We start from the raw sequence: 56,042 nt of genomic DNA, 5'->3' as shown, positions 1-56,042 counted from the left end.
AAGGCCTGCCCCATCAGTGAGCTCGATTCGGGGCAGGCGCTCCGACTTGATACTGCTCCACAAATGATGGTCATGGAGTCGGACGAAGCCCCCAACCCTCTACCCGCTCCCACCCTCCAGGGCCATGTATAAACCCAAGCCCATGACTCGCCGAGCAAAGGACCCGCTCATGGCTATAAATAGTGATCTAAAGCCTCTAACTCCCGAGGAAGTGCCCGCCACGGATAACCTGGCCGACACTCCTTCATCACGTAGAACCAACCGCCTGGAAAACTCCGGGGACGTCATCAGCGTCTCCCCGGAGGAAACCAACCCCGCAGTCCTCGACGACGAGGACGGAGGCGCAGAAACACTGCCGGATACTGAGGAATACGCACAGATCCTTGAAGAACTGCGCCATGCCAGGACCGAGCAGGCAGTTACTGCCCGCCGGAACCAGAAACTTACGCTGGACAAAGTCACCTTCGGAATCACGGGCGCCATAGCCGTCGCCTTCGTGGTCTGGGGCTTCGTCGGCCGGGACAGCCTCTCCGAAACTTCCAAAGGCGCCCTGAACTGGGTCATGGAATACACCGGCTGGCTCTTCATGGTTCTCGCCTCCTTGTTCGTCGTCTTCGTCCTCTGGCTCGCCCTGGGCAAGTTCGGCAACATCCCGCTGGGCAAGGACGGCGAGAAGCCGGAATTCCGTACCGTCTCCTGGGTAGCGATGATGTTCGCCGCCGGCATGGGCATCGGGCTCATGTTCTACGGCGTGGCTGAACCGCTCTACCACTACATCTCGCCACCACCGGGCACTGTGGACGGCCGCACCCCTGCTGCCATCCAGACGGCCATGGCCACCTCGATCTTCCACTGGACCCTGCACCCTTGGGCCATGTACGCAGTAGTGGGCATCGCAATGGCTTACGGCACCTACCGTTTGGGCCGCAGGCAGCTGGTCTCTGCAGCGTTCACGTCGCTCTTCGGTATCAGGATGGTGGAAGGCCCCCTCGGGAAATTCATCAACATCCTGGCCATCTTTGCCACCCTGTTCGGTACTGCCGCTTCCCTGGGCCTTGGCGCCCTTCAGATCGGCAGCGGCATGACCTCCAACGGCTGGGTGGGCGAGATCGGCACGCCGGTACTCGTGGTGATCGTGGCCATCCTTACCTTCTGCTTCGTCGCATCAGCAGTCTCCGGCATCAGCCGCGGTATCCAGTGGCTTTCCAACATCAACATGGTGCTGGCAGTCGTCCTGGCGCTCATCGTGTTTGTTGCCGGCCCCACCTTGTTCATCCTCAACCTGATCCCTTCAGCCATCGGCGACTACGCCCGGGACCTGGCAGAAATGTCGTCCCGGACCGAAGCGGTTGGCGACGAAGCACTGCGTAGCTGGATGACCAGTTGGACCATTTTCTACTGGGCCTGGTGGATCTCCTGGACGCCCTTCGTCGGCATGTTCATTGCACGCATCAGCCGCGGCCGAACCATCCGCCAGTTCGTCACCGGCGTTCTGCTGGTGCCAAGCATCGTCAGCGTTATCTGGTTCGGTATCTTCGGTGGGGCTGCCTTCCACGTCCAGCAGGAAGCTGACAAGGCCGGCACACCCGGTTTGGTGACCATGGCCAACGGTGTGCCCTCCGTCAATTTCGACGGCGCACTCTTCGATCTCGTCAAGAACCTTGGCATGCCCGGCTGGGCCACAGCAGCTGTGATCGTGCTGGCCATGGTGCTGGTGGCAATCTTCTTCATCACTGGTGCAGACGCAGCCTCCATTGTCATGGGATCGCTCAGCTCCAACGGAGCAGAACACCCCCGGCGTGGAGTAGTGATCTTCTGGGGAAGCCTTACCGGTGCAGTAGCAGCGGTCATGCTCCTGGCTGGCGGCGACGAACCATCCGAGGCTTTGGCCGGACTTCAAAGAGTCACGATTGTTGCCGCGCTACCGTTCGTCATCGTCATGCTGCTGCTCTGTTTCGCCCTCACAAAGGACCTGCGCCGTGATCCCCTGTCACTGCATAAGCGCTTGGCGACATCCGTTGTTGAACGCGCGATTCGTACGGGCGTGGAACAACATCGGGGCGTTCAATTTGACCTGGTGACCAGGCACGAGTGTGCGGAGGACTGCCCTGACTCCGACTGTCCCGGCGGAACTCCGACCGGAAGCATCCCCAGGGTTCAGTCTCCCCGGACCGACCCAACCGACAAGTAAGGTATCCCGCCATGACTCAAACCCATGAACAAGAAAGCACTCTCCGTGTCTCCACTGATTCCGGAGACACCGTGAGCTTCACCCTGGATGCAACGAAACCCGTAACGGTCAAGCTCCAGGTTGACGGTGGTTGCACTTGTGGAAGCACCGCCACCGTCCAGGGCTCCTACGTAAATAGCGACTTAGGCAAGCGCTGACTATTCATTTCCAACACAAAAAGCAGGCGCCGGATTGATTCCGGCGCCTGCTTTGTTGTGTGCGGGTCAGGCAGCTTACTTGGGCATCAGCACGGAGTCGATCAGGTAAACCGTTGCGTTGGCCGTGTGGACGCCGCCGCAAATCACGTTGGCGCCATCAACTGTGAGTGCATCTTTGCTGCCGCCAACGGTCACTTCGCCGCCCTGGACTGTCTTGTGCATACCGACGATCTGGTCCGGGCTCAGCTGGCCAGGGACTACGTGGTAAGTGAGGATCTTGCTCAGCAGGGCATCGTCCGTCTTGAGAGTCTCAATGGTGGCGGGGTCGATCTTGGCGAACGCATCGTCAACAGGTGCAAAGACGGTGAATTCGCTGCCGTTGAGAGTGGAGACCAGATCCACCTTCGGGTTGAGCTTGCCTGAAACAGCGGCAGTCAAAGTCTTCAGGAGCGGGTTGTTCGAAGCGGCAACGGCAACCGGGTCCTGCGCCATTCCCACTACCGAGCCGGCACCATCCGGAACCTGGGCGGCGTAACCGGCACAGCCGGGGCCAACAAGATCACGGGCGGGATCCATGGCGGCGCTGGTCATGGCAGAAGCCGACGGCGACGGTGCCGCGGACGTCATCTCCGGGGCGGCGGACGACGACGCCGACGACGGAGGCGTGCTGGAGCTGCTTGAACCACCACAAGCCGTGAGTCCGAGAAGGGCGGCTGCAGTGAGGCCAACGAAGGCGAGGGCGGGGCGCTTTGTGGACAACATGTCATTCTCCTTGTTCGTGGAACCAGGGCATTGGGTCCATTGGGTGTGGGCACTGGCTGCCCGGCGCTGCTTCTGCGTCGCCGGCGGTTTGTGCCTCACCAGCTATTCGGAGGTCGCACCGGCGTGGATGGGTGCGGATTGAAAAAGTTTTCAAACCAAGCCATCGCGGCTTCGGCTCCGAACTGCTTACAGATATCCGGAGCCGGCACCCTTCACGGCCGGTCCGGCGACGTTGGGAGACGCAATGCTGCAATTAGCACTTATCGGCCTGCTGGGTGGGCTGATTACAGGTATTTCGCCCTGCATCCTGCCCGTCTTGCCGGTCATCTTTCTTTCCGGAGGTGTGCAGGGTGCGCGCAAAGGCACTGTAACTAGCTGGCGCCCGTACTTAGTGATCCTGGGCCTGGTGATCAGCTTCAGCACCTTCACGCTGGTTGGCTCGTTCCTGCTGACCTTGGTGAACCTGCCGCAGGACCTGCTTCGATGGATCGGGCTGGTGGTGCTGGTGCTCATTGGTTGCGGCCTCATTTTCGATCGTTTCCAGCACATCCTGGAGAAGCCGTTCTCCTGGATCCCGCAGCGCAAAGTAGGCACCGAAAACGGCGGGCTGGTGCTGGGACTGGCGCTCGGCGTCGTCTACGTCCCCTGTGCAGGACCAGTGCTTGCTGCCATTGCCGTGGCCGGCGCCACCGGCCAGGTGGGCCCCGAAACCATAGTCCTCACGTTGACGTTTGCCCTCGGTGCAGCCGTTCCGCTGCTGGTGTTCGCGCTGGCTGGCCGCCGCGTCGCAGAGCGCGTCAAGGCCTTCCGGAAGAACCAGCGCAAGATCCGCATCGCCGGTGGCGTCATGATGATCGCCCTCGCAATCGGCCTGGTGTTCAACCTCCCGCAGCTGCTGCAGAAACTCGTGCCCGACTACACCTCCACACTCCAGGAGCAGGTCCAGGACAACGAGGCCGTGAAGAAAGCCCTGGATCTTGGTGGCCTGGTAAATGACCAAAACCGCGAGCTGGACAAGTGCAGCAACGGCTCCACCGATCTGGAATCCTGCGGGACGGCGCCGGATATCAAGGGCATCCAGGAGTGGTTCAACACCCCCGGCGGTCAGGCCGTGAACTTGAAGGACCTCAAAGGCAAGGTGGTCCTGGTGGATTTCTGGGCCTATTCCTGCATCAACTGCCAGCGCTCCGTTCCGCACCTGACCGATTGGTACAGCAAGTACAAGGACTCCGGCCTGGAAATCATCGGCATCCACTCCCCCGAGTATGCGTTCGAGAAAGAGACCCGCAACGTTATTTCCGGCGCGCAGGACCTGGGCATCACCTACCCCGTTGCCATCGACAACACCCTCTCCACCTGGACCAACTACCGCAACCGCTACTGGCCGGCCCACTACCTGATCGATTCAGAGGGAACGGTCCGTCACATCAAGTTCGGCGAGGGCGGCTACCAGACCACGGAGAAGCTGATCCGCAAACTCCTGCAAGAGGCGAACCCTTCAGCGGCGCTCCCCGCGCCCATTGAAGCGTCCGACGACGGCCCGGTAGCAGGTACCACCACTCCGGAGACGTATTTGGGCACCACTAAGAAGGTCAACTATGCGGGCACGGAACCTTATAAAGCCGGGGTCGGGCTGTATTCGATGCCGCCGAATCAGCCCGGTGACAGCTTTTCCTTGAAGGGTTCGTGGGATCTCGGAACGCAATCCATCACCCCTGCCAGCGCCGGTCCTTCCATTGCCCTGAATTACCACGCCAAGCAGGTGTACATTGTGGTCAGCGGTGAAGGCATGATCGACGTTGTCCGGGATGGGAAGACCACGTCCATAGCGGTCTCAGGGACGCCGACGCTCTATCAGATCGTGGACGACTCCGGGATCCACGAGGGCAAGCTGGAAGTCAAGATCCCACAGGGCATCCAGGCGTACTCCTTCACATTCGGATAGGGTGCGCTGCTGGAAGCAGGATAGGGGGCCGTGCCCGCTTCGCGATGCCCTCCACGCCGCGCCCCCTATCCAGCTTCCGCTTCATCCTTAGACATACGGCTTCGTGATCAGCTCCAGCGCGTGGCCCGACGGGTCCTTGAAGTAGACGCCCCGGCCACCGTGCTCCGTGTTGGTCTCGCCCTCACGGGTCATCTGCGGATCCGCCCAATGCTCGACGCCGGCACTCACCAGACGCTCATAGGCACGGTCAAAATGCTGGTCGTCAACGAGGAAGGCGTAGTGCTGCATCTGGATCTCGACCGGTGGCTCGTCGAATTGGAGCATTACGCCGCCAGCCAAGGTCAGGTTGGTGAAGGGCCCCCAGCTGGGTGCTTCGTCCGCTTCGAGGATGGACCGGTAGAACTCGGCGGAAGCGACGCGATCGGTGGACGCGATGATGGTGTGGTTAAAAAGGGCGGGCATGCATGACTCCTTGTTGTGTGGATTTCGTTCGATGGGTTTCAGGGTCATCAATCCACGGGGAGGAGCGCGCGCAGCGCTGGCGCATGTCAGAGTTCGGCCGGGTAGCCAATCCGTGCAGGGCAGGTGCCCGATCCGGTCATCACGTCCGCCAGTCTAGCGAAGAGTTGGGCTGCGGTGACAGGATGGGCGGCATGGGAATCGAGGTTCGCCCGGCAACGGTGTTCGAGGACGTGAAAACCATCGTCGGCCCCAAACGTCCGGACGCCAATGTGTGCTGGTGCCTGAGTTACCGGATTCCCTCGAAGCAGAACCTCGAGCTCCAGCGGGAGGAGCGGGGAAAGTTCGTGGAAAAGCTGGTTGCGGAGGATCCGCCGCCAGGCGTTCTCGCTTACGACGGCGGCGAAGTAGTCGGGTGGGCTGCCGTGCACCCCCGGGCCGACACCAGCTTTGCGACTAGCCGAAAGATCCCCCACGCGGACAAAGCCGATGTGTGGTCTGTCTGGTGCATCAGGGTGCGGCCCGGGCATCGCGGCAAGGGCATTTCGCACAAGCTGCTAAAGGGTGCAATTGACTTCGCAAAGAGCCATGGCGCGCCAGCCATTGAGGGCTACCCCGTGGACAACAAGGGCAACAGGGTGGACCTGACCATGGCGTACGTGGGGACCCGCAGGCTGTTCGAGAAAGCGGGCTTCACAAAGGTCGCCGAAACAACGTCCGTCCTCAACGGCTTCCCGCGAGTGCTGATGCGGCTGGACCTGCGCCAACCCAACTAGGGGACAGCAAACGGTCCACTGGGCTCTCATTGGAGCATGTGCTGTCCCCTACTTGGGTCAGGATCCCTGCAGTTTCGCCGTCATGCGATGAGCTTCCTCGAGCAGCAATTTGCCGAGGAATTCCTGTCGATCAGGACGGAACCGTGGTTCGATCCCCGTCAAGGAAAGGGCCCATGCCGGGCGCCCCTGTTGGTCAAAAACGGCCGCGCCCATCCCCCAGCTTCCTTCAAGGATCAGCCCCGGGTTCACGGAGTAGCCCGCCAGCCGCGTGCGCTCAAGGTTGTTCCGCACCACGTCAACGGAATGCCCCATGGCAAAGTCGCCAGCGTGCGCCGGCCAGTTCTCAAGCAGGGTTTCCTGCTCGTCGGTGGGCAGGAAGGCCATGATGGCCGTTCCTGCCGAGGCAACTCCCAAAGGAAAACGTACGCCTTCATGCAGCACGAAGGATCTCACCGGGAACGAGCCTTCCTCGCGCAACACGCAGACGGTTTCGTTGCCGCGTCGGATGGAGAAGAACGCACTCTCGCCTGTCTCGGCGGCGAGGCGGCGCAGGCTCGGTCGGGCAATGTCCTCCATGGGAAAGCGCGCCGCCGCTACCGATCCCAGGAGGAAGATTTCCGGACCCAGAACCCACTTTCCCGCGGCTGAATCGTGTTCCAGCAATCCCTCCGCAGCCAGCGACGTCAGCAGCCGGTGCACGGTTGGCCGTGTCAGCCCTGATTCACGAACCAACCCGGCCAACGACGTCCCCTCGGGTTTGCGTCCCACCAGCCTCAGCAGCAGGGCAACACGGCCCACAACCTGGGCACCCTGCACCGGGTTTTGCGTGGATTTCTGTTCGGCCACAAAGCCTCCTGAAGATTTCGTCCACAATATGGACGCGATTGAGTCTACAGTCCACAGCGTGAGTAGCCAGGCCCTGAAGCCGTTGACCACAGCAAGGATCACTCCTAGGCTCCTTTACAGATAACCAGTCCACAACGTGGATACTTCCACAACAAAGACTCAAAGAGGAGTTCCAATGTCGAAGATGCACGCCAGCGCAACCGAAGCGCTCCAGGACCTGATGGCAGACGGCCTGACTATCGCCGTCGGGGGTTTCGGCCTGAGTGGCATCCCGGCCGACTTGATTGACGCCGTCCGGGAGTCGGGCGCCAGGGATCTCACCATCGTCTCCAACAACATGGGCGTGGATGGCAAGGGCCTCGGCGTGCTGATCGAAGCAGGCCAAGTCAGGAAGGTCATCGCCTCGTATGTCGGCGAAAATAAGCTCTTTGCCGAGCAGTACCTGGCCGGCAAGCTCGACGTCGAATTCACTCCGCAAGGTACCCTCGCCGAGCGCCTCCGCGCTGGCGGTGCCGGCATCCCTGCCTTCTACACGCGGACTGGCGTGGGCACCCTGGTTGCCGAAGGCAAGCCGCTGGAAGAGTTCGACGGCGTGACGTACGTCCGCGAGCGCGCCATCACCGCCGACGTCGCGCTTGTCCACGCCCACACCGCTGACACGGATGGAAACCTGATCTACCGCTACACGGCGAGGAACTTCAACCCTGTGGTTGCAACAGCCGGCGCCGTCACCATCGCTGAGGCGGAGGTCATTGTGCAACCGGGCGAGCTCGACCCCAATCACATTGTCACGCCCGGCGTCTTCGTCCAGAGGCTGGTGCAGGCCAGCACGCGGGTTAAGGACATCGAACAGCGCACAGTCCGCCCGCGGCGCGAAGCGCTCACGGTCTAGAGAAGCGCTAACGGTCTAAGAGAATAAGGAGCACACATCATGGCTTGGACACGAGACCAGATGGCCGCCATTGCGGCTGAAGAATTGAACGACGGCGACTACGTCAACCTCGGCATCGGCATCCCCACCTTGGTGGCCAACAACCTGCCCGACGGCGTGCGGGTGGTTCTCCAAAGCGAGAATGGCCTGCTCGGCATGGGCCCGTTCCCTTATGAGGGCGAGGAGGACGCGGACCTGATCAATGCGGGTAAGCAGACCGTCACCATCACAGCGGGTGGAAGCATTTTCGATTCCGCCACGTCCTTCGGCATGATCCGCGGCGGCCATGTGAAGGTGGCGATTCTGGGGGCCATGCAGGTCTCGGGTCGCGGCGACCTCGCCAATTGGACCATCCCGGGAAAGATGGTCAAGGGCATGGGCGGCGCCATGGATTTGGTGGCCGGGACACCGCGGGTAGTGGTCCTCACCGAGCACAATGCCAAGGACGGCTCGGCCAAAATCGTCACGGAATGCACGCTGCCGCTCACCGGGCTGAGGTGCGTTGACCGGATCATCACGGACCTCGCGGTCTTCGACATCGAGGCCGCCGCTGAAAACAACGACGGCGGCACGAGCCTCCTGCTCACCCGCCTCGCCCCGGGTGTCACGGTGGAAGAGATCCGCAGCAAGACCGAGGCGGAGTTCACGGTGGCACTCACGTATGAAGAACACACACTTGAAGGAGCAAGCGCATGAGCTTGAAGGACCAGTTCGGCAAGGACATCCTGCTCACAGGATGGGGACACAGCAAGTTCGGCAAGCTCACGGACCACACCCTCGAATCATTGATTGTCCAGGTAGCCGGTGAAGCAATCCGCAATTCCGGGCTTGAGCCCAAGGACATCGACGAGGTCTATCTCGGCCAATTCAACTCAGGCATGCAGCCGCTGGGATTCACGTCGTCGCTGGCCCTGCAGCTCTCTGCAGACCTGGCCAATGTCCCGGCGACGCGCACGGAGAACGCTTGCGCTTCCGGTTCCGCCGCATTCCAGCAAGGCGTGAAGGCTGTGCTCGCCGGAACTGCCCGCAATGTTTTGGTGATCGGCGCGGAGAAGATGACCGACGCCGGAGCGGACGTGGTGGGGGCAGCCTTGCTTGGTGCGTCGTACGAAATGGCGGGTAAGGCGTCCACCACAGGGTTCACAGGGTTGTTCGCGGAGGTGGCGAAGCACTACGGGAAGCGCTACGGCACGGGCATAGACGCGGCCACCTACCCCGGCGGCCTGGGCGATGTCCTCGGTTCCATTGCAGCCAAGAACCACCACAACGGCATGGATAATCCCTACGCCCAGATGCACCGGGATTTTGGCGAGGAATTCTGCCGCACCATCTCGGACAAAAACCCCATGGTCGCGGACCCCTTGCGCCGTACGGACTGTTCGCCGGTCTCGGACGGTGCGGCCGCCGTCGTGATTTCAACGTCGGCTACCGGCGGCGCAACCGCACCTGTGCGCTTGGCGGGCTTCGGTCACGCGAACGATTTCTTCCCCGCGGAGAAGCGCGATCCCACCGAGTTCGCCGCTACCCGTGTCTCTTGGGAGCGGGCGCTGGGCATGGCAGGCGTGGGCATCGATGGACTGGACTTCGCCGAAGTCCACGACTGCTTCACCATCGCCGAGCTCGTCATGTACGAGGCCATGGGCCTGACTCCGCGCGGCGAAGGTTCGCGCGCTGTCCAAGAGGGCTGGGTGTATAAGGACGGCAAACTTCCCGTCAACGTGTCCGGCGGTCTTAAGGCCAAGGGTCATCCCGTGGGCGCCACCGGAGTGTCACAGCATGTCATTGCGGCCATGCAGCTCACGGGGACCGCCGGCGACATGCAGCTTCCCAATGCCCGGCGAGGCGCCGTCCAGAACATGGGCGGCGTGGGCATCGCGAATTACGTCAGCGTGCTGGAGGCGGTCTAACCCAAGTAAGTCGCAGCACTGCGCGTTTTGAGGGCTGAAAACGCGCTCAGCTGCGACTTACTTGGGCTACTTTGCAGCTGCGGCCAGACCGCGCCGCGATTCAGGGCTCGTTCCTATATATCCACGGCCCGCATTCCGTTAAGCTGGCACTATGTCCGCCGCTTCCGAGCGCAAGATGTTCAAACATTCCGGAACCGCTCTGCTGTTCCGGGGAATCCTGGCCGTGCTCTTTGGACTCTTGGTTGCATCTTTGCCAGTAACCACGGTCTTCGGACTGGTTTTCGTTTTCGGTGTCTTCGCAATCGTGGACGGCCTCACCAACGTGGCCCACTACTTTTACGACCCTTCACGCCATTCCGGCTGGACGATGGTGGGCGGCTTCATCTCCATCGCCGCCGGTTTAGTGGCGGTTGCGTGGCCGGGAATCACAGCTGCAGCCCTTGGCATCCTGATTGGACTCTGGGCCTTGGTCCTGGGGCTTTCCGAGATCATCTTCGCGTTTGCAGCAAGGAGCTCCGTCAATGGTTGGAGAGTCTGGCTGCTGACAGGTCTTGTGACGGCGCTTTTTGGACTGTTTGTCCTGATCAACCCCGGCTTCGGGTTCCTTGGCGTGGTGGGTTTGCTGGCAGCCTTCTCCGTAGTTGCGGGGCTGTTGTTGATCGTTTGCGGCGTCAAGATGCGCAGGGGCGCCTCGTCTTCGTTCATGTACGCCCACTGATCGTCCGTGTCGCGGCAGGCGTGCCGCAGCCCAGCAATCCTTCATGAGGGGATGCGCTTGGCGCCAAGTTCGGTAAGTTAGTGGCTGTGAAGATAGCTACCTGGAATGTGAACTCCCTCCGTGCCCGTGCCGACCGCGTCGAAGCGTGGCTTGAGCGCAGTGACTGTGATGTCCTGGCCATCCAGGAGACCAAGTGCAAGGACGATAACTTCCCGTGGGAGCTCTTTGAGCGCATGGGCTACGAGGTTGCGCATTTCGGCGTGAACCAGTGGAACGGCGTCGCCATCGCCTCGCGTGTTGGACTGAAAGATGTGGAGCGCACCTTCCTGGATCAGCCGATGTTCGGCAAGGCCGGCAAGGACCCCGCGCAGGAAGCACGGGCCATCGCCGCTACCTGCGGCGGCATCCGCATCTGGAGCCTCTACGTTCCGAATGGCCGCTCACTGGACGACGAGCACATGCCGTACAAGCTCAAGTGGCTTGACGTCCTTCAGGGCAACGCCGCGGAGTGGCTGAAGTCCGATCCTGCAGCACAGGTCGCACTCATGGGCGACTGGAACATTGCACCGTTCGATGACGACGTCTGGGACATCGAACTGTTCCGCAACAACAACTACACGCACGTCAGCGAGCCGGAGCGCGCCGCTTTCCATGCCTTCGAAACCGCCGGCTATACCGACGTCGTCCGCCCCTACACACCCGGCCCCGGCGTCTACACGTACTGGGACTACACGCAGCTGCGCTTCCCCAAGAAGGAAGGCATGCGCATCGACTTCTGCCTGGCTTCCCCGGCCTTGGCGGCCCGGGTTACCGGTGCTTCCATCGACCGCGAGGAACGCAAGGGCAAGGGCGCCTCGGACCACGCTCCCGTGATCGTGGAGCTTGCAGACTAATCACCGCGGATGGAAGAAAGGGGCCGGCTGGAGATGACTGGAAACCTGTATAGGGGCCAGGCAGGACTGCCGTTCTCTTCGTCCCTGCGCATTTACGAGCCCCTTGAGGCTTTTCCTCCCGAGCAGCAGCGCCAACTCGTGGCGGACAGCAGCAAGATACGGTCGCGCGCCGCCGTCGAAAATGCGGAGCTCCAAGCCTCGCTGGGCCGCATCACGCGGACCGGCGGGGACCCCTTCCCCACGGGGCGGACTGATTTGGTGCGCATGACGCGGGTTCCCGGCGGGCGGCACACTGCTGTGGACAGTGCCACAGACGCGACCGCTGGCGCGTCACCGCAGGAAAAAGACGCCCACGACGCCGGACGGCTGCTTTACTGCCCCAGCCAACTGGTGATTCGGGCAGGGTTGGCAGCGAACGCCCTCATGGATGGTGTGCACAGCCCGCTGGCTGATCTGCTGATTCCAGTTTCGCAGCGGGACAAGCATCAAGCCAGGATCGATCGCATCAACGCCGGGGAAGAAGCCAAGCGTGTCCATACTCGGGCCTCCACCTGGGGTATCCCTTTCAGTTGGTTCTCGCTTTTCGCTGAGTCTGACCGCAAGGATGTGGTCGAGTCGGATGGCCACATCCTCACCGTCAGGGTGTGGACGCCGTTGACGGAGGCCCTGGACCGGGCACGCTTTGCTGTAGCCCACCTGGCCTTGGCAGCTCCGGACCTGGACATGCTGGACGATCTCACGCAGCTCACCGAATGGCTGGAGTTGTTCCACGTCCAGTCCATGGTGGAGTTGGATTACGGGGCTGTGGCGGACAAGGTGTACCCGGACGAATCGCCCATGGATGTGCGCCTCGGTATCGAATGCCTGGCCGAGGGAGATATGACGGGCGCGGCTGCAGCTTATCGCCGGCTGGCCTCGCGCTGGATCCCCATCCGTCAGTTGGCGCGGGCCTCGTAAGCTTTCATCACCGGCACGGCGGTGCCGTTGTCTCCCGGACGATCAATTGGTGCGGCGCTACCTCTGAATGCACTGCACCTGCAATGCCATCGAGTTCATCCAATAGCATCTTGGTTCCCAGTTCGGCTTGGTCGTCCGGCCGTTGACCCACGGTTGTGAGGCCCAATGCTTCGGAAAAGTCGTGATCGTCGATGCCGATGACTGAGAGGTCCTCCGGCACGCGAACGCCGTGACGCGTGGCTTCGAAGATGACTCCCATGGCCATCTCATCGGAGGAACAGAAGATAGCTGTTGGCTTGCGTCCCGGCTGGTTCCAGAGCCGAAGGAATGCCTGCTGCCCGCTGGCAACTGTGAAGTCACCCCATTCGTCCCATTCAGGACGGACTTCCAAGCCGGCGTCGGACATGACTTCCTGGAAGGCGCGGATCCGGACACGGGGAACGTCGAAGTTCAGGTCTGTCTCGTCGTCGCCGTGGAGCAGGGCAATGTCCTTGTGTCCCAAGTCCAGCAGATGCCGCACGGCTGTGGACGCGGCGTCGTAATCGTTAATGCCGATGTAGGCGCAATCCTCAACGTGCCCGCCAACCACTACCAGCGGGATGTCGATCTTGTGGAGGTGTTCCAGTTCGTCCTCGCTGAGCGCCATACACAGCACCAGCAGCGCATCGATCTGTTTGTAGACCATGGTGGAGCTGAAGAGCCGCTCGCGATTGCTGCCATGGCCGCCGAGGTTGAACAGGGAGAGGTTGTACTTGCGCGAGTGCAGTTCCCTGTCCGCGCCTTCTATTGCTTTGGAGAAGAACCAGCGGCTGACGAAGGGCGCCAGAACTCCGATGGTGCGCGTGCGCCCAGTGGCCAGTCCCGACGCCGAGGACGACGCCACATAGCCCAGCGAGGCCGCGACTTCCAGGATCTTTTCACGCGTCGCAGGCGAAACCCGGGGCAGCCCCCTGACAGCCCTGGACACGGTGGCCGTAGACACTCCCGCTGCTGCTGCGACGTCCTCGATGCTGACACCTGTATGACCACCGCGCTGGGACCTACCCGTTGTGCGTGTCACAGGCCCCCCTCTCCGGCTGCCTTTACTTCGCCGTTTTCTTATCTTTCGGCGAAGAATCAGTCTATTTTGTGCAGGGCTTGGTTACGCAGCGGAGTCATCCGCTGCGTAACCAACGCTGCAATTGTCTAGCCCTTGAGACCGCCGGACAGCAGGCCTCGGACGAAGTACCGCTGCAGGCCGAAGAACACCAGAAGCGGAATGATGATCGAGACGAAGGCCGCAGCCGGGTTCAAGTAGTCTCTGGCACCGCGCGTACCGGAAATCTCGGCCAGACGCTGGGTGATAGGTGCTACGTCGGCCGTTCCACCGGAGAACACCAGCGCAACCAGGAGGTCGTTCCAGACCCACAGGAACTGGAAGATCGCCAGCGAAGCAAGCGCCGGAACGGAAAGCGGCAGGATGATGCGCCAGAAAATAGTGCTGTGTCCCGCACCATCCACCCTTGCCGCCTCGATAACTTCACCAGGGATCTCGGAGATGAAGTTGTGGAGGAGGAATATACCCAGGGGAAGCCCGAACATCGTGTGCGCGATCCACAGCTGCGCGTACGAACCCGCCGGCAAATGCAGGGTTTGCGTAAAGAGTTGCAGGAGCGGAATCAGTGCCATCTGGAGCGGAATGATCTGCAGGGCGAACACGAAAATGAAGAGTGCGTCGCGGCCCTTGAACTTGCCCCACGCGAACACGTAGGCGGCCATCGATGCCAGCACCAGTACAAAGATGGTGACCGGGATGACGATCGCTACGGAGTTGGCGAAGTACTGGGACAGGTTGGCAGATTGCGAGCCCGCCGGGGTAAGGACGTCCACATAGTTCTTGACAGTGAAGTCCCAGTCCAGGAAGGCATTCCACCAACCGTTTGAGCGGGGACCCACCTGCTTCGGGGCAGGACGGAACGAGGTAACAAAGAGTCCAAACGTCGGGACGGACCACACGACGGCGATGATGATCGCTGCCGTTGTTGCCCACTTGGACGTGAGCTTGGTCTTGACCCTGCGCATCATCGGCTGGGCGTCCTCCGTGGGGTCCGATCCAGGACGCTGCCGGGTGGCGGCCTTGGACGCCTCTTTCGGGGCTGGCGTGGCTGTCAATGGATCTCCCTTTGCTTGCGAAGGACTCGAGCGTTGTACACGACGATGGGCAGCACCATGAGGAACAGGATCAGGGCCAAAGCGGCACCTCGTCCTGGCTCACCGGCGCGGAAGGCTTGCGTGTACATTTCGTTGGCCACAACCGACGTGTCGTAGTTACCGGCCGTCATGGTTCGGACGATGTCGAAGACCTTCAGCGTGGCGATCGTGATAGTTGTCAGAACCACCACCAGCGCCCCACGGATGCCCGGGACCGTAACGTTGCGGAACTGCTGCCAGGCGTTGGCCCCATCCAAACGGGCTGCCTCGATGAGTTCCACCGGGACACCCTTGATGGCCGCGGAAAGAATCACCATGGCAAAGCCTGTTTGGATCCACACCATCACGATGATCAGGAAGATGGTGTTTTCCGGAGCGTCCAGGAGGAACTGCTTGGGGTTCATACCCATGGCGTCACGGATGAAGTTGATGACACCCGTCTGTTCAATACCGGGGCCGCGGTAGTCATAAACGAGCTTCCAGATGATGCCGGCTCCTACAAAGGAGATGGCCATCGGCATGAAGACCAAGGACTTCAGAACCCGCTCTCCGCGGGCCTTATCGATGAAGACGGCGTAGGCCAGCCCAAAGCTGGTCGACAACAGGGGAACCAGGATGGTCCAGATGATGGTGTTCCGCAGCGTGGTCAAAGCTTCAGGCTGCGTGAACATCCAAACAAAGTTATCGAACCCGTTGCCTTGGCCACTGGCATCCGTGAAGGCCAACATTGACGTCCGTACAGCGGGATACACAAGGCCCACCAGCATCAGGATTCCAGCAGGCGCCAGGAATCCGGCCACCGTTACCTTGTCCTTGACCGACTTTGGTGCCCTATCCACCACGAGCATGAGGATGCCGATAATTGCGGCAAAAATCGCCAGGGCGATCACTACTTGAAGGAGTTTTCCTCCGATAAATTCCATACCCAACCTCCGGGGCGTGAGTGAATCACTAAGTTCCGGGAAACACACTGCCTCCCCGGCTGGGCAAACCAGCCAAGGGAGGCAGTGCCTTCGGAGTTAGCCCTTGGGCCAGCTGGACTCGATGCTGTCAGTTACCTGCTGGGCAGAGCTGCCGTTGATCCAAGCAACGATGCCCTTCCAGAACGAGTTGGAACCCACGGCGCTCGGCATCAGGTCCGAGCCGTCAAAACGGAAGACCGTCTTGGGATCCTGGAGGAGCTTAATGGACTGCTTATCCAGGGCGGACTGTGCATTGTTCGGGTCAAGGCCCTTGTTTGCACTGATGGCCCCGCCGAGCTTCACGCGGTTGTTGGCGAAGTCCGCGCTTGCCATGAATGCCAGGTATGCCTGGACCTCAGGGGTGTCCTTGTAAGCAGCAACCGACTCGCCACCACCGGTGATGGCTGTGCCCTTGGATGCATCCACCGGAGGGGTCATGAATGCCCAGACGTCGCCATCCTCGGCCACGTTGGTACCGGCAGGCCAGTTGGCTGCCTGGAACGATGCCTGGTGGTGCATGGCGCACTGTCCGTCCAGAACGGGCTGACCGGCCTGGGCAAACGCGGTGCTCAGGATCGAGCGCGGGTCACCGAAGCCACCGTTGACGTAATTCGGGTTGAGGAGGATATCGCCAACCTTGTTGAAGGAGTTGACGATCTTGGGGTCATTGAACGGAATCTGGTGCGTGATCCACTTGTCATAGACTTCCGGGCCTTCGGCACGCAGGACAACGTCCTCGATCCAGTCGGTACCAGGCCAACCAGTGGCTTCGCCCGATTCAAATCCGGCGCACCATGGCTTCATGGTCTTGTCGTCTGCGATCTTCTTGGTCAGGTCCATCATTTCATCCCACGTCTTGGGGACTGTCCAGCCCTTGTCCTTGAAGGTCTTGGGCGAGTACCAGACGTATCCCTTGACGTTCGCAAGCATCGGGGCGGCGTAGAACGTGCCATCCACCGTGCCGTACTTCTTCCAGTCTGGGGACCAGTTCTTGTCCACAAGATCGGACACAGCCTTGGGAGCGGGCTTCAGGTAGCCGGCCTTTGCCTGGGTGGCCAGAAGACCGGGCTGCGGGAAGATCGCGACGTCAGGGGCCGTACCGGACTGGGCCCGGACGCCGATCTGGGTCTCGAACTCCTTGCTGCCCTCGTACTTGACCGTAATGCCGGTGCACTTTTCGAACTGTGCCCAGGATTCCTCGAGGTTTGTCGCTTCGACGTCGACAATAGTGGAGTACACCGAGACGGTCTTGCCGTCGTGCTTGCCGTAGGTGTCGTAGGCGGAACAGTCATTCGACGCCGTGCTTCCGCCGCCGCCGCTGTTTCCGCTACACGCGGACATGGTAAGTGCCAGAACGCCGGCCGCTGCGACCGGGAGCAGGTACTTGGATTTTTTCATGCTGAAGACTCCTCGCTGAGTACAAGAAAATCGTGGCGCGATTTGATGTGGTGGGCCTCACACTAGTCATGATCAAGGTGGGAATGCAAGCGCTTACACCTAACGTAACCACAACGATACAAAGTAACCTTTGCATCGTAACGGAGCGACCAGGCTGGGGCCGGAACCACTCGCCGTCGAAAGGAAGCTCCTGCCGCGCCGCGAGGAAGACATCGGCCGAGCAGGCACGTCATCAGATTTGGTTGCCCACTGTTGCCTATGCAACAGTGAGAAGTGTGGATGAACTTGAAGCACTCCAGACTATCGGCCGCCTGATCAAAGAAGAGCGCTTGGCCCAGGGGCTGAGCCAGGTGCAGTTGGCCAAGCAGGCTGGAACCGCCATCAAGACTGTCCGGACGCTGGAATCCGGTACGCGGCGCACCCAGGAAATCAATCAGCGCAAGCTTGAGCACGCCCTCGGCTGGCGCGCTGGCTCGGTGGCTGAAGTACTCAAAGGAAAATCCAGTTTCGCTCCGGACCAGATCACGCCGGACGACATGCGCAGCGGCGAGGATTCACGGCAGTCTTCGGGGCCCCGCGTAATGGTACCGGCAGCCCCTATCGCCCGCGCCTCGCATCTTTCAGACGAGGAGCTGCTCGCCGAACTGACCTACCGGATGATGCACCGCAACAGGGGCTAGCTGGTTGCTGACAGTTGCTGCCGGCGAACCATCTCGTTGATCCAAACAGGCGCGAACGGAGAGGTGCAGTTGGGCGGAGTTGGGTAATCCTTCAGCACCTCCAGTCGCTCTCCAATACTCAAAGCGCGGGCGCGATGCTCCGGGCGTTCGATGCCGATCTGGGCAAGACACGTGTTCATCGCCCACTGCAGGCGGTCAGGAGCTTCCTTCATCCCGGCTTCAATTGCGTCCAGCAGCCCGATGAGGTCAAGGCCTGCCGGATCCTTCACGACGCGCTCCGACGTCAGCGCCCAACCGGCACTCGCCACCACAGGATCCTTGTCCGCAAACCAGGCGATCCGCAGCCCTTCGGCGTACGGACTCTTCTTGACCACGTAGTTCACAAGCCAGTCGTGGACTTTGGGTGTGCGGGCCTCGCGCAGCATGGTGTCCAGCTCGTCGGATCGGAACGACTTGGGCCGGCAGATCAGCAGCGCCAGCAGCTTGGCCGCGGTGTCGTCCGTAGCCCAGAGGTCACGTGAAAGCTCTTGCTGTGTCTTCAAACGCTTCGCGATGGAGCGCAACTTACTGAGGTTCACACTGTGATCGTCACCGTGCTTCTCGTTCACCTCGCGCCATCTCGGGTCTTCCAGCGCGGCCAGCTCGGCCATCACGTCAGCCAGCGTCGTCCCAGTCGCGGCACTACCAGTCGCAGTTGTACCAGTCGCAGTTGTACCTGTCGCAGTTGTCGCGGCCACTGGAGCCTCCCGTCCATCGCGTGTAAAGCTCAGCCTACTAGGCGTGGGCGTGCTGGTCCCGGGCGCACTGGATCAGCCGCTTAACCACAGCGGGATGGCAGCTCATGGAGTGCAGTCCGCACGTTCCTTGATCTGCCATCCTCGCGCCATGTGGCGTAAAGTCTACTTCCCGCCCTTGAACAGGCCTGCGATCTTGGAGCCGAGACCCTTCACGTTTTCGGTAACATCTCCGGCGAATTCCTTGGACTTCTCCGCAACGTCACCAGCAAGTTCCTTGGCGTTTTCCCCGACGTCACCGGAGAAGAATTCCTTGACGTTTTCCGCTGCATCTCCGGCGAATTCCTTGACGTTTTCTGCTGCCGCGCCCGCGAACTCCTTGACATTTTCCGTGGCCTCGCCAGCAAATTCCTTCGCATTTTCAAGCGCCTCGCCAGCTACATCCTTGGCGTTGCCCGCGGCGCCCGCTGCTGCTTCTGATCCCGTGGTTTCTTCACTCATGGTGCTCTCCTTCGTGACGGTTTGAACGCCGATTGTTTTTGGGGCTTTGTCCCGCAAAGCAATCAATCGCATCAGGGAGTTTTTCCCCCTCTGCTTTCAAACTATGGGCATACGCAGCGGTTAAGCAACGCAAAACACCCTCAGCGAAATATTCGGCAAAATTAGCGGCTACAGTCAGCGAACCCGTTCAGCTTTTGTAAATTTTGCCCGGGCCCCGGAAGCCATATGGACCAATACGGGGGTCTTCTTGCCAATCACGAGGTCCAAGGCTTCGACCAGGCGCGAGATTTCGGCAGCTAAGAGGTGCGGTGCGACTCCCTGCCGGGGCTGGATGCGCAGCCTCAATCCGGGCTGGCCTTTGACCTCATACGTTGCCACAGACGCTCCCGCGAGGTCCGGCCGATCTGCCAGGGCTGCCCGAAGCGCCTGTTCTGCGACTCCGCCACCGATCTGGACCTCACCCTCCACATGGCTCTCGTCGTCGCTGGCCACCAGAAGGTTGGCCCTGCCTTTACCCTGTTGCGCCAGCCACGCGACCATCGCAATAATAATGGCCACCAAAACCACCCCGGCCACGATCCACAGCCAGCTTTCCTCCCGTCCGGGGAACCGGGTTTGCCGGAAAGCGTCCTCCGCACGAGCCCACATGTCCGCGGACCAGCCATGCCACCACGTTGCCACAGCAGGAACGGTGGCCAGTAGCAGAAGCAGTAGACCCACGGCCAGGAGTTTTACGCCAATGATGAAGAGAAGGACCCGGTTAAGGGCACGCGGTGTCCCGTTCACGCGCCCACCACCCCCGAAGTAGAGAGGTTCACCCGAACAGTGGGCATGGGAACGGGCGACATTTCATCGAGCTCGGCCTGCACTGCTTTAAGGACGGCTTCTTCACTGACCCTGCTTCCTGAGGTGGGTCGGACGTTGACCACCACTGATTGCCTGGACACAATCACCATGACCTGTTCCGGTGTCACGTTGGCGGCAGTCCGCGCGCGACGCGCAAGTGCCGAGGCCAGCACTTCGTCATCAACCACGACGGCGGTCCGTGGGTCCCTCAGCAAATGCCGGGCTCGCCTGCCGGGTAATACGGCTTGAAGGAGGAAGAACAGCCCGACCATCGCAACGACAGCACCACTTGCGCCGAGCAGAAGCGGCGGGATGCCGGCCGGAAGTGCGATGATACGCTCCGCTGCTGTACTTGGGTCAACAAGCCACGGCGGTTGCCCGATGGCCCGGAGGGCAGATTCCAGAAGTGCGAGAACACAGAGAATTATCACGAGCACTGCAGCGATGGTGGCTGCTCCTGCCCGGGACGAGTGCGTTTCCCTGCGCAGGATACGGCTCATGGCCGGGTCCTCGCCAGCGATGGGGCTGGCTCCGGAGTCGGTGCCAGAAGGTTCAAAGGCTGTTTCCTGGTCCTGCGTCAACGGACACGGCCTCCCTCTGAAACGTGGGCTCCACTGATCCTGATGTCCACCCGGCTTATGCGAAAACCGCTGAGCCGAGTGACACGCTCCAACACTGTTGCCTTTGCCGCCACGGCACGGTCCCAGATAGAGCCGCCGAAGCCCTGGACACGCTGCGGATTACGCAGCACCTCACCTAAAGCGGGGATGCTGATAGGTGCCACGATGGACAAAGCCAGCAGGCCGTCGTCGTCCGACCAATCGGCGCGGATGTCACCGGGTTCCACGCCGAGAGCCTCGGCGGCCGCAGCCTGTGCCAGCGATGTCAAAGCCTGGGTACTGATCCGGTTATGGCCGGCCAGGCTGGTGGTAGGTTCCACAGCCTCAGCCACGCTCATGACGAAGAGCGCCGGCCCGTAATGGCGTCCAGGACGCTGCGGAGATCGAGCTTGCCTTCAGCTGCACGGCCCAGAAGGGCGCCAATGCCCATAAAGAGCAGCGAGATAAGGAAGCCCCACAGCCCGAACTGGAAGGACATAAACGCCACGAAGGCGCCAATCGCGATTCCCACGACGGTCATGCTCATTGCAGTGCCTCCCTTTCGACCACGACGGTTTTGGGCTTGGGGGGCGGTGCCACGTACACATCGTTGATCTCGATGTTGACCTCGATAACCTGGAGCCCGACGAGTTCCTCAACAGCCCTGTAAACAGCAGCGCGAACCTGGTTGGCGACGCCGTGCAAGGGGTGCCCGTAGACAGCCACCAGGTTGATGTCCACGGCTACTTGGGTCTCCCCCACTTCGGCGCGAACGCCCGCGGCATGGTCCGAACTTCCCACTGCGTCACGGATGGCGCCAAGCGCGCGGGATGGACCTGAGCCCAGGGAGTAGACGCCTGGAACCGCGCGTGCAGCGATGCCGGCTACTTTTGCCACTGCCGCCTCGGAGATGATGGTGCGTCCGGTACCGAGGACCTCGCCCTCAGGCACAGGGTCGATCTGCAAGTTCTGGTCTGACATCGGGCACTCCCCTTCTCTTGAGTACCACCCTAGCGTCTAGCTCCGACGCTTTGTGAGAGGTGCCCGGAGTGAAGGGAACGCGCGCGGCGACTACTTGCAGTTCTTATCCATCCAGTCCTGGATCGGCTTCATAAGTTGCTCGAACTCGGGCTCCCCGTACTTGCGGAAATCCGTGCCGGCCGACTCCGTATACGCCCTCAGCTTCTCAAAGCTCGGCTTCAGTTCCTCGGGCACTTTGTCCTGCATCCGGGACAGTTCCTCCTTGGCCTTCTTGATATCTTCCGGGTCGCCGCCCACCACGGCCGCCAACGGCAGGATGGTCACGCTCAACATCGCGGCACTCACGGAGACGCATGCTTCAGACAAGGACGTGAATTCGCCGTAGACGCCGCCCGTGCCTGTAGTCGCGTCGGGGCTTGCACTGATCTCCGCGGTCGGCTCAGTGCTGGATGTTGGGGCGTTGCTGGCGCTTGGGGCGTTCGACGAGGCTATGGGCGTGGGCTGCGCAACCGGTAGCGGGAAGGAGCAGGCACTGAGCGCCAATGTTGCGCTGAGAAGACAACCGAGCAGCAGCGGGATCGTAATTCGCCGGCCGGCACCTTTCCTGTGATTTCTGCCAAGAAGCCTGGACGTGCTGAAGCGTATGGTTTCGATCATGGTGTCCCCCGTTGGATTGCCTGCGATGACGAACCGGCGAGGGCAAGACTACGCCCGGCTTGCCGCAGTGAACAGAGGTTGAGTTATCCACAGGCAGTTCACTTCGAGAGGGTCTCTGGAGCCCACCCCACCTAGACTGGCCGACACATCACCAAACAGCCGCTGGGGAGCCTGTCATGCCACGCCTTTCGTTCGCCTCTTTTACTGTTCTCACCGTCCGCATTGCGGCTGTCGCGTTCGGGGTTTCGTTGCTGCTCAGCGGTTGCCAGGGCGGCAGTTCACCGGGTAGCCCACCTTCAGAAACACGCTCGACGACGGCGTCCCCCACCTTGGGTGCCAGCAGCTCAGGCGCTCCTTCAAGTCCTTCTCCGAGCACCGCTCCATCGGGTGTGTATAAGCCCGCAGACGCGAAGGGCAAAGCGCAGAACGTTCCCGTGCCCGTCATGCCCGAGTTGGCGAAGGAGAACACGAAAGAGGGGCTGGAGGCGTTCATCAGGTATTGGTACGAACAATTGAACTACAGCTATGAGTCTGGTGAAACAGGTACGCTTCGATCGCTCAGTGCCCCTACTTGTACTTTGTGTTCCTCACTTCGCGACGGCATCGAGGATGGGTGGAATGAGGGCCGATGGGTGGCGGGGGCGGGCATCCGATCAGCAGCAGTCGAAATAGAATTCAATTCCGAAAGCTCTTCCCAAATAGCCATCATTCAAGTGATTCAAGCCCCTATCGAAATCAGAAATGCTGACGGATCTCTCTATCAAGATCCAGTGCCGGCAACCAACTCGGCTAGTCGCGCTGCCCTAGAGTTCGCAGATGAACGATGGGTCTTAACCGATCTCGGACTGATCCGCTGACCGCATGATGATGAAACTTTCTCTCCACACTGTGAACTTCATCCTTGCTGCGGTCATCCTTCTCGTGGTTCACAGTGGTAACGCGGTCGCGAAGGAGCCCAAGATTGACATCGGCTACGTGGACAATGGGCTGAATCTAACATCGACACAATGGAGCAGGGACCCTTTATCCGGCGTTCTGACTCCAAAGCTGGATGGTTCGTCCGCATCTGAAGATCCAAATCAGTACATGCCGGATGTTCACTGCCGTTCGGGAGGAACAGATACTCCGGACAGGGGATGCCTGGCGATGGAATGCCCTGCTAAAACACCCGGCGGTGAAGAAGGAACACCCGTGATCTGGAGGCAGGCACCAAAATCAATCGCAAACCCGCAGTGGACAGACTACCCGGGAGTCAGCGGACCCACGTGCCTGTACGCCGCCCAACCCGAGAACGTCCTGGCCAACATCGCCACCCGGATCCTGAACGACTTCCGCCAACTCCCCGTCAACCCCGGAACCCTCGAAGCCCAGCCCTTCCCCCACACCCTCAAGGGCGGCCCAACGAACTTCTACTCGACCAGCAGCGAACAAGCCTTCGACGTCACCATCCTCGGGCAAGCCGTGCATCTGACCGCATCCCCGGCAAGCTTCACCTACAACTTCGGCGACGGCACCACCCTCGGACCCACCCCGGTCGGCGGCTTCTCCATCCCCGAAGCCGACTGGCTCCTCAACGACACCCGCACCAGCCACAGCTACACAGCAACAGGCAACTACCCCGCCACTATCACCACCAGCTTCGCCGGAACTTACTCCGTCAACAACGGCCCACCACTGCCCATCAACGGAACCCTGGACCTCACCACACCACCCAAAACCATCCAAGTCTGGAAAACAGAAAAAGCCCTCGTCGCCGACACGTGCCAGGAAAACCCAAAATCCTGGGGCTGCCCCAACGCTGAAAAATAGCCGAGTGGGGGCAGGCACAAACCGTCGCAAGCACAAGCAGGGCAGGTTCCTCTGCCTAGGCCGGGGAACCTGCATGCAGCAATGGCAACGTCATTGGGCGCGGTGCGGCAAGAGGCTCACGCAGTCCGCCCAGGACTTGCCGGGCCAGAGCTACATCGTTGACGCAGATCCCATCGACTCCGAGTTCGATGGCCGCGCTGATTTCGTCACTTGTCACCAGGGTCCAAGGGAACACCTTGAGTCCGGCGCCATGAGCTTCGGCGACCAATCCGGCGTCGAGAATTCCAAAGGCGGGCGCCACGGCGGAAGCCCCGGTTGCCAAGGCAGTGATGACAAGTTCTTTAGGGTCGGAAGGATAGAGGCCTACCGACCGGAGGGGGCTCTCCCTGCTCAGCGCCACCAACGGAACTCCCGGCAACATTCCGGACATTGCCCGGATAATTTGGGGATCAAAGCTGCGGACGCGCACGGCCTGTTCGTCCTGATGGGCCTTCAGCACTTTGGACAATTCAGTCACTATTCCGTGGCCGTACCAGTCCCAGGCCCCGCCGTCAGTTTTGACCTCAATGTCCAGAACAACATCGGTGGCATTGGCGAAGCGCAACAGGGCAAGGGCCTCCGACAGCGACGGCGCACGTGTTTCAGGATCGACGTCGGTGGTAGTAGCTGGGTGCTTCTCAACCACGGCCTGAAGCATGGTCTCCAACCTGATGTCGGCGGTTCCGATGACGGCATCATGTCTCAATACCAGTTGCATGTCGGACGTGAGCCAAACATCGACTTCTATGGCATCCACGCCCAGGCTAAGTGCCTCGACGAAGCTCGCCAATGTATTCCCATGGCGTGTGGCCAGAACGCCTCGGTGGCCCTGAATCTCGATCATTCGTTCTTCCTATTCCGATTCGTCCACGAGGGAGACTTCAGTAACGGTGGTGAGTTGAGACAGTTGGGCCACGATGTCGGATGCCGCCATGGTGCCTTCGATTTCCAGCTCTATCTCAATGAGGTCAGCGGTGGCAGCCGTTTCTGTGCGTGTCATCAACCGATCCATCACGCCCTTGGGCTCGGCCGAACCCCGCGTCGTTGCGAAGCCCTGAACACGGAATCCTTGCTCAGTGCATGTTCGGAGCACATCCCTCAGCGCTCCCACACCATCCATGTACGTAACTTTCAACAACCACTGGCTCGGCAATCCAAAGCGGAGCTTCGCAGTCACCACTGGATAGACGTAGACGATGACGAAGTGGGCTGCGGTGACGAATACCGCGGGCAGCAAGAGGCCGGCCCCGGCGGAGGTCCCGACTGCAGCTGTAACCCAGATGGAGGCTGCCGTGGTCAATCCGCGGACTTGATTACGCCGCACGAACACGAGCCCCGCCCCTATGAAGCCAATGCCGGAGACCACTTGAGCCGCCAGCCTGGAGGGATCCAGCCGAACCAGGTCCACCATCAATACGTCGCTGAAGCCGTATTTGCTCACGACCATAAACAGCGCGGCGCCCAACCCAACCATGGCATGTGTTCTCATGCCCGCAGACTTGTTCTTGCTCTGGCGTTCAAACCCTATGGCTGTGGACAGGACAAGTGCTGCGGCCAAGGCCAGACACATCTGCCACCATTGCGTATCCGCGCTGAAGATCACGTAGTGCTCCGATTCGGTTATCACCCCCTTCTTCCGTCCCACATGGAAGGTCCAGTCCGATACGGATGTTCCATGCAAAGACAGCTCAAGGTAGAAACGACGCGAGCCGGTCCTCTGCTAATTCTTCAGGTCCCAGAACGTTCCAGTCAACGCTCTTGCACATTCGTGCAAACCTCACATCCAGCTTTGTTAGGACGTACTAGCATGGTATTTGAATGCGCCGTTGAAGCCTGTAAGACCAGATCACACGGCAAAAAGATCCCATTTTCCGCCGCCGCGAATGGGCTCTTGTGATCGGCCATCTTTATGTGTAGGTTGACCATGACCTGAAGTTAGGTTGTCAGGTCAAACGTGAAACAAATGCTTTTTTGCAAGTGCTAAGTCGCCCGGACAGCGATGACGAGGGGGTCAACGTGAGGGTTTTCCATGGGCAGATTAGACACAAGTGATGCGCAAACCAGCAGGGCACCGGTCCACAGACCGCCAATAAGCACCCCGAAGAACCGACGGTGGAATCGGAGAACACGCAGGGACGCATGGGTTTTTGCCGCTTTCGCGGCACCCAATGTCCTGCTCATCGTCCTCTTTACCTACCGTCCGCTCGTCACTAACTTCTACTATTCCACCCTGGACTGGACGCTCGGGGCAGCCACCGCAACGTCAGTGGGGCTGGGTAACTATGTGGAATTCTTTACCTCCCCTGACGCTTCAAGCGTGCTGGGCGTAACAGCCATATTTACGATCACCACCGTTGGCGGTGCGATGATCCTGGGCCTGCTGGTGGCGTTGGCTCTTAACCAGAGACTGAAGGGCACAACGTTTGCCCGTGCCGTGGTTTTCGCGCCCTACGTCCTTTCCGGCGTGGGGGTCGGCTTGGTGTGGTTGTTTATTTTCGATCCGACGTATGGCGTCCTTTCATGGATTCTCCGCACAGTTGGCCAGGCGAGTCCCCAGTGGGTCAACGATCCGAAGCTCGCGCTCCTCATGGTCATCATCGTGTACGTATGGAAGAACCTCGGCTATTGCGCCGTGGTGTATCTGGCAGGTCTGCAGTCCATTCCGACTCAGCTCTTGGAGGCTGCCGCGTTGGATGGCGCCAGTAGCCTGCGGCGCTTCACGTCGGTGGTGCTTCCCCTTCTTTCCCCCACCACCTTCTTCCTCTTGATCACTTCACTGCTGAGCTCCCTGCAGGCGTTCGACATCATCCGCATCATGACTCCATCCGGCAACGGAACCAGCACCCTGATCTTTGACTCCTACCTTCAGGCATTCGGCTCCTACAACCGGGCCGGCTACTCCGCGGCCATCTCCGTTGTGCTCTTCGCCGGATTGCTCGTCATGACAGCTGTGCAGTTGCGCTTCGTGGAGCGAAAGGTTCACTACTCATGAGCACCAACTCCCTTGAAGCCACACCACACCGTGACCGTCCGTTCTCCTGGCAAAACCTTGGCAAGACGATTGCCGGGGGCTACGTCCCCCTCCTGTTGGCAACTCTGGTGGTCTTCGTGCCGCTCCTATGGATGATGTTGTCTTCCCTCAAAGCGCCTGGCGAAATCGTGACCACAAACCTGACTCTGCTGCCGAAGACGCCAAACCTTCAGAACTACGCTGACGCAGCATCTACAGTTCCGTTCGCGCGATTCTTCCTCAACAGCGTGATCGTCACAGTCATCGGATCCACCATCAAGTGCGTACTTGCCGTCTTTACGGCCTACGCACTCGTGTTTGTCCGTTTTCCCTTTAAAAAGGTCATCTTCCTGTTGATTCTGGTTGCGCTGATGGTTCCGCCACAGGTTTCCGTGCTTCCCAATTACGTTTTGATCGCAGGCATGGGAGGGCTCAACACGTATTGGGGAATTATCCTTCCAGGCTTGGGAACCGCGTTTGGGACCTTCCTCCTCAGGCAGCATTTCCTCACACTGCCGCCGGCGATCCTGGAATCCGCGGAAATTGACGGTGCGGGCCACTGGCGCAAGCTCTGGAAGATCGTTGTCCCGGTGTCCGTGCCCAGCATCGCGACCGTGGCCTTGGTGACCATCGTTTCTGAATGGAACGAGTACATCTGGCCGCTGATCGTCACGGACCATCCAGACATGATGACCCTTCCTGTCGGCCTGACGCAGCTGGTCAACAGCGATGGCAGCACCCAGAACTGGGGCATGCTCATGGCCGGCGCGGTGATCGTCCTTCTACCGATCTTGCTCATCTTTGCCGCTCTGCAGCGGTACATCGTCTCCGGGCTCACGCAGGGCTCGGTTACCGGCTAAAACTCCACCTTTCGGGGATGCTCAAGCACCTCGATCACTAGAAAGGCACTTCCCCTATGTCAAAATCACTTTCCAGGAAGCATTTCCTCGGCTTGGCTGGAGCCTCAATCACCGCCGTCGCGATTGCAGCCTGCGGCGGTCCCTCCACCGATACCGGGGGCACAGCAGCAAAGACGCTCTCCCCGGAGGATTGGTCCAAGATCAAACCTGCTCCAAGCATCAGTTTCATGTCCAGCCATCCCGGTAAGTCCCGGGAAACGGAACAGAAGCTGATAGAGGCCTTCCAAGCCGCCAATCCGGATATCAAAGTGAACCTCATCACCGGAGGCTCAAACTATGAGGAAGTTGCGCAAAAGTTCCAGACTTCCCAGGCCGGGAGCGAAGTGCCGGACGTGGTTGTCGCATCGGACGTTTGGTGGTTCCGATATGCCGTCTCGGGTGCCATCCTCCCCATCGATGACCTCCTCAAAGCAGTCAAGGCGAGCTCCTCCGACTACAAGTCCGGTTTGATCGCCGACTACAAACATTCTGATCAGCTGTGGGCGGTCCCTTACGCCCGCTCAACCCCGCTGTTCTATTTCAATAAGGACCACTTCAAGGCCGCCGGAGTTCCCGAGCAGGCGCCAAAAACCTGGGAAGAGTTTGCCGAGTGGGCACCCAGGATTAAGTCGGCAAATGCTTCTGCTGCCGGATATCAGAACGCCTACCAGTACCCGGCGATTGCAGGTTACGCCGGCTGGACCCTTCAAAACGTTCTCTGGGGCCAAGGCGGCGGCTGGTCCAAGGAGTGGGAGATTACGGCAAATTCAAACGAATCTGTGGCCGCGATGCAGTGGGTGCAGGACTCGATTGTGAAGAATGGCTGGGCCGGAGTCTCCTCCAAGAATGCCATTACCGACCTTCAAGCCGGTGCCATCAGCGCCACGATCAGCTCGTCGGCCGACCTCGCCGCCACCCTTAAGGCGGCGAAGGAAGCCAACATGAGGATCGGCGTCGGGTTCTTGCCGGGTGGCTCTGCCGCGGCCTCACAGGTTTGTCCCACGGGCGGTTCCGGCCTGGTAATCGCCAGCAAAACGTCGCCTGAACGGCAGCTTGCAGCGGCCAAGTTCATCACGTTCATGACGAATGCGCAGAGCACGTCTACTTTGTCTGCTGCAACCGGATACCTACCCGTAGCCGAGGCGGCAGATATCTCGGCGATTGTTGCCCAGACACCGGAGTTCCAAACCGTCGTAGACCAGCTCAAAGTGACACGCACGCAGGACTTTGCCCGAACCTTCCTCCCGGGCGGAGACCAGGAGCTGGCCAAGGCAGCCACCAGGATCATGAATGAAAAGGCCGATGTGCAGGCAACGCTGACCGAGTTGAGGGGAACACTGGAAGGCATTTACAACAAGGATGTGAAGCCGAAGCTGAAAGCCTAGCCATGGGGCGAAGCGTAGGCGCACATGGGGGCCTACGCTTCGCACCCTAACCCAGAACCGCGGACACGTTAAAGAAGAAAAGCACCAGTTCCGAAGAACTGATGCTTCCCAGTGGTGGCTCCGACCGGCGTCGATCCGGTGACCTTTCGATTTTCAGTCGAACGCTCTACCAACTGAGCTACAGAGCCTAGGTGACAAGTCACCTTGAGAACCGAAATTACTTCCGGTGCTCAGAGCGACCCTGACGGGACTTGAACCCGCGACCTCCGCCGTGACAGGGCGGCGCGCTAACCAACTGCGCTACAGGGCCTTGCGTTTGCAGTATCTCTACCGCGTTTTTTTCAAGGCTTCTAGCTTACCAGACATTTTTCATCCGATTTACCACTTGCCTTGCGTACCCCCAACGGGATTCGAACCCGTGCCGCCGCCGTGAAAGGGCGGTGTCCTAGGCCGCTAGACGATGGGGGCCTGAACTCAATTCGGATTATGCGAGGAAAAACAACACTTTATGCGTTCTTTTCGGTTCTCACCCGTCCGAACTGGACTCTAAAACTTTAGAGCATAGATGGCGATATTCCCAAATCGAGGTCTGCACGACTCCCCAATAGTGACTACGGGACTTGCTCAAGGAGGTCGCCGACCTGGCAATCGAGCAAACATTGGCAGTTTCTTGCCGTGACGCGTCCGAAAACCGCCAGCCCGGCCGGCCTCCCCGGCGCTAGATTGGCTCTATGACAACCACCACCCCGGCCGAACCCGGCCAGCCGTCCCCGGGGATGCAACCGCGCAACACCCCCGCGCCCGCAGCTCCCATCAGCAAACTTGGCATCGCCGCCGTTGTCGTCACCGTAGTCCTATGGGCTTCGGCATTCGTCGGCATCCGCGCTGTGGGCCCGAGCTTCTCCCCCGGTTCCTTGACGCTCGGACGGTTGGCGGTTGCCGCCGTCGTTCTTGGAATCGTTGTGCTGCCTACGCTGAAAGTCTGGCCGCGTGGCAAGGAATGGTTGCCCATTGTGGCGTACGGGGTGATGTGGTTCGGCGGTTACAACGTGGCGTTGAACGCTGCGGAGCACATGCTCGACGCCGGTACCAGCGCCATGCTGATCAACGTCTCGCCGATCCTCATCGCAGTCCTCGCCGGAGTGGTCCTCAAGGAAGGCTTCCCGCGGTGGCTTCTGATTGGCAGTGCCGTTGCGTTCGGTGGCGTGGCGATGATCGCCTTGGGTTCCGGACAGCGTTCGACGGCGGATGTCGCCGGGGTTTTGTTGTGCTTGCTTGCCGCCGTGCTCGCCTCTGTCAGCGCGATCCTCCAGAAGCCGGTGTTGCGGAAGTTTACGGCAGGGCAAGCCACGTGGTTCGGCATCATGGTGGGCGCTGTCTGCTGCCTCCCATGGACAGGGCAATTGATTGCGGAAGTCCAGTCAGCGCCGCTGCCGGCCACACTCGGCTTGGTCTATCTGGGCATCTTCCCCACAGCCATCGCCTTCACAACGTGGGCGTACGCACTGTCCTTGATCTCGGCCGGGAAACTGGCCGCGACGACGTACCTGGTCCCCGGCACCACCATCCTCATCTCCTGGGCAGTACTTCAGGAAGTCCCAACCATCTGGGGACTGATCGGCGGCGTGGTGTGCTTGATCGGCGTGGCCCTGACCAGGCGTACGCCTAGGGCTGTTGGGGCGACAAGGACCGTGCGGGCGTCAAGGGTTGCCCGGCGTACAGCAAAGTGAGCTAGCGGGCCATACCCACCAGAAGTTCACGGTGCGTGGGAGGGTTGGCACCCGGGCGGCCAACAGCGATGGAAGCCGCCATGGAGGCGATGGTTCCGATCCGTTCCAGCACTGTGGGCGCCAAGCCATCGCTGCCCCGCAACAGCAGCCCCATAATGAGTGCTGCGGTAAAGGAATCACCGGCGCCGATGGTGTCTGCCACGGTAGCGGGGACGGCCGGGACATTGATGTGAATGTCCCGGGTTGCCATGAGCGCCCCCTTGACGCCTTGAGTCACCACAGCAAGGCCTGTGCCCATAGCCAGGAGGTGATTCGCAGTTTCCTCCAACGACTTGCCGGGGTATAGCCAGCGGGCGTCGGAGCCGCTCATTTTCACGACGTCGGTCAGCGGCACTATCTCTTCGAACAATGAGACTGCCTCACTGTGACTTCCGAGGAGGTCGGGGCGGATATTGGGGTCGTAAGTAACCATGCATCCGCCCTGCGCCTGCTCCAGTAAACTCCTGACAACACTTGCGCCGGGCTCCAGGAAGGTCGCGATGGAGCCGGTGTGCAGGATCCTCGGCGCATAGGGCAGGGCAAGTGGAGCCAGCGCCCAGTCAATGTCAAAGGTGTAATCGGCCGAACCGTCGGCAGTTATCCGAGCGGTCGCCGTCGCGGTCTTGCCTGCTGACATGGATCCGGGCAGCAGGACCACACCTGCGCGCTGCAGATGCGCGGCGATGGCATCGCCCCGCTCGTCCCTGCCAATGGCAGTCAGTAGGCCCGTTTTCACGTCCAACAGGCCCAAGCCGTAAGCGACGTTGGCCGGCGATCCGCCCGGATACTCCTTCTGTCCGTCCGACGACTGGACGATGTCGATCAATGCCTCACCCACAACGACGACGTCGAGGGGCTCAGTGGCGAGGGAAGCGGTGCCGGTCATGCGGTTCCTGTGTCTGTCGAAGGAGGATTGAGTTTCAGTATCTCCCATCACGCACGGCGCCAATGATGTCTGGGCGGACTAGAGTCGGATCATGCCCGCGAATCTCCCTCCCGGCCTGCCCATAGTTCCCGACGGCGATCTCCCTTCTTCGCCGCTGCGTTTTCCGCCGGGCGCCCCCTTCGAAATGTCGCCGGAGGAGTTCGAAGAAGCTGTGAGCGACGCGTTGCAGCTGATCCCACCCAAAGCTGCCAGCGCAATGGACAACGTGGCAATCTTCATTGAAGACGACTACACCCCGCGCCCAGATGAAGAACCGGACACCGTATTACTTGGTTTGTACGAGGGCGTGCCCTTGACCGAACGTGACTCGTGGTGGGAAGCGGGCTCGTTGCCGGATCGGATCACTATTTTCCGCCAACCCATCCTGGACATCTGCGCCACCCGCGAGGAAGTCATCGATGAAGTGGCCATCACGGTGATTCACGAGATCGCCCACCACTTCGGAATTGACGACGACCGCCTGCATGAGCTCGGGTGGGGCTAGCCTTGTAAGCATGGGGCATGATCACAACCACTCCCACGGAGTAACAGCAACCGGCAAGCATCGGAAGCGGCTCATTGCCGTCCTGGGTATCACCTTAGGTGTGGTGGGCATCCAGGTGGTTGGCGCGCTCATCTCCGGATCGCTGGCGCTGCTGGCCGATGCAGGCCACATGCTCTCCGATGCTGCAGGCGTATTCATCGCGTTGATGGCGGCCTGGATCGCTACCCGCCCGGCGAGCGATCAACGGACTTACGGATATCAACGGGCCGAAGTCCTGGCGGCCTTGGCCAACGCCCTTGTACTCATCGTCATCGCAGTCGTCATCATGATCGAGGCCATCCGCCGCTTTGGGGAGTCGCCCGAAATCCATACGGACGTCATGCTGTGGGCGGCGATCCTGGGCGCCGTAGCCAACCTCATTTCCCTGATGATCCTGCAGGGGGCCCAAAAGGAGAGCCTCAACGTCCGCGGGGCCTATCTTGAGGTCCTTGGCGATCTTCTCGGCTCGATCGCCGTTATTGTGGCGGCCATCGTCATCATGACGACGGGCTTCACTGCCGCTGACCCCATTGCCTCGGTGCTCATCGCCCTTATGATCATCCCCCGCGCCTGGCACCTGCTCCGCGATGTTGTGGACGTGCTTCTGGAAGCCACTCCCAAGGGTGTGGACGTGAACATGATCCGCGAGCACATCCTTGCCGTGGACGGCGTCGTGGAGGCCCACGACATCCACATCTGGACCATCACCTCCGGGGTGCCCGTGTTCTCCGCGCACGTTGTGGTGGAAGACGAGGTCCTTAACGCCAGCGGGGCAGACAGCATCCTGGACCAGCTTGGATCCTGCCTGGGGCGCCATTTCGACACCGAGCACTGCACCTTCCAGCTGGAGCCCGTGAGCCACTCCGAGCACGAGTCACACCAGCACGCCTAGCTTGGCGCGTCACCTGGGGCGGCAGTAACCGTTCCTGCCGCTCCATCCACGGTGATGATCTGGCCTGAACTGATCCGCAGAGTTGCGTCGGGCACGCCTACAACGGCCGGGATGCCGTATTCCCGGGCCACCACGGCGCCATGGGAGTTGGGACCACCCATTTCCATGACCAACCCGCCAGCCGTGAGGAACAGGGGTGTCCAGCCGGGGTCGGTGGAGGGCGCTACGAGGATTTCCCCTGGTTCCAGATGGGCGCCAACGGGGTCCAGGATCACCCGCGCCGGGGCTGTGATGACGCCTGCCGACGCCGGACTGCCGGACAGAGTGCCCGGGGCACCTGCGGTTCCGCCAGCCGTAGCGGTGGCTTCGGGTTCTGTTCCGTCTGAGAGCAATACCCGCGGAATATGCCGACGTCGCAGTTCCTGCGCATAGTCCGCGCGGCGATCTTCCACGAGTTGGTGGAGCTTGTTGCCGGCCAGGGCAGTCTCTACTTCGTTGAGGTCCAGGAAGAAGATATCCTCGGCGCGCTCAATCCGCCCTGCCTCTGCCAGTTCTGCTCCTACCAGCGATAGTTGTTCCCGTGCCGAAGCCAAGCCGAGGACGAGGTTGTATTTGGGCAACTCCCTCATTCCGGCAAACCTGCGCGTGCGGTCCAAGGCTGTTCGCACCAGCTTGGCGTGGAGCGGACTTCTGGCCCTTGCCCGCGCAACCAACCTGGCAACCTGTTCATCTGCCTCCCGAACAGCTTTTCTGAACTGCTGGTCGGGTGCGTCCGCAGTGTGCTCGAGCCGCAGATAGTTGACCACGACGCCGAGTATGTGGGTGGGGTCGTCCGACCATCGGGGCATGCCGAGGTCGATCTCTGCCACTGCTCTATGCCCATAGGTGCGCAGGAAAGCTTCAAGCCCGGCTTGGGCAACTGCTGGAAGTTTCTTGTCCTTGAACTGCCGAACGAGTTCCTCAAGTGTGGGATAACTCAGGAAGGCCAGGGCCTCCGGGTCATCCCTGATTTCCTTTGCAAGCTGCCACAGTGCAAGGTCCATCTCCGTAGTGACATTGTTGGGCAGCCCACGAATCACTGTTTGCAGCTGGTCCAAGGGCGCTTGCTCGCCCAGCATTTTCCGGACGAGTCCCAGCATCGCAAAGCCCAGAACGGGAAGGGGCAGGACTTGGGGAACCGTTGCGAATACTTCCTCCCCCAGGATTCTCTGTACGTGGGCGATTCGCTGAAGGGCGGTGATGCCCTCCGGCACTTGAAGGGCCTGATGGAGTTCTGCCTCCAGCTGCTCTTGGCGCTTCATTGCGGCATCGGGACGGAAAAGAGCCCGGATCGCCGACTCTGGAACACGGTATTTAGCCGCAACGGGCGCAACGTGCCGGATGAGCCTTATAGGAGTTTTGATGGTGACGGAGAACCGCGGGTCATCGAAAAGCCCACGAATCACCGCAGCAGAACGGGCCTCCATGATGTCAAAGATGCGCGGCACAATGGCCCGGCCCACCTTGCTGCGCAGCACGGATGTGAAGTCGAAGAAGATCCTCTGCCCGGCCTCACAGTAGGGCGATGGTCCTGAGCGTGGATCTGGGACATCGAAGGCAGCCCTGCGGGCAACGCTGGAGGCTATCAGGCGGATACCCGCCAGACCCATGGGCGTCAGAGGCCTGGTGAGGCCTTGGGCGAGACTGAAGTTCAGGAATGCGTGCTCACCGGGAGTCGCCGACACTCGCGAGGTCAGCGGATAGAGGGTAGTAATGGGTCTTGCCTGTGTGAGCCACAGTTTTCCGGAAGAATCGATCGCCCATTCTGTATCCTGCGGCGCTCCATAGTGGGCCTCGACGCGCCCGCCCAAGTCGGCCAGGGCCCGGATCTGGTCATCGCTGAGGCACGGCTGCACGGAGTGGTTTTCGAGTGCTTCAGCACCACCCGCTCGCTCAATTCGTTCAGTGCCACCGCCAGCCAGCGATCGGATCTCTACCTGTCTGTCGCCGAGGGTCCGTTTCAGGATGGAGTTGCTCTGCATATCAACTACGTACTGATCGGGATTAACGGCGCCTGACACCACGGCTTCGCCCAGACCGGGGCTGGCATCGATCACAGCTTCACGGCGCCGCCCCGTGACAGGGTTGGCCGTGAACATCACCCCGGCCGTCGCGGAATCCACCATTTCCTGGACAACGACCGCCAGCGTCACTGTGGAATGATCTATCCCATTGGTTGTCCGATAGCTCACGGCCCGGTCCGTCCAGAGCGATGCCCAACAGCGGCTTACGGCATCCAGGACTGCGTCTGCTCCCACCACGTTCAGGAAAGTGTCCTGCTGTCCGGCAAAACTGGCGAAGGCCAGGTCCTCGGCCGTGGCTGAGGACCTCACTGCGACGGGGGCAGCGTCTCCCAACTTCCGATACGCCGCCCGTACCGCCTCTGCGACGTCGGTGGGAACTCCGGCGTCGAGCACCAAGGACCTGGCCCGGGCGGCCAGCCTGTTCAGTTCGTCAAGGTCAGAAGCTTCGGCGTCCTGCAGAAGGGCAAAGATGTCCTCCATACCAATCGCTGAGAGGGCGTACCGGTAGGCGGACGTTGTCAGGCAAAAGCCTGGCGGCACCGGCAGGCGGGCGGCACTCAACTCGCCGAGGTTGGCGGCCTTGCCACCTACCTCGGGGAGCATGTCCGCCCGGATGTCCGCAATGTCCCGAATGAAGACCGGGCCACTTACATCCGCACTGTTTTCCTGCCTATGCTTCCCAGGCTCCCGGTTATCCATGGACGGTGCGCGCCAGCGGCCTAAGCCGCACCGAGCATGGGTCCGAATTTGGGCCGGTCTGCCAGCCGCGGGTCCTCCCGGTCCGGAACCACGAGGACCGGTCCCTTGGCGTGATGCAGGACGCCGTCGGAAGTGGAACCAAGGAGCATGCCTGCGAAACCACCACGGCCCCGTGTACCCAGGACAACCAGCTCCACGCCCCGGCTGGCCTCAACCAGGACGTCAACAGGTGAGCCGTCCCTCAGGTCGGTTTCCACAGTCAACTGCGGGAAATGGCTGCGGAGCCAGGCGACGCCTGCATCCAGCTGGACTTTGATGTCCGCGAACAGGGCATCGCGGTCCAAAGGTGCGGGCACCCAGGCCAAGGAGCCGCTGTATTGCGGCACGGCACAAATGACGCGGAGCTTGGCCCCCATCCGCTGGGCTTGTTCGGCTGCCTCAAGGACAGCGACGCGCGCCTGCTCTGAACCGTCCACACCCACGGCGACGACGTTTTCCACCGTGCGTGGCCCGGCCTTGGCGTGCTCAGCCTTAATGTGCTTGTCCTCGGTGTTCTCGCCCAAACGGTCCGCACAGTAGAGCGGGACCGTTACGGTGGGGCATTTTGCGTGAGCCGGCAAGGCGCTGCTGACCGAGCCCAGGAGACGCCCAACGAAGCCGCCACGGCCACGGCTGCCGAACACCAGGAGCGCGGCGTTTGCAGACAAGTCCAGGAGGACCCCTGCGGCATCGCCGTTCTCCACCGAAGCATCGACGTCGAGGTTGTTCTTCGAGACCTTATCCATGGCCTGCTTGACGATTGCTTCCGCGCCCTCGCGGATCACGGAATCGTCCACAGTGGCGTACCCGCCGTCGAGGCCGGATGCCGCGAAGATGGGCACCGAATAAGCCGTGACTATATGCAGGGGAAGTTGGCGCCGTTCCGCCTCACGCGCGGCCCACACAAGGGCGCATTGACCATGCTCGGATCCGTCCACTCCGACGACGATTCCACCAGGCGCCACTGCCTGCTCCTCGCCGTCCCGTGGTTCTTCAACGTGTCTGCCGTGCTGGTCCATTGGGGCCCGCCTCTCCACCTACTGCTTGATGTTCCGGCCATTCTGCCAGAGGTTCTCCGTACCGGTGTCCCCTTGCTGGCGTGCAACCAATAGCCGAGGCCGAAGAAACCCGCTGGGGTTCTCCTTCCAATGCCCACTATTCTCGGTTGGCAATGCCGAATCAAGGCGACTATGGGCTATGTGGATAACGGTCCGGGCTCGGTTTTCGGCACGCTCACCGCCCTCCAGGTTGCGCTGCGGATGAACATCCAAAACACGCTGCCGCCGAGGCTATCCATGGCAGAAAAAGTTCGGTAGTGTTCGAGTCACCGAATGGCCGGCAAAAGTGTCCCAGGACACAATCCGGCCATTTATTTGCGGCCGCTTGGGGAACACGGACGCGATCCCACGCGCTGCCGAAAGGCACACACGTCAAGGAGGAACCCAAGCAGTGTCACTCACTCCTGATTCCGTCACGGAACGGACTACCACCGTGGTGATCGGTACCGGCCTGTCCGGTTTGGCTGTTGCCAGCGAGCTCAGCCGCTATGGCGTAGGTTCCATCGTGCTGGATGGCTTTGGTACTTTGTCCACCACCGGACCATCGGTCCATACGGGAATGCTCCAGCGCTGCGACGCAGCGGACCCCGCGGCAATGCAGGAACGCAACGAGATCCTGCGCCACTTGCGCAACTACGCCGCAAGCCATCACCTGGATGTCCGCACCACCACACGCGCTGTTCGTCTGGACTTCCTGGGCGGCGACTCGTCCCAGCAGCTTGGATATGGACTCGCAGCAAGCCTGAACACGGCCAGCCAGAGGGCTGGGCTGGGCGTTTACGGCCCGCTTGAATCCACCCCACGGCAATGGGCCGTGCATACAGCCACAGGAGTTCTTCTGGCCGACCACATCGTGGTGACGCGCTGCGCCCAGAGCCAACTGCGCCGAATGCTTACGGACTTGGGAATCGCCATAGGCCAGAACCTCGTGGCAGCCATGCGTGCCGTGGGAATGCACTTGGTAGGCGTGGGGGAACTCATTACACCCACGCCCAAGGAAGTACTCCGGCAAGCCAAGGCAGTAGGGCAAGCAATCTCAGCCAAGGTGGCTCTACCAGCTTCGCCGGGCATCGCCCTGGCTTAGAAACGAACAAAAGTTAACTCAGAAGGCCGGTGCCTCCGAAGACGTTAGTCCTCGAAGGCGCCGGCCTTTTGAGTTGGAGCGTGAAGCTTAGGCGCCAGCGCGTACGTACGTGATGGGGCCGGTTGCGGTGAGCCAGCTGATCGGGTGGATGCCCGTCTGGTTGCCGTTGATGCCACCGCTGATGGCCTGGCCGTTGCCGATGTAGATGGCTACGTGGCCGGACTGGACGATCATGTCACCGGGCTGGGGGTCGCTGACAACCTTGCCGTAGTTCAGGAACTGCATGGGTGCGAGGTCGCCAACCGGGATGCCTGCGGAGCCGAGGGCCCGTTCCACCATGGCGGTGCAATCCTGCATGATGCCGATCTGGGCGTAAGCCGAGGCAACCATAGCGGCGTTGACGCCACCAACAGCCGGAGCCGCAGCAGCAGGCGCGGCTGCCACCGGAGCGGTAGCCGTAGTAGTTGCGGCGGCCTTGACAGTGGCCGCTGCTGGGGCCTGCTTGGCAACCGGAGCCGGAGCAACGGGTGCCGGCTTTTCAATAACGGGAGCCGCAACGGAAGCAACCGCAGGGCGCTCGAAGTTGATCGTGGCCGTGGAGGCGGCCGTAACAACCTTGGTGGGACCCTCAGTGACGGTCTCGGCGACCGTAGCAGGGCTGGAGTCGCGCTGAACAGGGGTCTCTGCTGCGTGGGCAGCAATGGAGCCTGTCAGGACGAGGCCTGAAGCTGCTGCGATGACAGCGGCTTGGCGACCTGCGCCGGATGCGTTGCTGGCAACAGCCTTGGAGATGGAAATGAACGGATTAGGACGTACGCTGTCCGCCTTACGACGGCCGCGAAGAATGCGTGAAGACATGAAAGAGCCTCTCCCGATGCCTGCGAGGTTAGCTGTCGGATTCGGATGGGAGTCACCCGGCCACTATCCCCCGCTGTGCAGCGGAAGCTTCGTGACTTCACCCCAAGGCGCGCTCTGAAAGCGGGCCAAAATGGGTTCCCCGTCTCTGCCGTAGGTTTGTCTGCGAACGGATTCCGGACTGTGGCAGAGCTAGGCAATCAGCCCGGAAATGCCCGTTACGTGGAACAGGCACAAGTACAACCGTACGGGAAGATCACTTCAAAGTCACATTTACGTAACGAGCAGTTCGTTTTTGGCGTGTCGCAGTGACCGTTTCGAGATCTTCGCAAGTATGTAGAAAACCCCGTTATTCCGCGGAATTTTCGTCATCCGGCTCGTTCGGAGCCGCCAGCTTCTTCCGGGCTGTAACAGCGAGGAAGATCACGAGACCGATTGCCACGACGGCGAGGCCAACAATGCTCCAGGGGAAGGGTTGGGAAACTGCCGGAGCGGGCTCACTATTTTCGGTACCGGGCGCTGCCGTCCCCGCCGTCGGAACAGCCGCCGAAGCCGATGGGGAGGCGCCTGCTGAGCCGCTCGCCGTCGTCGTGCTTGTTCCGGAAACAGTGAACTTGAAGGTTCCCTCAATCGGGTGGGAGTCTGAACTGACCACGCGCCACACCACCGTGTATTCGCCAGCCGGAGCGCCCGGACGCAGCTTCTGGACAGCCATGTTGTCGATGATCTCCACTGCGCCATCTGCCCAGTTTTCGCCCCCAGCGGTGACAGTTACGCCCGAACCGATGGCCAGTGGCCGGTTGTTGAACGTGATCGACACCGACGCCGGCACTTCAGCTACCCGCGCACCGTTGGCCGGAGTTGTTGATTCGGCGACGTCGTGCGCGGAGGCCGGAGCGGCGCCCAGCAGCAACGCGGAAGCGAACGCAATAGCGGCTACGACGGCGGCCAGAAGCGGGCGGATGGTACGCATGGGGCGGTTTCTCCTAGTGTTGGCTTCCTTACAGACTAGGCGAATCGTCCCGGCACCCCGCATCGGCGGGCATAGGATTTGAGAGCAAACTCCCCCGATCCCCGGAGACCTTCATGCTGAAACAAGGTTCTGCAATCGACCGCTACTTCAAAATCTCCGAGCGCCGGTCCACCTACTCGCGGGAAATACGTGGCGGCTTCGCGACCTTCTTCGCCATGAGCTACATCGTGGTGCTGAATCCGCTGATCCTCTCCGGGGCAGACTCGAGCGGAGCATCTCTTGGCTTCACGGCCGTAGCGGCAACGACTGCATTCGTGGCGGGCATCCTGACCATCCTCATGGGCGCCTGGGCCAAGCACCCCTTCGCGGTGGCAACCGGGCTGGGAGTGAACGCGTTCGTGGCCGTGACCGTTGCCTCCCACCCCGGGCTGACGTGGCCGGACATGATGGGGCTGGTGGTGCTTTCGGGTGTCACCATGCTCATCCTGGTACTCACCGGATTCCGCACGGCCGTTTTCAGGGCCGTCCCGGAAGCCCTTAAGACGGCAATCGTAGTGGGCATTGGCCTCTTCATCGCCTTGATCGGCCTTGTGAACGCCGGCTTTGTCCGGCGAATTCCGGATGCCGCAGGCACCACTGTCCCGCTCGGCCTGGGTGTGGAGGGCAAGTTGATGGGTTGGCCGACGTTGGTGTTCGCCGTCGGCCTGATCCTGACCATCGCGTTGGTAGTGCGCAAGGTCCGCGGCGCAATCCTGATCGGCATCGTGGTGTCTACCGCCCTGGCCGCCATCCTCGAGTTCACGCTCCACATTGGTCCCAGCTTCGACGGGAAAAACGTCAACCCGCGTGGCTGGTCCCTGGTGGCCCCCACACTTTCCGAATGGGGCGCTCCGGACCTCTCCCTGATCGGCAAAGCCAACCCCTTTGGGGCCTTTGAACACCTCGGATTTGTGGCTGCTGCGCTGTTGGCGTTCGTGATCCTCCTCAGCATCTTCTTCGACGCCATGGGCACCATGGTGGGCCTGGCCAACGAGGCCGGAACCGTGGACGAGCACGGCAACATTCCCAACGTGGACCGCGTCCTGCAGGTTGATGCCCTGGGCGCAATCGTTGGTGGCGGCGCGTCCGTTTCGTCCAACCAGATCTTCGTTGAGTCGGGCGCGGGCATTGGCGAAGGTGCCCGCACCGGTCTGGCCTCCATTGTCACGGGCCTGCTCTTCCTGGTGGCCATGTTCTTCACGCCGCTCATCAACCTGGTCCCGTTCGAAGCCGTTGCACCTGCGCTGGTGGTTGTGGGCTTCATGATGGTGTCCCAGGTTGGCAAGATCGACTGGCAGGACTGGGGCGTTGGCATTCCCGCGTTCCTGACCATCGCACTCATGCCGTTCACGTACTCCATTGCCAATGGCCTCGGCGCAGGCTTCATCTCCTACGTCCTGATCCGCACTTTCCAGGGCCGTGCACGTGAAGTCCACCCCTTGATGTGGGCAGTGGCAGCCGCCTTCCTGCTGTTCTTCGGCATCGGAACTGTGGAGGAGTTGTTGGGCGTCAAGTAGCGTTGTCCGGCATTTCAGACACTGGGGCACGCTAAAGCTGTTTTTTGGCACGCAGGTGGGGTGTGCTTAAGGCATGGCCCCAAACACCAGCACCAGCCCCTCCGTAGACGTCCTTCCCACGCCATGGACCGGCCGCTTTGACGGCGACGGCGACGAACATCGCCGCTGGTGGCAGGCCATAGCACCCCTTACTTCCCCTGCCGCTCCTGAAGCCTCTCGTCCCGCCGTCGTGCTGGGTTTCTGCAGCGACGCCGGGGTGCGGCGCAACAAGGGCCGAACCGGTTCCGCAGCGGCTCCGGCTGCCATTCGTTCGGCACTGGCCCCGCTGGCGTTCCACGTGGATCGTGACGTGTTCGACGCCGGGGACGTGGTTGTGGAGGACGACTCACTGGAAGAAGGACAACAGCGCGCCGGACGCGCCATCTCGGAACTGCTCGACGCCGGAAACCTCACCGTGGTGCTGGGCGGCGGCCACGAGACGGCGTTTGCCAGCTACCTGGGCGTGGCCGGATCCAATGCGGTGGGTAGCGGAAAGCACTTGGGCGTCCTGAACCTGGATGCCCACTTTGACCTGCGTGATGAGCCCACCCCGAGCTCCGGTACCCCGTTCCTCCAGATGGCCCAGGAAGAACTCGCAGCCGGACGCGAACTGAAGTACGCCGTCGTCGGAATCTCGGAGCCCAACAACACCCGTACGCTCTTTGACACCGCTGACCGCCTGGGCGTGAAGTACTTGCTGGACGAGGACTGTTCCGCGGAACGCGTCGAGACGTTCGTAGCCGACTTCGTGGCTGGAATCGATGTGTTGTACCTGACGATCGACCTGGACGTACTGCCCGCTTCGGTGGCGCCGGGCGTCAGTGCCCCTGCTGCGTACGGGGTGCCGCTGCCCGTGATTAGTGCTATTTGCCGCCAAGTAGCCGCAAGCGGGACGTTGTTGCACGTGGACGTTGCCGAATTGAACCCGGAGTTCGATATTGATGGACGAACCGCGAAAGTGGCAGCACGGCTTGTAAACACGCTGTTGGCGTAGGGCCTGTTCCCAGTCCCTGTCCTGCTTTAACCTGTTGGGTTTAACCTATGGGGAAGGGAAGGACAGCGATGCGCGCAACTCCTCTGCAGGACAAGTGGGCTTGGGTGGCCGGGCCGGTTGCTGTCGCGCTCGGTCTTGCCGCACACGTCATTTCCGGTGGCGGTGCCCCTGCGATGCCCGTCCTGCTGGCGTTCGTTGCCCTCTCTGCCTTGGCCGCACAACTGATTTCCCGCTGGATCCATGGGCCCATCCTGTTGTTGCTGCTCTCCGGCGTGGCCCAGCAACTGCTGTTCTTCGGCTTCGAAGCTTTAGGGGGCTCATTTTCCGGCGTCGGATTCCTTGACCATCTGCACGGGCAGCCCCAGCAGCCTGTGGCCGTTCCTGCGGACAGTCAGCCGGGTTCAGGCGAAGTGCATGCTGCTGACCTGATGCTTTACACCCACGCAGCCGCCGCCATTCTCACTCTGCTGGTCGCCGCGGGAGTTTCCAGGCTGGCCCGGCGGGGACGTCACCAAGGGCAACGTTCCGTAGCTTTTCGGTAATCCTGGGAAAAGCAACGTAGTCCCCCGAAAGCCAACGTAGCCCTGCGAAAGCCGGGGCAATGAACTTTGATCGGCCCGGGTTCGGGCGCCTAGTGTCGTTTGCACGTGGTGTACCCGAGAGGCCAGGGAGCTGCCTGCAAAGCAGCGCACGCGGGTTCGAATCCCGCCACCACGTCTGATGGGGTCAGGTCTGCCGCACCAGCACCGGTACCCCTCCGCCGAGATGGCACTTAAGCACAATGTTTGGCCCAAACATTGGGCTTAAGTGCCATCTCGCGGGGTCGAAAGAGCTTACTGGGCTGCGTCGAACCCGTCCAGGAGCCGACGCGATGCCGTCGTCATGTGCGAGCGCATGGACAGGGAAACCGCTGAAGCGTCCCTGGCCACGAGGGCTTCGTAAATTGCGGTGTGCTCATGCAGCGCCGCTTCAGCATGGCCTTCATCGGTCAACGCCCTGTCGACCCAGATCCGCAGTAGCGAGCGGATGCTCTGCAAGAGCTCTTCGAGGACCGTGTTCCCGGAGGCGTGGGCGATTTCACGGTGGAACAAGGCATCGGCCTCAACGAAAGCTGTGAGGTTGTCCAGGTTCTTTTCCATGGCGTCGAGGTTGGCGCGCATACGGCCCAAGGCCTCATCCGTGACTCGGAGCGCCGCTAGTTCCACAGCCTGAACCTCCAGCCCGCTGCGCAATTCGACCAGCTCGCGGGTCCTGGGCTCACCAAGCATGAGCCCCCAACTGAGCGTACGAGGCAAGAGTTCGGAGACGCCGTCGCGCAGGTATGTTCCCGAGCCCGGGCGGACTATCACAATGCCCAGGATCTCCAGCGCGGCCAGTGCCTCGCGAACAGCTGAACGACCGACACCGAGGGAGGCAGCTAATTGGCGCTCGGCGGGTAGTCGCGTACCGGGCGCGATGTCGCCGCTGGTGAAGTAGGCGAGCAGCCGCTCAGCTACTTCGGAGACAACGGAGCCTTGCTCCATGGGGGCAAGGGCTGCCGTCATATGGGCCGCTGCTGCGGCGGAGTTCGCTGACACCTTCACAGCGTAGCAACCGGATGACCAATTGATCCCGGGGGCGAAATGACTTCAAAAAGTTTAACTCGTCAACCGGTTGACCAATTTAGAATCCAGTCCTATGGTTTAAATCACAAGCTTCGCTATCGCCGGCCCCTACCCGGCAAGGACACGAGTCAACCCAGCGCATCCAATGCAGGATCCGCAGGGATACCAACATCTAGGAGTCAACGTGGACACCACACAATCGGTGGTCGAAAAATCCGCAATCAAGAAGGTGGCTATCCGGCTGGTGCCGTTCGTCGCCCTGATGTTCTTCATCAACTACCTGGACCGCACGGCCATCTCGTTCGCCGGCCCCAACGGCATGAACAACGACCTGGCTCTCTCGGCGGCCCAATTCGGCTTCGCCTCCGGAGTCTTCTTTATCGGCTACATCCTTCTTGAAGTCCCCAGCAACCTGGCCCTTCACAAGTTCGGCGCCCGCCGCTGGCTTGCCCGCATCATGGTCAGCTGGGGCATCGTTTCCCTGCTCTTCACCTGGGTAGGAAACGTGGACCAGCTTTACATCCTGCGCTTCATCCTCGGCGTGGCAGAAGCCGGATTCTTTCCGGGCGCCATCCTCTTCCTGAGCCTTTGGGTTCCTTCCAAGCACCGCAGCAAGATCCTTGCCCTCTTCTACTTGGCCCAGCCCCTCACCACTGTGATCGGCGCCCCGCTTGCAGGCGCCTTGATCCAGCAGCACGGCGTGTTCTTCGGCCTTGAGGGCTGGCGCTTTATGTTCTTCGGCGTCGCCATCCCCGCGATCCTCATCGGCATCATCGCCTGGTTCTACCTGGCCGACTCCCCCGCCAAGGCCAAGTGGCTGACGTCCGAGGAAAAGACCTGGCTGACCAGCGCCCTTGAAAAGGAAAAGAAGGAAACCACGGCCAGCAACAAGCACGTCAGCGTCCGCACCGTTTTCGGCAACGGCCGGGTCTGGATGCTTTCCCTGATCTACTTCGGTTTCATCTACGGCCTGTACGCCCTGGGCTTCTTCCTGCCGACCATCATCGCCGGCTTCGAAGGCCTCTACGGCACCAAGTTCGATGTCTTCCAAAAGGGCCTGATCACGGCCATCCCATACCTGCCGGCTGCTTTCGCACTGTACTTCTGGTCCAAGGACGCCACCAAGCGTGGCGTGCGGACCTGGCACATTGCACTCCCCGCGCTCATTGGCGGCGTCAGCATCCCGCTGGCACTCTTCGCTGGGTCCCCGGCTGCAACCATCGCCGTCATCACCATCACGGCCATGTCGATCTTTGCAGCGCTGCCCAACTTCTGGACCGTGCCAACACAGTTCCTCACCGGTGCAGCAGCTGCAGCGGGCATCGCGCTCATCAACACGGTGGGCAACCTGGCAGGCTTCAGCGCCGGCTACATCACTGGCTGGCTCAAGGACCTGACAGGCGGCTACACGGTTCCCATGTTCGTCGTCGGCGGCTTCATGTTGCTCTCCTCGATTCTCATGGTCACCCTCAGCCGGCAGCGCAAGGCTTCTGAGGGCATCCCCGCTGAGGCCCTGGACCCCCAAGGCGCCGGACACCACGCCGAGCCGTAACCCTCCCCCTTCCATCCAAAGCTCCAGGAGCCCCGCATGACCCGCTTGTTCAATGAGCCCGCAGCCTTCGCTGACGAGATGATCGAAGGATTCGTCGCCTCGCACGGCCGCTGGGTACGGCGCGTCTCCGGCGGCGTCGCCCGCAGCACCCGCAGCACTCCCGGCACCGTCGCGTTGGTCATCGGGGGCGGATCCGGCCACTACCCGGCCTTCGCAGGTCTGGTTGGCCAAGGCCTGGCACACGGCGCCGCGATGGGAAACCTTTTCGCTTCCCCGTCTTCGCAGCAGGTCTACAACGTAGCCAAGGCCGCGGACAACGGCGGCGGCGTGCTCCTGGGCTACGGCAACTACGCCGGCGATGTCCTCCACTTCACCCAGGCACAGGACAAACTCCGCGCCGAAGGCATTAATTGCCGCAGCATCGCCGTCACCGACGACATCTCCTCCGCTCCCCTGGCCGAAAAACACAAGCGCCGCGGCATCGCCGGCGACCTCACCGTTTTCAAGGTGGCCGCGGCCGCAGCTGAGGCCGGCCATGACATGGACCGCGTCATCGAGATCGCCGAGCGCGCCAATGACCGCACCCGCTCGTTCGGCGTCGCGTTCACGGGCTGCACGCTGCCCGGCGCGGACCACCCGCTCTTCACCGTCCCGGCAGGACGCATGGCAGTGGGCATGGGCATCCACGGCGAACCCGGGATCGGCGAAACAGACATCCCGACGGCGGACCAGCTCGCCGAACTGCTGGTCAAGGACCTCCTCACCGAGGTCCCCGACGGCCTCACCGTGCAGGGCGCACGGGTGGTGCCGATCCTCAACGGACTCGGCAGCGTTAAATACGAGGAACTCTTCGTGGTCTACCGTCGCGTCGCACAGTTGCTTGCCGAAGCAGGCATCGAAGCAGTTGACCCACAGGTAGGCGAACTCGTTACCAGCTTCGACATGGCCGGCACCTCCCTGACGCTCTTCTGGCTGGATTCCGAACTTGAGGAACTCTGGCTCGCTCCCGCTGACGCCCCGGCCTACCGCCGTGGCGCAGTGAGAGCCCACGCGCTCGACGCCGATGAACTCGCCGCGGGTAACGACGAGGCGGAGCGTTCCATCCCAGTTGCCTCCGAGGAGTCCCGTGTTGCGGCAGCCCGTGTCCTTGCGGCACTTGGCGCCGCGAAGGCTGCAGTCGATGCGAACGTGGACGAACTGGGAAGGATCGATGCGATCGCAGGCGACGGCGACCACGGCATCGGCATGGAACGCGGAGTCCGCGCCGCCGTCGAGGCCGCGGCAGACGCCGTCGAACTTGGTGCCGGTGCCGGAACGGTTCTGAACCTGGCCGGTGATGCCTGGGCTGACAAGGCCGGCGGTACGTCCGGAGCCCTCTGGGGCATGGCGCTGCGGGCCGTCGGGGATGCCTTGGGTGACGTCAACGCGCCCGACGCCGGTGCTGTCGCCACCGGTGTGACCGATGCCGCCGCCGCGATCATGAACTTCGGCAAAGCCAAAGTGGGCGACAAAACCATGGTTGACGTCCTAGTACCGTTCCGCGACTCACTGTCTGCCGGCGTCGAGGGCGGAAGCTCCCTCCCCGAGGCATGGGGAACCGCCGCAGCCACAGCCCAGCAAGCAGCCGAGGCCACCGCGCAACTGCTGCCTCTGATGGGCCGGGCCCGCCCACACGCAGAAAAGAGCCTCGGAACCCCCGATGCCGGTGCCATTTCCCTGGCACTGATCGTCCGGGCCATCCACAAGACTTTCGCGGAAACCAAAACCGCAGAGAACACCCCAGTTAAGGAGAACGCATGAGCGCCAGACTGCGCCTGGTCATCGGATCGGACGACGCCGGATTCGAATACAAGGAAGCCCTGAAGGCCGACCTTGAGGCCAATGAACTGGTGGAGTCCGTCACGGACGTCGGAGTGGACGCTACAAGCCACACTCCCTATCCGTCGGTGGCCATCGCTGCGGCTGAACTGATCGCCGCCGGCAACGCGGACCGCGCACTGTTGGTTTGCGGCACCGGCCTCGGCGTCGCGATCGCTGCGAACAAGGTGCCCGGCATCCGGGCGGTCACCGCCCACGATTCCTTCTCCGTGGAACGCTCGGTCCTGTCCAACAACGCCCAGGTCCTGACCTTCGGCCAGCGCGTGGTCGGGCTGGAACTGGCCCGCCGCCTGGCCAAGGAATGGCTCACCTACACCTTTGACGAAGCTTCCGCCTCGGCCGAAAAAGTCACCCTGATTAAGGACTACGAAGGTGTCACTTCCTGCTAAGCCCTCTTCCGTCCGTCCAAGGGCAGTGATCGGCGTGAGCCTGAAGATGTACTTCGGCTATCAGCGCTCCATCGACTACTGCCGGGACGTTGCCACCATTGCGTTCAAGCACGCGGCGGTGGTCAGCGGGGACATCGAGGTGTTCGTGCTGCCGGGCCTGCCGGCGTTACCTGAGGGCGCCCGGATCCTGGGCGCGGCTGGCGTTGGCACCGGCGCGCAGGACATCTTCTGGGAAGATGAAGGTGCCTACACCGGCGAAGTCGGCGGCAAGACCGTTGCTGAGATCGGCGGCCGGTACGTCGAGGTAGGCCACGCCGAACGTCGGCGGATCTTCGGCGAAGACGATCGGGTCATCGGCCTCAAAACCGCCGCAGCCTACCGCAACGGTCTGACCCCTGTGCTCTGTGTTGGCGAACTCAACGCAGGATCGCCGGAGGAAGCCATCGCCCACTGCAGCGCGGAGATCGACGCAGCCCTCAACGGCGCCGGGTCTCTGGGCCGCACCACCAGGACCATCGTGGCCTACGAGCCGCAATGGGCCATCGGCGCACCGGAGCCTGCCAGGCCCACCTACATCAGTGCAGTGGTCCGTGGTTTGGACGAGCACCTGCGTTCACTGCCGGGCCAGGAAGACAGCCGGGTCATCTACGGCGGCAGCGCCGGACCGGGCCTGATCACCGAACTGGACACCGCCGTCGCGGGCTTGTTCCTGGGCCGCTTTGCCCACGATCCTCAAGCGCTCAAGACCATCCTGGACGAGACAGCGGCACGCCTTGCTACGGAAAAGAAGGTGGCGGCATGAGCAGGATTGGCCAGAGCAGGATCGGTTTAAGCAGCTACGCGTTCTTCTGGCAGCTCTCAGACCAGGTCAGCGAACCCCTGAGTATCCATGACGCGCTGAAGAAGGCCGCAAACCTCGGCGTGGACCTCTTCCAGATCTGCGACTACGCGCCGCTGGAAGACATGAACGACGGCGACCTCGCCGCCCTCCGCCGCACGGCAGACGATCTGGGGATCACGCTGGAAGTCGGGACCAAGGGGATCCGCCCGGAGCATCTGCGGAAGTTCCTGCACTTCGCAGGCATCCTGGGCTCAGACCTGCTGCGGACCATGTTCAATGTTCCCGGCCATACGCCGGGCGCTGACGAGGTCGTAGAAACCTTCGAAGAAGTCCTGCCCGAGTTTGAAGCAGCCGGGGTACGGATCGCGATCGAGACCTATGAACAGGTCCCCACGGAACGGATCCTGGACGTCGTCCGTCGCGTCAACAGCACCTTCCTCGGCATTTGCAGCGACCCCGCCAACACCGTCGCGGCACTGGAGATGCCGCGCGAGGTGATTGACGCCGTCGAGCCTTATGTCCTGAATATGCACATCAAAGACTTTGCGTTCAGTCGCAAGCAGGGGTGGGTCGGGTTCACATACTCGGGCGCACCCCTGGGCGAGGGTCTTCTGGACTACGACTACATGGTCAAGAAGATCCGGCCCAAAGAAAGAAACATCAACCAGATCGTCGAACACTGGCTGCCGTGGCAGGACTCCGAAGCGGAAACGATCCGCCTCGAAAACCAGTGGACCCAACAAAGCCTCGATTTCCTAAGGAGCAAGTGAAATGTCAGCAGAACAATTGACGGTCGCCGTTGTCGGAGCCGGTGGCAAGATGGGGATGCGCGTTTCCCGGAACCTCCAGAAGTCCAGCCACAACGTCTTCTACAGCGAGAACTCCCCCGCCGGCCAGGAACGCGTCCGCGCCGAAGGCCGCGACATCACCAGCACCGACGACGCCGTTAAGACCGCCGACGTGGTGATCCTCGCCGTCCCGGACACCGTTCTTGGCATCGTCTCCGAGGGCGTCGTACCGCAGATGAAGTCCGGCGCGATCCTCCTCACGCTTGACCCGGCCGCCGCCTACGCCGGCCTGCTGGCCAAGCGCGACGACGTAGTCCAGGCCGTTGCGCACCCGTGCCACCCGTCGGTGTTCCTGGAGCGCACCACCAAGGAAGAATGGGCCGATACCTTCGGCGGCCAGGGCGCCCCGCAGAACGTTGTTTCCGCGATCGATGAGGACGCCCCCGCAGCCACCCGCGACGTAGCCGAAGCAGTCATCCGCACCATCTACGCGCCCGTGATCGACGTCCACTGGGTCACCGTCAAGCAGCTCGCCATCCTGGAACCCACCCTCGTGGAAACAGTGGCCTGCATGATCGGCACCCTGCTCAACGAAGCACTCCACGAGACCGTCCACACCGCTGGCGTCCCCGAGGAAGCCGCCAAGGCCATGCTGTTCGGCCACGTACAAATCGCGCTCACCAATGCCCTGCGCGGATCCAACCCGTTCTCCGAAGCCTGCGAAATCGCCATTCAGTACGGCAAGGACACCATCATCAAGGACGACTGGAAGAAAATCTTCGACGACTCCGAACTCGACGGCGTCATCGCCAAGATGCTCAAGCTGGACGCTGTGAAGCGGTAGTTCGCTCGTCACCGGCCAACGGACAATTCACCCCCGCATGCGTGGGTGAATTGTCCGTTGGAGGGTGACCATTGGGGCTTTACCCCCGGCCCCGCGCCAGCGATCATGAAATGAGGCGCATGGACTTTGCCGACCGCAGCAGCACGGCCGCTCCTTTGCGCAGCGGAGGCGCAGCGACATGGCACCAATTACGGAGCCGGCGGACGGATTCCTGACCGACTACTACGAGCACGTCACGGACGACGACGTCCGCAGCTACACGCCCGAAACCTTGTTGGAACGGGCACGCTATCACCGCTCGTTAGCGGAACGCCGTGAACCTGGACAAGCAGTCATCGGCGTCCTGAACGAAACAGATACCAGCTTGGTGGCAATTGTCTCGGATGACATGCCCTACCTGGTTCCCTCCGTAACAGCGGAGATCGCTCGTGACACCGCTTCCATCCGGCTTTTGGTGCACCCCACTTTCAGCGTCACGCGGGACCCGGCCACCCACCGCCTGACGGGTATCCACAGGGGACCTCACCGCTCGGGGCTGCCCACCGGCGTCGAACGTTCCGAGGAGCATGGGCATGCGACGGCGGCACCTGTCCCTTCGCCGGACGAGCACGACGCCGGACCGCTCACCGAGGCGTGGATAGCGATCGAGATCCCCCGGATTCCGGACAACGCGAGCGCCGAGCTCCTGGTGGGCCGGCTGAACAAGGTCCTGGGTGATGTCCGGGCCGCGGCCGAGGACGCCGATGCCATCCATGAGGAACTCGTGCATGAAATCGGTGCGCTGGACGGGCCTGCCGCAAAGGACCGGACGGCGCGCGAAGCCCAGGAGCTGTTGCGTTGGCTGGACGACGGGAACTTTGTGTTCCTGGGATTTCGCGGGCGCCGCGGGCTCGGCCTCCTCCGTGATCCGGCCACTCCCGAGGCGCCGGGCGATGTTCCTGACAACGTGCCCGTTCTTACCCTCACCAAGTCCACGCTTCGCTCAACGGTCCTTCGCCGTGCCTACCTCGACGAGATCAGCCTTGCCGCAGTGGACGCGAACGGGACAAACACCAGCCGGTGCACTTTTGTTGGCCTCTTCTCCCCCAGTTCAACAGCTCGCTCGGCCCAGCAGATCCCGGTCATCCGGGACACAGTGGAAGAAGTGCTGCGGGCCTTCGGCTACCCGGCGTCGTCGCATCACGCTAAGGAGCTCCTTGCGGTGTTGGAGGCGTATCCGCGGGACGAACTGTTCCACATTGATGCTGAGCAGCTGGCCATCCGTGCGCGCGAGATCCTGCGACTCCAGGAACGCCATAGCACCCGGCTCTTTCTTCGTCCGGACTCCTTCGGCCGGTTCATGACAGCACTGGTTTTCCTCCCGAGGTACCGGTACAGCACAGCCGTCAGGCTCAACATCGAGCGTGAGCTGCGCGAGGCTTTCGGCTCCGACGCCATCGAGTTCGAGCTTCGGTTAGGCGAATCCGCCATGGCTCGCGTGTTCTTCCGGATCCTTTTGCCACAGGACCCCTCCCGGCACGACTCGCACGGCGGCGCGCCGGCGGTGATGGACGCAGCGGCCCTCGAGCAGAGGATCATCGCCGCTACGAGGTCCTGGGCGCAAGGCCTCGACGAGGCGCTCCAAACGAGGTACCCGCGGGAGGAGGCGGCCCGGTTGTCCAAGCAATGGGCAACTGCGTTTCCGGCTAGCTACAAGGCCGATTATGAGGTGGAGGATGCCGTTGAGGACATTGCCAGCTTCGAAAGCTTTCCGGAAGCTTCCCCAGAGCCGGGATCTGCAGGCGAAGCAGATCCCCTCCTCACCGTTTACCAACGTCCCGGCACGGCAGTCCTCACCGAGGACGCCCGGATCCGCCTTTACCTAACGCGCCCACAGAGCCTTACCGAGATCCTTCCCTTCTTCCATAACCTTGGCTTGAAGGTCCTGGACCAGCGGCCCTTCGACGTTCAGCGTGCCGACGGCCGGCAGTTCTTCCTCTACGACCTCGGGCTGAAGTATCCGCGCGGCGTGAATCCTGTGGCCACAGGCGAGCTGCTGGCAGGCGCGTTCTGTGCCGCGATGCGCGGTGACGCGGAGTCCGACGCTTTGGACGCCCTGGTCATCAAGGAGGGCATCGACTGGCGGCGGGTCGCCATCCTGCGCGCCTACGCCAAGTACCTCCGTCAGTTGGGGAGCACCAACTCTTATGGCTTCATCGCGGACACACTCCGCGGCAATGCCATGGCAACCCATGCGCTGCTGGAATTGTTCGAAGCGAAGTTCAATCCTGACCGCTTCGCACCGGACTTGTTTGATCCGGAACTCGTCAATTCCGGCCATGGGGAGCAGGGACTCCCCTTGGGCGATGTGTTCGAAGAGGGCAGCAGCGAACTGAGCCACCGGACGCAGACCGTCCATACAGCCCGAACGAACCTGATGGAAGCCATCGACGCCGTCCCTGTCCTGGACGCCGACAGGTTGCTGCGTTCCTTGGCGAGCCTGGTGGACGCCACGCTCCGCACGAACTTCTATCTCAACAAGCCCTTCATCAGCTTCAAACTCAACCCCGCCAGCATCCCGGCTGCCCCTGCACCCCGCCCGAAATTCGAGATCTGGGTCTATTCGCCGCGCGTTGAAGGCGTCCATCTGCGCTTCGGTCCAATAGCGCGCGGTGGCCTTCGGTGGTCGGACAGGCGGGAAGACTTCCGCACGGAAATCCTGGGGCTCGTGAAAGCCCAGACCGTCAAGAATGCAGTGATTGTTCCCACCGGAGCCAAGGGCGGATTCTTCCCCAAACGTCTCCCCGATCCGGCAGAGGACCGTGCGGCCTGGCTCGCGGAAGGTCAGGAGAGCTACCGGACGTTCATCCGCGGCTTGCTGGATATCACGGACAACCTGGTGCCGGATCCCGACGGCGGGGGCAGCGGCCGCGTACTCGCGCCGCCACGGGTGGTACGGCACGATGGCGACGACTACTACCTCGTTGTAGCCGCCGATAAGGGAACGGCAACCTTCTCGGACATCGCCAACGCCCTGGCCGCAGAGTACGGGTTCTGGCTGGGTGACGCCTTCGCTTCCGGAGGCTCAGTGGGTTATGACCACAAGCAGATGGGCATCACGGCCCGCGGTGCCTGGGAATCCGTGCGGCATCACTTCAGTGAACTCATGATCGATTGCCGCGCCGAGGATTTCACGGTTGTTGGCATCGGAGACATGAGCGGAGACGTCTTTGGCAACGGCATGCTCCTCTCCCACCACATCAAGCTCGTGGCCGCATTCGATCACCGGCACATCTTCCTGGATCCCACGCCGGACCCTGAGGTCTCCTACGCCGAGCGGGAACGGCTCTTCAAACTGCCACGCTCCTCGTGGGCCGATTATGACCGCACCAAGCTGAGCGAGGGCGGCGGCGTCTTTGCCCGGACGGAAAAATCCATCCTGCTCACGGAACAAGCCAGGCTCGCCTTGGGATTGGATGAAGGCACCGATCCGAATGGGCAGCTGTCCATGAGCCCGCCTGAACTTCTCCGCGCAGTCCTCACTGCCCCGGTGGACCTGGTGTACAACGGCGGAATCGGCACCTATATCAAGGCATCCATGGAGTCCCATGCCGAAGTGGGAGACAAATCAAACGACTCCATCCGGGTTAATGCCACGGAACTGCGCGCGCACATCATTGCCGAGGGCGGCAATCTTGGAGTCACCCAGCGCGGCCGGATTGAAGCAGCTTTGGCCGGCATTCTGGTCAATAGCGATGCGATCGATAATTCAGCCGGCGTGGATTGCTCGGACCATGAAGTGAACATCAAGATCTTCCTGGACCGGATGATCTCCGCAGGCAGGATGTCCGTGGGAGAAAGAACCGGATTCCTGCACTCACTGCAAGACGAGGTTGGACGGCTCGTCCTGAAAACCAACGATGACCAGAACGTCCTGCTCCTCAATGACAAGCAATTGGCCGTGGAATGGAGTCCCAGCTTTGAACGGACCATGGATTGGCTCGAGTCAGTCACAGATCTGGACAGGGAACTCGAATGCCTTCCCAGCAACGCCGAACTTCAGGCACGGGTCCTGACTGGCAAGGGACTAACCACTCCAGAACTCGCCGTGTTGGCGGCTTACGCCAAGATAGAACTCGCCCGCGAACTCACAGAGGGCGGTTTGTCTGATGATCCCTGGTTTTCTCAAACCCTTCGAGGCTACTTCCCCAAGCAAGTCTCAGAGCGGTTCGGTAAACATCTCTCCGCGCATCCCCTGCGCCGGGAGATCGTAGCCACGGTGGTGGCCAACGACATGATCAACATGGGCGGCATAGCCTTCGCTTTTCGCGCGATGGAGGAGACCACGGTTTCTGCCTCCACAGTGGCCCGGGCGTTCGTGGTGATGCGCCGGATCTGGGACTTTGACGCCCTTACCGGCAGCATCGCCCAAGTGCCGCCCACCACGCCCCGTGAGCATGGAGCCGCCGTTGCCCTGGACCTGCGGCGGCTGCTGGACAGGTCCGTCCGCTGGTACGTCACCCATGACTTCCGCGACAAGCCTATTTCCGATGCCTTGGCCAGGCTTGAGCCCCCGATGTCCTTGATGCGGGCGAACCTCACGAGCTTCCTTCATGGAGTTAACCCTGCCCACACCCAGAAACGCCTGGCCCATACAGACTCGGTGGGCCTGCCCCATGATCTGGGTATCAGGGCATCCGAACTCCTGGTCAGCTAYGGATTGCTGGACATCTCCGTTATCGCGGAGGAGCTGCAAGAGCCGGTGGAAGCAGTGGCCGAGGTGTACTTCGCGGTCTTCGAACGAATCTCGGCCATCCCCCTGTTGGAGCACATCACTATGCTCCCGCGGGACACCCACTGGGAGTCGCTGGCACGTGCGGCCTTGCGGGATGACATGTACCTGGTGCTCGCGGATATGACCAAAGCGGTAGTGCGGCACACGCCCCGGATCTCTGGTGCGGTGACTGCCACGGCGTCAGACCCAGTGGAACGAATCATGGACTGGGAACGTGGAAACATCGAACAACTGGCCCGTGTCCAGGAGACCATCAACGAGTCCATCAAGCCAGGTCCGGTGGACATTGCAGCGCTCTCCGTAGCGGTAAAGCTGCTTCGCGCCATGGTCCGGAGATGAGGCGTCGGACACTGATACTGCCGGTCATCTTACATATTTTGGGCCAAACGTCCTATGATTGACGGGTCGCCCTCGCATGCGGCAAGTAATAGGAGGCCCCGAAATGACCGCTGCAATCACTGCAGAACGCGAAATTCGCCTGTCTTTTTCAAAGGCAGACGAGATCCACGACGGACTTGAACGCGCCGTGGATGCTTTGATCAAGAACGCAGCAGCAGATGCCAACTGCGGCATCCTGGTGACCCGGCACGAGCCCGGCACCTACACAGTG

Annotated in this window: 55 protein-coding genes, 4 tRNA genes and 1 riboswitch (1 of these 60 only partly in view); of the genes, 32 read left to right on the top strand and 27 right to left on the bottom strand. The window is 61.5% G+C overall.

All coding sequences use genetic code 11. The annotated features are described in order from the left end of the window. Positions 1-169 precede the first annotated feature (169 nt). On the top strand, positions 170-2,191 hold the full coding sequence (locus AC1DCM_RS08855) for a BCCT family transporter (RefSeq protein WP_477518000.1): 2,022 nt from the start codon (positions 170-172) through the stop codon (positions 2,189-2,191). An 11-nt stretch (positions 2,192-2,202) separates the two neighbouring features. Then, positions 2,203-2,388 (top strand): hypothetical protein, encoded by a 186-nt coding sequence (locus AC1DCM_RS08850; RefSeq protein WP_442002769.1) that lies wholly within the window; start codon positions 2,203-2,205, stop codon positions 2,386-2,388. A gap of 75 nt (positions 2,389-2,463) precedes the next feature. On the opposite strand, the gene AC1DCM_RS08845 is transcribed toward AC1DCM_RS08850, so the two are convergent. Then, entirely contained in the window at positions 2,464-3,150 is a 687-nt protein-coding gene (locus tag AC1DCM_RS08845) for a fasciclin domain-containing protein (protein ID WP_477517999.1), read from the bottom strand. A 244-nt stretch (positions 3,151-3,394) separates the two neighbouring features. Here AC1DCM_RS08845 and AC1DCM_RS08840 point away from each other — a divergent pair, with 244 nt between their 5' ends. After that, positions 3,395-5,095, top strand: a complete 1,701-nt coding sequence (locus AC1DCM_RS08840; protein WP_477517998.1) for a cytochrome c biogenesis protein DipZ — start codon at positions 3,395-3,397, stop codon at positions 5,093-5,095. Positions 5,096-5,182: 87 nt separating this feature from the next. Here AC1DCM_RS08840 and AC1DCM_RS08835 read toward each other — a convergent pair whose 3' ends face one another. Continuing rightward, positions 5,183-5,557, bottom strand: a complete 375-nt coding sequence (locus tag AC1DCM_RS08835) for a VOC family protein (protein ID WP_477517997.1) — start codon at positions 5,555-5,557, stop codon at positions 5,183-5,185. Between the two features lie 191 nt (positions 5,558-5,748). On the opposite strand from AC1DCM_RS08835, the gene AC1DCM_RS08830 reads away from it, so the two are divergent. Beyond that, positions 5,749-6,330 carry a GNAT family N-acetyltransferase gene (locus tag AC1DCM_RS08830; protein ID WP_477517996.1) on the top strand — a complete coding sequence of 194 codons (582 nt, stop codon included), beginning with the start codon at positions 5,749-5,751 and terminating at the stop codon, positions 6,328-6,330. 57 nt (positions 6,331-6,387) lie between these two features. On the opposite strand, the gene AC1DCM_RS08825 is transcribed toward AC1DCM_RS08830, so the two are convergent. After that, positions 6,388-7,176, bottom strand: a complete 789-nt coding sequence (locus tag AC1DCM_RS08825; RefSeq protein ID WP_477517995.1) for an IclR family transcriptional regulator — start codon at positions 7,174-7,176, stop codon at positions 6,388-6,390. A 175-nt stretch (positions 7,177-7,351) separates the two neighbouring features. Between AC1DCM_RS08825 and AC1DCM_RS08820 the strand changes: the two genes are divergently transcribed. The 6 genes from AC1DCM_RS08820 to AC1DCM_RS08795 all read left to right on the top strand — a co-directional run bounded on the left by AC1DCM_RS08820 (position 7,352) and on the right by AC1DCM_RS08795 (position 12,582). Beyond that, the gene (locus AC1DCM_RS08820; protein WP_477517994.1) at positions 7,352-8,068 is read left to right on the top strand and encodes a CoA transferase subunit A; all 717 of its coding nucleotides are present in this window, start codon (positions 7,352-7,354) and stop codon (positions 8,066-8,068) included. Positions 8,069-8,107: 39 nt separating this feature from the next. Further along, positions 8,108-8,803 carry a CoA transferase subunit B gene (locus AC1DCM_RS08815; protein WP_477517993.1) on the top strand — a complete coding sequence of 232 codons (696 nt, stop codon included), beginning with the start codon at positions 8,108-8,110 and terminating at the stop codon, positions 8,801-8,803. After that, the gene (locus AC1DCM_RS08810) at positions 8,800-10,014 is read left to right on the top strand and encodes an acetyl-CoA acetyltransferase (RefSeq protein WP_477517992.1); all 1,215 of its coding nucleotides are present in this window, start codon (positions 8,800-8,802) and stop codon (positions 10,012-10,014) included. Before AC1DCM_RS08815 ends, AC1DCM_RS08810 begins: the two co-directional genes overlap by 4 nt. Positions 10,015-10,165: 151 nt before the next feature. Next, complete coding sequence (locus AC1DCM_RS08805; RefSeq protein WP_477517991.1) at positions 10,166-10,732, top strand: HdeD family acid-resistance protein; 567 nt, start codon at positions 10,166-10,168, stop codon at positions 10,730-10,732. An 86-nt stretch (positions 10,733-10,818) separates the two neighbouring features. Further along, positions 10,819-11,625, top strand: coding sequence for an exodeoxyribonuclease III (locus tag AC1DCM_RS08800; RefSeq protein WP_477517990.1), 807 nt, complete (start codon positions 10,819-10,821; stop codon positions 11,623-11,625). Between the two features lie 33 nt (positions 11,626-11,658). Next, positions 11,659-12,582, top strand: a complete 924-nt coding sequence (locus tag AC1DCM_RS08795) for a DUF8083 family protein (protein ID WP_477517989.1) — start codon at positions 11,659-11,661, stop codon at positions 12,580-12,582. A 7-nt stretch (positions 12,583-12,589) separates the two neighbouring features. On the opposite strand, the gene AC1DCM_RS08790 is transcribed toward AC1DCM_RS08795, so the two are convergent. From AC1DCM_RS08790 to AC1DCM_RS08775, 4 genes are all read right to left on the bottom strand, one after another. Beyond that, positions 12,590-13,642 carry a LacI family DNA-binding transcriptional regulator gene (locus tag AC1DCM_RS08790; RefSeq protein ID WP_442002782.1) on the bottom strand — a complete coding sequence of 351 codons (1,053 nt, stop codon included), beginning with the start codon at positions 13,640-13,642 and terminating at the stop codon, positions 12,590-12,592. A gap of 125 nt (positions 13,643-13,767) precedes the next feature. Further along, complete coding sequence (locus AC1DCM_RS08785) at positions 13,768-14,733, bottom strand: carbohydrate ABC transporter permease (RefSeq protein WP_442019189.1); 966 nt, start codon at positions 14,731-14,733, stop codon at positions 13,768-13,770. Beyond that, positions 14,730-15,695 (bottom strand): carbohydrate ABC transporter permease, encoded by a 966-nt coding sequence (locus AC1DCM_RS08780; protein ID WP_477517988.1) that lies wholly within the window; start codon positions 15,693-15,695, stop codon positions 14,730-14,732. Before AC1DCM_RS08780 ends, AC1DCM_RS08785 begins: the two co-directional genes overlap by 4 nt. A gap of 96 nt (positions 15,696-15,791) precedes the next feature. After that, positions 15,792-17,132 carry an ABC transporter substrate-binding protein gene (locus AC1DCM_RS08775; protein WP_442019191.1) on the bottom strand — a complete coding sequence of 447 codons (1,341 nt, stop codon included), beginning with the start codon at positions 17,130-17,132 and terminating at the stop codon, positions 15,792-15,794. A gap of 275 nt (positions 17,133-17,407) precedes the next feature. Here AC1DCM_RS08775 and AC1DCM_RS08770 point away from each other — a divergent pair, with 275 nt between their 5' ends. After that, positions 17,408-17,812 carry a helix-turn-helix domain-containing protein gene (locus AC1DCM_RS08770; protein ID WP_442019192.1) on the top strand — a complete coding sequence of 135 codons (405 nt, stop codon included), beginning with the start codon at positions 17,408-17,410 and terminating at the stop codon, positions 17,810-17,812. Here the strand turns inward: AC1DCM_RS08770 and AC1DCM_RS08765 are convergent. The 9 genes from AC1DCM_RS08765 to AC1DCM_RS08725 all read right to left on the bottom strand — a co-directional run bounded on the left by AC1DCM_RS08765 (position 17,809) and on the right by AC1DCM_RS08725 (position 22,623). Next, positions 17,809-18,462: a DNA alkylation repair protein gene (locus AC1DCM_RS08765; protein ID WP_442019198.1), complete on the bottom strand. Its 654-nt coding sequence runs from the start codon at positions 18,460-18,462 to the stop codon at positions 17,809-17,811. The genes AC1DCM_RS08770 and AC1DCM_RS08765 overlap by 4 nt on opposite strands. A 249-nt stretch (positions 18,463-18,711) precedes the next feature. Then, a complete protein-coding gene (locus tag AC1DCM_RS08760) occupies positions 18,712-19,047 on the bottom strand; it encodes a hypothetical protein (protein WP_442002787.1) in 336 nt (111 codons plus the stop codon). Between the two features lie 174 nt (positions 19,048-19,221). Then, positions 19,222-19,833 (bottom strand): hypothetical protein, encoded by a 612-nt coding sequence (locus AC1DCM_RS08755; protein WP_442019193.1) that lies wholly within the window; start codon positions 19,831-19,833, stop codon positions 19,222-19,224. Beyond that, positions 19,830-20,474 (bottom strand): DUF6286 domain-containing protein, encoded by a 645-nt coding sequence (locus AC1DCM_RS08750; protein ID WP_442019194.1) that lies wholly within the window; start codon positions 20,472-20,474, stop codon positions 19,830-19,832. Before AC1DCM_RS08750 ends, AC1DCM_RS08755 begins: the two co-directional genes overlap by 4 nt. Further along, the gene (locus AC1DCM_RS08745) at positions 20,471-20,851 is read right to left on the bottom strand and encodes a hypothetical protein (RefSeq protein ID WP_442019195.1); all 381 of its coding nucleotides are present in this window, start codon (positions 20,849-20,851) and stop codon (positions 20,471-20,473) included. Before AC1DCM_RS08745 ends, AC1DCM_RS08750 begins: the two co-directional genes overlap by 4 nt. Then, positions 20,848-21,039 carry a hypothetical protein gene (locus AC1DCM_RS08740; RefSeq protein WP_216922303.1) on the bottom strand — a complete coding sequence of 64 codons (192 nt, stop codon included), beginning with the start codon at positions 21,037-21,039 and terminating at the stop codon, positions 20,848-20,850. Before AC1DCM_RS08740 ends, AC1DCM_RS08745 begins: the two co-directional genes overlap by 4 nt. Then, positions 21,036-21,473 carry an Asp23/Gls24 family envelope stress response protein gene (locus AC1DCM_RS08735; RefSeq protein ID WP_442002791.1) on the bottom strand — a complete coding sequence of 146 codons (438 nt, stop codon included), beginning with the start codon at positions 21,471-21,473 and terminating at the stop codon, positions 21,036-21,038. Before AC1DCM_RS08735 ends, AC1DCM_RS08740 begins: the two co-directional genes overlap by 4 nt. Positions 21,474-21,563: 90 nt before the next feature. After that, positions 21,564-22,130: a hypothetical protein gene (locus AC1DCM_RS08730; protein WP_477517987.1), complete on the bottom strand. Its 567-nt coding sequence runs from the start codon at positions 22,128-22,130 to the stop codon at positions 21,564-21,566. 148 nt (positions 22,131-22,278) lie between these two features. Then, positions 22,279-22,623, bottom strand: a complete 345-nt coding sequence (locus AC1DCM_RS08725) for a hypothetical protein (protein WP_442019200.1) — start codon at positions 22,621-22,623, stop codon at positions 22,279-22,281. Here AC1DCM_RS08725 and AC1DCM_RS08720 point away from each other — a divergent pair. After that, entirely contained in the window at positions 22,574-22,987 is a 414-nt protein-coding gene (locus AC1DCM_RS08720) for a DUF6318 family protein (RefSeq protein ID WP_442019199.1), read from the top strand. The two genes, AC1DCM_RS08725 and AC1DCM_RS08720, sit on opposite strands and share 50 nt — an antisense overlap. A gap of 334 nt (positions 22,988-23,321) precedes the next feature. Beyond that, positions 23,322-23,939, top strand: a complete 618-nt coding sequence (locus tag AC1DCM_RS08715) for a hypothetical protein (RefSeq protein ID WP_477517986.1) — start codon at positions 23,322-23,324, stop codon at positions 23,937-23,939. Between the two features lie 55 nt (positions 23,940-23,994). Here the strand turns inward: AC1DCM_RS08715 and AC1DCM_RS08710 are convergent, their stop codons facing one another. Both AC1DCM_RS08710 and AC1DCM_RS08705 read right to left on the bottom strand, forming a co-directional pair. Continuing rightward, positions 23,995-24,822 (bottom strand): glycerophosphodiester phosphodiesterase, encoded by an 828-nt coding sequence (locus AC1DCM_RS08710; protein WP_477517985.1) that lies wholly within the window; start codon positions 24,820-24,822, stop codon positions 23,995-23,997. Positions 24,823-24,831: 9 nt separating this feature from the next. Then, positions 24,832-25,605, bottom strand: a complete 774-nt coding sequence (locus tag AC1DCM_RS08705; protein ID WP_477517984.1) for an MgtC/SapB family protein — start codon at positions 25,603-25,605, stop codon at positions 24,832-24,834. Between the two features lie 402 nt (positions 25,606-26,007). On the opposite strand from AC1DCM_RS08705, the gene AC1DCM_RS08700 reads away from it, so the two are divergent. The 3 genes from AC1DCM_RS08700 to AC1DCM_RS08690 are packed head-to-tail and all read left to right on the top strand — an operon-like array spanning position 26,008 to position 29,272. Then, on the top strand, positions 26,008-26,970 hold the full coding sequence (locus AC1DCM_RS08700) for a carbohydrate ABC transporter permease (RefSeq protein ID WP_442002796.1): 963 nt from the start codon (positions 26,008-26,010) through the stop codon (positions 26,968-26,970). Next, positions 26,967-27,848 (top strand): carbohydrate ABC transporter permease, encoded by an 882-nt coding sequence (locus AC1DCM_RS08695; RefSeq protein WP_477517983.1) that lies wholly within the window; start codon positions 26,967-26,969, stop codon positions 27,846-27,848. Before AC1DCM_RS08700 ends, AC1DCM_RS08695 begins: the two co-directional genes overlap by 4 nt. A gap of 56 nt (positions 27,849-27,904) precedes the next feature. Continuing rightward, positions 27,905-29,272: an ABC transporter substrate-binding protein gene (locus AC1DCM_RS08690; RefSeq protein WP_477517982.1), complete on the top strand. Its 1,368-nt coding sequence runs from the start codon at positions 27,905-27,907 to the stop codon at positions 29,270-29,272. 112 nt (positions 29,273-29,384) lie between these two features. Here AC1DCM_RS08690 and AC1DCM_RS08685 read toward each other — a convergent pair. The 3 genes from AC1DCM_RS08685 to AC1DCM_RS08675 all read right to left on the bottom strand — a co-directional run bounded on the left by AC1DCM_RS08685 (position 29,385) and on the right by AC1DCM_RS08675 (position 29,740). Beyond that, positions 29,385-29,460 (bottom strand) — tRNA-Phe (locus tag AC1DCM_RS08685). A 48-nt stretch (positions 29,461-29,508) separates the two neighbouring features. Further along, positions 29,509-29,582 (bottom strand) — tRNA-Asp (locus AC1DCM_RS08680). An 85-nt stretch (positions 29,583-29,667) separates the two neighbouring features. Further along, positions 29,668-29,740: transfer RNA gene (locus AC1DCM_RS08675), tRNA-Glu, on the bottom strand. 263 nt (positions 29,741-30,003) lie between these two features. Between AC1DCM_RS08675 and AC1DCM_RS08670 the strand changes: the two genes are divergently transcribed. Further along, positions 30,004-31,002, top strand: coding sequence for a DMT family transporter (locus AC1DCM_RS08670; RefSeq protein WP_477517981.1), 999 nt, complete (start codon positions 30,004-30,006; stop codon positions 31,000-31,002). A 1-nt stretch (position 31,003) separates the two neighbouring features. Here the strand turns inward: AC1DCM_RS08670 and AC1DCM_RS08665 are convergent, their stop codons facing one another. After that, positions 31,004-31,927: a carbohydrate kinase family protein gene (locus AC1DCM_RS08665; protein ID WP_442016436.1), complete on the bottom strand. Its 924-nt coding sequence runs from the start codon at positions 31,925-31,927 to the stop codon at positions 31,004-31,006. A gap of 91 nt (positions 31,928-32,018) precedes the next feature. Here AC1DCM_RS08665 and AC1DCM_RS08660 point away from each other — a divergent pair, with 91 nt between their 5' ends. Both AC1DCM_RS08660 and AC1DCM_RS08655 read left to right on the top strand, forming a co-directional pair. After that, the gene (locus tag AC1DCM_RS08660) at positions 32,019-32,471 is read left to right on the top strand and encodes a metallopeptidase family protein (protein ID WP_442002801.1); all 453 of its coding nucleotides are present in this window, start codon (positions 32,019-32,021) and stop codon (positions 32,469-32,471) included. A gap of 10 nt (positions 32,472-32,481) precedes the next feature. After that, positions 32,482-33,402 (top strand): cation diffusion facilitator family transporter, encoded by a 921-nt coding sequence (locus tag AC1DCM_RS08655; RefSeq protein ID WP_477517980.1) that lies wholly within the window; start codon positions 32,482-32,484, stop codon positions 33,400-33,402. On the opposite strand, the gene AC1DCM_RS08650 is transcribed toward AC1DCM_RS08655, so the two are convergent. Then, entirely contained in the window at positions 33,399-36,164 is a 2,766-nt protein-coding gene (locus AC1DCM_RS08650; protein WP_477517979.1) for a PEP/pyruvate-binding domain-containing protein, read from the bottom strand. The two genes, AC1DCM_RS08655 and AC1DCM_RS08650, sit on opposite strands and share 4 nt — an antisense overlap. 20 nt (positions 36,165-36,184) lie before the next feature. After that, positions 36,185-37,222 carry a universal stress protein gene (locus AC1DCM_RS08645; protein ID WP_477517978.1) on the bottom strand — a complete coding sequence of 346 codons (1,038 nt, stop codon included), beginning with the start codon at positions 37,220-37,222 and terminating at the stop codon, positions 36,185-36,187. Positions 37,223-37,652: 430 nt separating this feature from the next. On the opposite strand from AC1DCM_RS08645, the gene AC1DCM_RS08640 reads away from it, so the two are divergent. Continuing rightward, the gene (locus AC1DCM_RS08640) at positions 37,653-38,345 is read left to right on the top strand and encodes an FAD-binding protein (RefSeq protein ID WP_477517977.1); all 693 of its coding nucleotides are present in this window, start codon (positions 37,653-37,655) and stop codon (positions 38,343-38,345) included. Between the two features lie 87 nt (positions 38,346-38,432). Here the strand turns inward: AC1DCM_RS08640 and AC1DCM_RS08635 are convergent, their stop codons facing one another. Continuing rightward, the gene (locus tag AC1DCM_RS08635; RefSeq protein ID WP_442016433.1) at positions 38,433-39,203 is read right to left on the bottom strand and encodes an NlpC/P60 family protein; all 771 of its coding nucleotides are present in this window, start codon (positions 39,201-39,203) and stop codon (positions 38,433-38,435) included. A gap of 3 nt (positions 39,204-39,206) precedes the next feature. After that, a riboswitch (cyclic di-AMP (ydaO/yuaA leader) is annotated at positions 39,207-39,375 on the bottom strand. A gap of 174 nt (positions 39,376-39,549) precedes the next feature. Further along, the gene (locus AC1DCM_RS08630; protein ID WP_477517976.1) at positions 39,550-40,173 is read right to left on the bottom strand and encodes a copper resistance CopC family protein; all 624 of its coding nucleotides are present in this window, start codon (positions 40,171-40,173) and stop codon (positions 39,550-39,552) included. Between the two features lie 113 nt (positions 40,174-40,286). Here AC1DCM_RS08630 and AC1DCM_RS08625 point away from each other — a divergent pair, with 113 nt between their 5' ends. The 4 genes from AC1DCM_RS08625 to AC1DCM_RS08610 all read left to right on the top strand — a co-directional run bounded on the left by AC1DCM_RS08625 (position 40,287) and on the right by AC1DCM_RS08610 (position 43,479). Beyond that, positions 40,287-41,729 carry an NCS2 family permease gene (locus AC1DCM_RS08625; protein ID WP_477517975.1) on the top strand — a complete coding sequence of 481 codons (1,443 nt, stop codon included), beginning with the start codon at positions 40,287-40,289 and terminating at the stop codon, positions 41,727-41,729. Between the two features lie 73 nt (positions 41,730-41,802). Next, a complete protein-coding gene (hutG, locus tag AC1DCM_RS08620; protein WP_477517974.1) occupies positions 41,803-42,762 on the top strand; it encodes a formimidoylglutamase in 960 nt (319 codons plus the stop codon). A gap of 68 nt (positions 42,763-42,830) precedes the next feature. Then, positions 42,831-43,304, top strand: a complete 474-nt coding sequence (locus AC1DCM_RS08615; RefSeq protein ID WP_442002810.1) for a hypothetical protein — start codon at positions 42,831-42,833, stop codon at positions 43,302-43,304. Positions 43,305-43,408: 104 nt separating this feature from the next. Continuing rightward, positions 43,409-43,479, top strand: a tRNA-Cys gene (locus AC1DCM_RS08610). A 116-nt stretch (positions 43,480-43,595) separates the two neighbouring features. Here the strand turns inward: AC1DCM_RS08610 and AC1DCM_RS08605 are convergent. Further along, positions 43,596-44,339 carry a FadR/GntR family transcriptional regulator gene (locus AC1DCM_RS08605; protein ID WP_477517973.1) on the bottom strand — a complete coding sequence of 248 codons (744 nt, stop codon included), beginning with the start codon at positions 44,337-44,339 and terminating at the stop codon, positions 43,596-43,598. Between the two features lie 211 nt (positions 44,340-44,550). Between AC1DCM_RS08605 and AC1DCM_RS08600 the strand changes: the two genes are divergently transcribed. The 8 genes from AC1DCM_RS08600 to AC1DCM_RS08565 form a co-directional block, all read left to right on the top strand. After that, positions 44,551-45,918, top strand: a complete 1,368-nt coding sequence (locus tag AC1DCM_RS08600) for an MFS transporter (protein WP_477517972.1) — start codon at positions 44,551-44,553, stop codon at positions 45,916-45,918. Positions 45,919-45,954: 36 nt separating this feature from the next. Next, entirely contained in the window at positions 45,955-47,718 is a 1,764-nt protein-coding gene (locus AC1DCM_RS08595; RefSeq protein ID WP_477517971.1) for a dihydroxyacetone kinase family protein, read from the top strand. Further along, the gene (locus AC1DCM_RS08590) at positions 47,715-48,185 is read left to right on the top strand and encodes a ribose-5-phosphate isomerase (protein ID WP_477517970.1); all 471 of its coding nucleotides are present in this window, start codon (positions 47,715-47,717) and stop codon (positions 48,183-48,185) included. The genes AC1DCM_RS08595 and AC1DCM_RS08590 overlap by 4 nt, the downstream gene beginning before the upstream one ends. Further along, positions 48,169-48,987 carry a triose-phosphate isomerase family protein gene (locus AC1DCM_RS08585; RefSeq protein WP_477517969.1) on the top strand — a complete coding sequence of 273 codons (819 nt, stop codon included), beginning with the start codon at positions 48,169-48,171 and terminating at the stop codon, positions 48,985-48,987. Before AC1DCM_RS08590 ends, AC1DCM_RS08585 begins: the two co-directional genes overlap by 17 nt. After that, positions 48,984-49,796, top strand: a complete 813-nt coding sequence (locus tag AC1DCM_RS08580) for a sugar phosphate isomerase/epimerase family protein (RefSeq protein WP_477517968.1) — start codon at positions 48,984-48,986, stop codon at positions 49,794-49,796. The genes AC1DCM_RS08585 and AC1DCM_RS08580 overlap by 4 nt, the downstream gene beginning before the upstream one ends. A gap of 1 nt (position 49,797) precedes the next feature. Then, entirely contained in the window at positions 49,798-50,658 is an 861-nt protein-coding gene (locus tag AC1DCM_RS08575) for a phosphogluconate dehydrogenase C-terminal domain-containing protein (protein ID WP_477517967.1), read from the top strand. Positions 50,659-50,836: 178 nt separating this feature from the next. Continuing rightward, positions 50,837-55,771, top strand: a complete 4,935-nt coding sequence (locus tag AC1DCM_RS08570) for an NAD-glutamate dehydrogenase (protein ID WP_477517966.1) — start codon at positions 50,837-50,839, stop codon at positions 55,769-55,771. Positions 55,772-55,874: 103 nt separating this feature from the next. Then, a protein-coding gene (locus AC1DCM_RS08565; RefSeq protein ID WP_442002819.1) for a hypothetical protein crosses the window boundary here: on the top strand, positions 55,875-56,042 show its 5' portion. Its footprint extends 54 nt past the window's final position; the window shows 168 of its 222 coding nt (coding positions 1-168); the start codon lies at positions 55,875-55,877; the stop codon falls past the right edge of the window.

The organism is Paenarthrobacter sp. 10N417 (genome assembly GCF_056394745.1).
The sequence above is the reverse complement of the archived record's forward strand: the minus strand, read 5'-3'. Positions and strand labels throughout refer to the sequence as shown.

Bases quoted from the DNA above. Each gene is read 5' to 3' on its own strand.
- AC1DCM_RS08725 (WP_442019200.1), bottom strand. From the start codon at position 22,623: ATGAACGCCTCCAGCCCCTCTTTCGTGTTCTCCTTCGCCAACTCGGGC.
- AC1DCM_RS08590 (WP_477517970.1), top strand. From the start codon at position 47,715: ATGAGCGCCAGACTGCGCCTGGTCATCGGATCGGACGACGCCGGATTC.
- AC1DCM_RS08625 (WP_477517975.1), top strand. From the start codon at position 40,287: ATGCTGAAACAAGGTTCTGCAATCGACCGCTACTTCAAAATCTCCGAG.
- AC1DCM_RS08695 (WP_477517983.1), top strand. From the start codon at position 26,967: ATGAGCACCAACTCCCTTGAAGCCACACCACACCGTGACCGTCCGTTC.
- AC1DCM_RS08765 (WP_442019198.1), bottom strand. From the start codon at position 18,462: ATGGCCGAGCTGGCCGCGCTGGAAGACCCGAGATGGCGCGAGGTGAAC.
- AC1DCM_RS08700 (WP_442002796.1), top strand. From the start codon at position 26,008: ATGGGCAGATTAGACACAAGTGATGCGCAAACCAGCAGGGCACCGGTC.
- AC1DCM_RS08855 (WP_477518000.1), top strand. From the start codon at position 170: ATGGCTATAAATAGTGATCTAAAGCCTCTAACTCCCGAGGAAGTGCCC.
- AC1DCM_RS08830 (WP_477517996.1), top strand. From the start codon at position 5,749: ATGGGAATCGAGGTTCGCCCGGCAACGGTGTTCGAGGACGTGAAAACC.
- AC1DCM_RS08580 (WP_477517968.1), top strand. From the start codon at position 48,984: ATGAGCAGGATTGGCCAGAGCAGGATCGGTTTAAGCAGCTACGCGTTC.
- AC1DCM_RS08810 (WP_477517992.1), top strand. From the start codon at position 8,800: ATGAGCTTGAAGGACCAGTTCGGCAAGGACATCCTGCTCACAGGATGG.
- AC1DCM_RS08635 (WP_442016433.1), bottom strand. From the start codon at position 39,203: ATGTCTTCACGCATTCTTCGCGGCCGTCGTAAGGCGGACAGCGTACGT.
- AC1DCM_RS08740 (WP_216922303.1), bottom strand. From the start codon at position 21,039: ATGAGCATGACCGTCGTGGGAATCGCGATTGGCGCCTTCGTGGCGTTT.
- AC1DCM_RS08795 (WP_477517989.1), top strand. From the start codon at position 11,659: ATGACTGGAAACCTGTATAGGGGCCAGGCAGGACTGCCGTTCTCTTCG.
- AC1DCM_RS08660 (WP_442002801.1), top strand. From the start codon at position 32,019: ATGCCCGCGAATCTCCCTCCCGGCCTGCCCATAGTTCCCGACGGCGAT.
- AC1DCM_RS08575 (WP_477517967.1), top strand. From the start codon at position 49,798: ATGTCAGCAGAACAATTGACGGTCGCCGTTGTCGGAGCCGGTGGCAAG.
- AC1DCM_RS08760 (WP_442002787.1), bottom strand. From the start codon at position 19,047: ATGAGTGAAGAAACCACGGGATCAGAAGCAGCAGCGGGCGCCGCGGGC.
- AC1DCM_RS08845 (WP_477517999.1), bottom strand. From the start codon at position 3,150: ATGTTGTCCACAAAGCGCCCCGCCCTCGCCTTCGTTGGCCTCACTGCA.
- AC1DCM_RS08745 (WP_442019195.1), bottom strand. From the start codon at position 20,851: ATGAGCGTGGCTGAGGCTGTGGAACCTACCACCAGCCTGGCCGGCCAT.
- AC1DCM_RS08820 (WP_477517994.1), top strand. From the start codon at position 7,352: ATGTCGAAGATGCACGCCAGCGCAACCGAAGCGCTCCAGGACCTGATG.
- AC1DCM_RS08710 (WP_477517985.1), bottom strand. From the start codon at position 24,822: ATGATCGAGATTCAGGGCCACCGAGGCGTTCTGGCCACACGCCATGGG.
- AC1DCM_RS08835 (WP_477517997.1), bottom strand. From the start codon at position 5,557: ATGCCCGCCCTTTTTAACCACACCATCATCGCGTCCACCGATCGCGTC.
- AC1DCM_RS08630 (WP_477517976.1), bottom strand. From the start codon at position 40,173: ATGCGTACCATCCGCCCGCTTCTGGCCGCCGTCGTAGCCGCTATTGCG.
- AC1DCM_RS08650 (WP_477517979.1), bottom strand. From the start codon at position 36,164: ATGGATAACCGGGAGCCTGGGAAGCATAGGCAGGAAAACAGTGCGGAT.
- AC1DCM_RS08735 (WP_442002791.1), bottom strand. From the start codon at position 21,473: ATGTCAGACCAGAACTTGCAGATCGACCCTGTGCCTGAGGGCGAGGTC.
- AC1DCM_RS08655 (WP_477517980.1), top strand. From the start codon at position 32,482: ATGGGGCATGATCACAACCACTCCCACGGAGTAACAGCAACCGGCAAG.
- AC1DCM_RS08805 (WP_477517991.1), top strand. From the start codon at position 10,166: ATGTCCGCCGCTTCCGAGCGCAAGATGTTCAAACATTCCGGAACCGCT.
- hutG (WP_477517974.1), top strand. From the start codon at position 41,803: ATGGCCCCAAACACCAGCACCAGCCCCTCCGTAGACGTCCTTCCCACG.
- AC1DCM_RS08720 (WP_442019199.1), top strand. From the start codon at position 22,574: ATGCCCGAGTTGGCGAAGGAGAACACGAAAGAGGGGCTGGAGGCGTTC.
- AC1DCM_RS08815 (WP_477517993.1), top strand. From the start codon at position 8,108: ATGGCTTGGACACGAGACCAGATGGCCGCCATTGCGGCTGAAGAATTG.
- AC1DCM_RS08615 (WP_442002810.1), top strand. From the start codon at position 42,831: ATGCGCGCAACTCCTCTGCAGGACAAGTGGGCTTGGGTGGCCGGGCCG.
- AC1DCM_RS08595 (WP_477517971.1), top strand. From the start codon at position 45,955: ATGACCCGCTTGTTCAATGAGCCCGCAGCCTTCGCTGACGAGATGATC.
- AC1DCM_RS08780 (WP_477517988.1), bottom strand. From the start codon at position 15,695: ATGGAATTTATCGGAGGAAAACTCCTTCAAGTAGTGATCGCCCTGGCG.
- AC1DCM_RS08690 (WP_477517982.1), top strand. From the start codon at position 27,905: ATGTCAAAATCACTTTCCAGGAAGCATTTCCTCGGCTTGGCTGGAGCC.
- AC1DCM_RS08840 (WP_477517998.1), top strand. From the start codon at position 3,395: ATGCTGCAATTAGCACTTATCGGCCTGCTGGGTGGGCTGATTACAGGT.
- AC1DCM_RS08850 (WP_442002769.1), top strand. From the start codon at position 2,203: ATGACTCAAACCCATGAACAAGAAAGCACTCTCCGTGTCTCCACTGAT.
- AC1DCM_RS08730 (WP_477517987.1), bottom strand. From the start codon at position 22,130: ATGATCGAAACCATACGCTTCAGCACGTCCAGGCTTCTTGGCAGAAAT.
- AC1DCM_RS08670 (WP_477517981.1), top strand. From the start codon at position 30,004: ATGACAACCACCACCCCGGCCGAACCCGGCCAGCCGTCCCCGGGGATG.
- AC1DCM_RS08645 (WP_477517978.1), bottom strand. From the start codon at position 37,222: ATGGACCAGCACGGCAGACACGTTGAAGAACCACGGGACGGCGAGGAG.
- AC1DCM_RS08775 (WP_442019191.1), bottom strand. From the start codon at position 17,132: ATGAAAAAATCCAAGTACCTGCTCCCGGTCGCAGCGGCCGGCGTTCTG.
- AC1DCM_RS08665 (WP_442016436.1), bottom strand. From the start codon at position 31,927: ATGACCGGCACCGCTTCCCTCGCCACTGAGCCCCTCGACGTCGTCGTT.